Origin of the sequence: Mucilaginibacter sp. OK268, assembly GCF_900103125.1 — a bacterium.
Classification (GTDB): Bacteria; Bacteroidota; Bacteroidia; order Sphingobacteriales; family Sphingobacteriaceae; genus Mucilaginibacter.
Genome location: NZ_FNJV01000006.1, coordinates 346,028 through 403,698 on the forward strand (window position 1 = coordinate 346,028; position 57,671 = coordinate 403,698).

General features: G+C 42.3%; 44 protein-coding genes (2 of these 44 running past the window's edge). 29 read left to right on the forward strand and 15 right to left on the reverse strand.

What is annotated here, in order from left to right; translation table 11 throughout:
• Positions 1 to 696 carry the 5' portion of a ComF family protein gene (locus BLR84_RS19875; protein WP_090471597.1) on the reverse strand. It extends 3 nt beyond the left edge of the window, so 696 of the gene's 699 nt are visible here — the first part of the coding sequence; it begins with the start codon at positions 694 to 696; the stop codon falls past the left edge of the window.
• A 23-nt stretch (positions 697 to 719) separates the two neighbouring features.
• Complete coding sequence (gene rlmN / locus BLR84_RS19880; protein ID WP_090471599.1) at positions 720 to 1,790, reverse strand: dual-specificity RNA methyltransferase RlmN; 1,071 nt, start codon at positions 1,788 to 1,790, stop codon at positions 720 to 722.
• Positions 1,791 to 1,943: 153 nt separating this feature from the next.
• Between rlmN and BLR84_RS19885 the strand changes: the two genes are divergently transcribed.
• From BLR84_RS19885 to sprA, 14 genes are all read left to right on the forward strand, one after another.
• Entirely contained in the window at positions 1,944 to 3,110 is a 1,167-nt protein-coding gene (locus BLR84_RS19885) for an amidohydrolase family protein (RefSeq protein ID WP_090471601.1), read from the forward strand.
• A gap of 312 nt (positions 3,111 to 3,422) precedes the next feature.
• Entirely contained in the window at positions 3,423 to 3,704 is a 282-nt protein-coding gene (locus tag BLR84_RS19890) for an acylphosphatase (RefSeq protein WP_369829188.1), read from the forward strand.
• A 43-nt stretch (positions 3,705 to 3,747) separates the two neighbouring features.
• Positions 3,748 to 5,235, forward strand: a complete 1,488-nt coding sequence (locus BLR84_RS19895) for an oligosaccharide flippase family protein (RefSeq protein WP_090471603.1) — start codon at positions 3,748 to 3,750, stop codon at positions 5,233 to 5,235.
• Positions 5,232 to 5,666 carry a dUTP diphosphatase gene (gene dut, locus BLR84_RS19900; protein ID WP_090471606.1) on the forward strand — a complete coding sequence of 145 codons (435 nt, stop codon included), beginning with the start codon at positions 5,232 to 5,234 and terminating at the stop codon, positions 5,664 to 5,666. Before BLR84_RS19895 ends, dut begins: the two co-directional genes overlap by 4 nt.
• Before the next feature lie 53 nt (positions 5,667 to 5,719).
• Positions 5,720 to 7,483, forward strand: a complete 1,764-nt coding sequence (locus tag BLR84_RS19905) for a tetratricopeptide repeat protein (RefSeq protein WP_090471608.1) — start codon at positions 5,720 to 5,722, stop codon at positions 7,481 to 7,483.
• Positions 7,461 to 8,252 (forward strand): lipoprotein insertase outer membrane protein LolB1, encoded by a 792-nt coding sequence (locus BLR84_RS19910; protein ID WP_090471610.1) that lies wholly within the window; start codon positions 7,461 to 7,463, stop codon positions 8,250 to 8,252. Before BLR84_RS19905 ends, BLR84_RS19910 begins: the two co-directional genes overlap by 23 nt.
• Before the next feature lie 17 nt (positions 8,253 to 8,269).
• Entirely contained in the window at positions 8,270 to 9,559 is a 1,290-nt protein-coding gene (locus tag BLR84_RS19915) for a murein hydrolase activator EnvC family protein (protein ID WP_090471612.1), read from the forward strand.
• Positions 9,560 to 9,618: 59 nt separating this feature from the next.
• Positions 9,619 to 10,065, forward strand: coding sequence for a Sec-independent protein translocase subunit TatA/TatB (locus BLR84_RS19920; RefSeq protein ID WP_090471614.1), 447 nt, complete (start codon positions 9,619 to 9,621; stop codon positions 10,063 to 10,065).
• A gap of 43 nt (positions 10,066 to 10,108) precedes the next feature.
• Positions 10,109 to 10,282 (forward strand): twin-arginine translocase TatA/TatE family subunit, encoded by a 174-nt coding sequence (gene tatA, locus BLR84_RS19925; protein WP_090471616.1) that lies wholly within the window; start codon positions 10,109 to 10,111, stop codon positions 10,280 to 10,282.
• A 171-nt stretch (positions 10,283 to 10,453) separates the two neighbouring features.
• Entirely contained in the window at positions 10,454 to 11,878 is a 1,425-nt protein-coding gene (gene gatA, locus BLR84_RS19930) for an Asp-tRNA(Asn)/Glu-tRNA(Gln) amidotransferase subunit GatA (RefSeq protein WP_090471618.1), read from the forward strand.
• Positions 11,879 to 12,017: 139 nt separating this feature from the next.
• On the forward strand, positions 12,018 to 13,247 hold the full coding sequence (locus BLR84_RS19935; protein ID WP_090471621.1) for a lytic transglycosylase domain-containing protein: 1,230 nt from the start codon (positions 12,018 to 12,020) through the stop codon (positions 13,245 to 13,247).
• Positions 13,248 to 13,422: 175 nt separating this feature from the next.
• Positions 13,423 to 15,735, forward strand: coding sequence for an NADP-dependent malic enzyme (locus tag BLR84_RS19940; protein ID WP_090471745.1), 2,313 nt, complete (start codon positions 13,423 to 13,425; stop codon positions 15,733 to 15,735).
• Between the two features lie 96 nt (positions 15,736 to 15,831).
• Entirely contained in the window at positions 15,832 to 16,416 is a 585-nt protein-coding gene (ruvA, locus tag BLR84_RS19945; protein WP_090471623.1) for a Holliday junction branch migration protein RuvA, read from the forward strand.
• A 25-nt stretch (positions 16,417 to 16,441) separates the two neighbouring features.
• A complete protein-coding gene (gene sprA, locus BLR84_RS19950) occupies positions 16,442 to 23,467 on the forward strand; it encodes a T9SS outer membrane translocon Sov/SprA (RefSeq protein ID WP_090471625.1) in 7,026 nt (2,341 codons plus the stop codon).
• A 562-nt stretch (positions 23,468 to 24,029) separates the two neighbouring features.
• Here sprA and BLR84_RS19955 read toward each other — a convergent pair.
• A complete protein-coding gene (locus BLR84_RS19955) occupies positions 24,030 to 25,832 on the reverse strand; it encodes an AsmA family protein (protein WP_090471627.1) in 1,803 nt (600 codons plus the stop codon).
• A gap of 664 nt (positions 25,833 to 26,496) precedes the next feature.
• On the opposite strand from BLR84_RS19955, the gene BLR84_RS19960 reads away from it, so the two are divergent.
• The 9 genes from BLR84_RS19960 (at position 26,497) to BLR84_RS20000 (ending at position 35,481) form a co-directional block, all read left to right on the forward strand.
• Positions 26,497 to 27,990: a MiaB/RimO family radical SAM methylthiotransferase gene (locus tag BLR84_RS19960; protein WP_090471629.1), complete on the forward strand. Its 1,494-nt coding sequence runs from the start codon at positions 26,497 to 26,499 to the stop codon at positions 27,988 to 27,990.
• Between the two features lie 40 nt (positions 27,991 to 28,030).
• The gene (locus BLR84_RS30605; protein ID WP_090471630.1) at positions 28,031 to 28,351 is read left to right on the forward strand and encodes a four helix bundle protein; all 321 of its coding nucleotides are present in this window, start codon (positions 28,031 to 28,033) and stop codon (positions 28,349 to 28,351) included.
• Positions 28,352 to 28,435: 84 nt separating this feature from the next.
• Positions 28,436 to 29,686: a sigma-54 interaction domain-containing protein gene (locus tag BLR84_RS19970; protein ID WP_090471632.1), complete on the forward strand. Its 1,251-nt coding sequence runs from the start codon at positions 28,436 to 28,438 to the stop codon at positions 29,684 to 29,686.
• A gap of 5 nt (positions 29,687 to 29,691) precedes the next feature.
• Complete coding sequence (lptE, locus tag BLR84_RS19975) at positions 29,692 to 30,219, forward strand: LPS assembly lipoprotein LptE (protein WP_090471634.1); 528 nt, start codon at positions 29,692 to 29,694, stop codon at positions 30,217 to 30,219.
• Positions 30,220 to 30,240: 21 nt separating this feature from the next.
• A complete protein-coding gene (locus BLR84_RS19980; protein WP_143013955.1) occupies positions 30,241 to 31,665 on the forward strand; it encodes a hypothetical protein in 1,425 nt (474 codons plus the stop codon).
• 9 nt (positions 31,666 to 31,674) lie between these two features.
• Positions 31,675 to 32,037, forward strand: coding sequence for a preprotein translocase subunit SecG (secG, locus tag BLR84_RS19985; protein WP_090471638.1), 363 nt, complete (start codon positions 31,675 to 31,677; stop codon positions 32,035 to 32,037).
• A gap of 238 nt (positions 32,038 to 32,275) precedes the next feature.
• Positions 32,276 to 32,551 carry a co-chaperone GroES gene (gene groES / locus BLR84_RS19990; RefSeq protein ID WP_076375713.1) on the forward strand — a complete coding sequence of 92 codons (276 nt, stop codon included), beginning with the start codon at positions 32,276 to 32,278 and terminating at the stop codon, positions 32,549 to 32,551.
• Positions 32,552 to 32,694: 143 nt separating this feature from the next.
• Complete coding sequence (groL, locus tag BLR84_RS19995) at positions 32,695 to 34,326, forward strand: chaperonin GroEL (RefSeq protein ID WP_090471640.1); 1,632 nt, start codon at positions 32,695 to 32,697, stop codon at positions 34,324 to 34,326.
• Between the two features lie 366 nt (positions 34,327 to 34,692).
• Positions 34,693 to 35,481, forward strand: coding sequence for a mechanosensitive ion channel family protein (locus BLR84_RS20000; protein WP_090471642.1), 789 nt, complete (start codon positions 34,693 to 34,695; stop codon positions 35,479 to 35,481).
• Positions 35,482 to 35,783: 302 nt separating this feature from the next.
• Here the strand turns inward: BLR84_RS20000 and BLR84_RS20005 are convergent, their stop codons facing one another.
• The 6 genes from BLR84_RS20005 to BLR84_RS20030 all read right to left on the reverse strand — a co-directional run bounded on the left by BLR84_RS20005 (position 35,784) and on the right by BLR84_RS20030 (position 42,048).
• The gene (locus BLR84_RS20005) at positions 35,784 to 37,130 is read right to left on the reverse strand and encodes a DUF58 domain-containing protein (RefSeq protein WP_090471747.1); all 1,347 of its coding nucleotides are present in this window, start codon (positions 37,128 to 37,130) and stop codon (positions 35,784 to 35,786) included.
• A gap of 163 nt (positions 37,131 to 37,293) precedes the next feature.
• Positions 37,294 to 38,271: an AAA family ATPase gene (locus BLR84_RS20010; protein ID WP_090471644.1), complete on the reverse strand. Its 978-nt coding sequence runs from the start codon at positions 38,269 to 38,271 to the stop codon at positions 37,294 to 37,296.
• On the reverse strand, positions 38,261 to 39,445 hold the full coding sequence (locus tag BLR84_RS20015) for a DUF4350 domain-containing protein (RefSeq protein WP_090471646.1): 1,185 nt from the start codon (positions 39,443 to 39,445) through the stop codon (positions 38,261 to 38,263). The genes BLR84_RS20010 and BLR84_RS20015 overlap by 11 nt, the downstream gene beginning before the upstream one ends.
• Complete coding sequence (locus tag BLR84_RS20020; RefSeq protein ID WP_090471648.1) at positions 39,442 to 40,194, reverse strand: DUF4129 domain-containing protein; 753 nt, start codon at positions 40,192 to 40,194, stop codon at positions 39,442 to 39,444. Before BLR84_RS20020 ends, BLR84_RS20015 begins: the two co-directional genes overlap by 4 nt.
• A 2-nt stretch (positions 40,195 to 40,196) precedes the next feature.
• Entirely contained in the window at positions 40,197 to 41,099 is a 903-nt protein-coding gene (locus BLR84_RS20025) for a hypothetical protein (protein WP_090471650.1), read from the reverse strand.
• Complete coding sequence (locus BLR84_RS20030; protein WP_090471651.1) at positions 41,089 to 42,048, reverse strand: stage II sporulation protein M; 960 nt, start codon at positions 42,046 to 42,048, stop codon at positions 41,089 to 41,091. The genes BLR84_RS20025 and BLR84_RS20030 overlap by 11 nt, the downstream gene beginning before the upstream one ends.
• 168 nt (positions 42,049 to 42,216) lie before the next feature.
• On the opposite strand from BLR84_RS20030, the gene BLR84_RS20035 reads away from it, so the two are divergent.
• Complete coding sequence (locus BLR84_RS20035) at positions 42,217 to 42,855, forward strand: hypothetical protein (protein ID WP_090471653.1); 639 nt, start codon at positions 42,217 to 42,219, stop codon at positions 42,853 to 42,855.
• Positions 42,856 to 42,891: 36 nt separating this feature from the next.
• Here BLR84_RS20035 and BLR84_RS20040 read toward each other — a convergent pair whose 3' ends face one another.
• Entirely contained in the window at positions 42,892 to 44,577 is a 1,686-nt protein-coding gene (locus BLR84_RS20040; protein ID WP_090471655.1) for a lipase family protein, read from the reverse strand.
• Positions 44,578 to 44,728: 151 nt separating this feature from the next.
• On the opposite strand from BLR84_RS20040, the gene BLR84_RS20045 reads away from it, so the two are divergent.
• Positions 44,729 to 45,478 carry an RDD family protein gene (locus BLR84_RS20045; RefSeq protein ID WP_090471657.1) on the forward strand — a complete coding sequence of 250 codons (750 nt, stop codon included), beginning with the start codon at positions 44,729 to 44,731 and terminating at the stop codon, positions 45,476 to 45,478.
• Here BLR84_RS20045 and BLR84_RS20050 read toward each other — a convergent pair.
• A complete protein-coding gene (locus BLR84_RS20050; protein WP_090471659.1) occupies positions 45,442 to 45,825 on the reverse strand; it encodes a DUF2752 domain-containing protein in 384 nt (127 codons plus the stop codon). The two genes, BLR84_RS20045 and BLR84_RS20050, sit on opposite strands and share 37 nt — an antisense overlap.
• Positions 45,825 to 46,301, reverse strand: coding sequence for a DUF5684 domain-containing protein (locus BLR84_RS20055; protein WP_090471661.1), 477 nt, complete (start codon positions 46,299 to 46,301; stop codon positions 45,825 to 45,827). The genes BLR84_RS20050 and BLR84_RS20055 overlap by 1 nt, the downstream gene beginning before the upstream one ends.
• Positions 46,302 to 46,433: 132 nt before the next feature.
• On the opposite strand from BLR84_RS20055, the gene BLR84_RS20060 reads away from it, so the two are divergent.
• A complete protein-coding gene (locus tag BLR84_RS20060; protein ID WP_090471663.1) occupies positions 46,434 to 47,861 on the forward strand; it encodes an L-serine ammonia-lyase in 1,428 nt (475 codons plus the stop codon).
• A gap of 161 nt (positions 47,862 to 48,022) precedes the next feature.
• Here BLR84_RS20060 and BLR84_RS20065 read toward each other — a convergent pair whose 3' ends face one another.
• The 3 genes from BLR84_RS20065 to BLR84_RS20075 form a co-directional block, all read right to left on the reverse strand.
• Entirely contained in the window at positions 48,023 to 48,670 is a 648-nt protein-coding gene (locus BLR84_RS20065) for an SGNH/GDSL hydrolase family protein (RefSeq protein ID WP_255366995.1), read from the reverse strand.
• A 68-nt stretch (positions 48,671 to 48,738) separates the two neighbouring features.
• Positions 48,739 to 49,491, reverse strand: coding sequence for a lipoyl(octanoyl) transferase LipB (gene lipB / locus BLR84_RS20070; RefSeq protein ID WP_090471665.1), 753 nt, complete (start codon positions 49,489 to 49,491; stop codon positions 48,739 to 48,741).
• Positions 49,491 to 50,135, reverse strand: a complete 645-nt coding sequence (locus BLR84_RS20075; RefSeq protein ID WP_090471667.1) for a 4'-phosphopantetheinyl transferase family protein — start codon at positions 50,133 to 50,135, stop codon at positions 49,491 to 49,493. The genes lipB and BLR84_RS20075 overlap by 1 nt, the downstream gene beginning before the upstream one ends.
• Before the next feature lie 277 nt (positions 50,136 to 50,412).
• On the opposite strand from BLR84_RS20075, the gene dcd reads away from it, so the two are divergent.
• The 3 genes from dcd to BLR84_RS20090 form a co-directional block, all read left to right on the forward strand.
• Positions 50,413 to 50,949 (forward strand): dCTP deaminase, encoded by a 537-nt coding sequence (dcd, locus tag BLR84_RS20080; RefSeq protein WP_090471751.1) that lies wholly within the window; start codon positions 50,413 to 50,415, stop codon positions 50,947 to 50,949.
• 167 nt (positions 50,950 to 51,116) lie between these two features.
• Positions 51,117 to 53,837 (forward strand): carboxypeptidase-like regulatory domain-containing protein, encoded by a 2,721-nt coding sequence (locus BLR84_RS20085; protein WP_090471669.1) that lies wholly within the window; start codon positions 51,117 to 51,119, stop codon positions 53,835 to 53,837.
• A 61-nt stretch (positions 53,838 to 53,898) separates the two neighbouring features.
• A protein-coding gene (locus BLR84_RS20090) for a carboxypeptidase regulatory-like domain-containing protein (protein ID WP_090471671.1) crosses the window boundary here: on the forward strand, positions 53,899 to 57,671 show its 5' portion. It continues 187 nt past the right edge of the window; 3,773 of the gene's 3,960 nt are visible here — the first part of the coding sequence; the start codon lies at positions 53,899 to 53,901; the stop codon falls past the right edge of the window.

The following is a 57,671-nucleotide window of genomic DNA, read 5'->3' on the forward strand; positions in this document are numbered from 1 at the left end:
TTGCGCATAGGCGATAGTGGCAATACTAAGGGTAAGTCCGGGTATTTTTAACAGTTCAATCCCGCAAGCTTCAAGAGTTGAGCCTGTGGTTACAATATCATCAACCAATAACACGTGTTTGTTGATCAATCTTTCGGGATGTTTGATCGTAAATACTTCCTGCATATTCTCAAAACGGGCAAAGCGCGACTTATGGGTTTGGGTAGCCGTTGCTACCTTGCGTTGCAGATTATTATCCTCTACAGCAGCATGTAACTTTTCCGCAAGACCCTCAGCAAAACATGTACTTTGATTATAACCCCGTTCCTGTAAACGTTTTTTGTGCAGAGGTACCGGGATGATCAGATCGGTGGTATTAAAAATGGAGTTCTCAGCTAATTGAGTTCCGGCAATGTTGCCTACTAAGTTACCAATCCGTTGCATGCCTTTATATTTAAAATGATGCATCAGGTTTTGTACTTTGCCGCCTTTGGTAAAATAATAAAGGGCATAAGCTGCTTCTACTTTTATTTTACCGTAAAACTGTTGGGCAACAATGTTATCGGCTTGTAAATGAAAATTGGTATAGGGTAAATTGTAACGGCAATCCGAACAAATAATATACTCGTTGGCTACAAGGCTGGCCTGGCAAGCCGGGCATAGTTCAGGAAAAAGGAGGGAAACAAAATCGGCCAGGTAGCCACGCAGCAATTTCATGCCATGAATTTAAGGCAGATTTTTTAAACTTCGCTAACCTTTGCTTTTTCTTTGATGGCCAATTGCCCGCAAGCCGCGTCAATATCCTTACCCCGGCTGCGGCGTAAGTGAACATTGATGCCCTGCTTTTGCAGATAAGCGGCAAATGCTTCTACCTTATCTTCACCCGCATTAATGTAACTGGCAAAGGCGATAGGATTATATTCAATGATATTTACTTTACAGGGCAGGTGCTTACAGAATTTAGCCAGCTCCATGGCATCCTGTATTCCGTCGTTTACACCATCAAAAATAATGTATTCGTAGGTTACCGGGTTTTTGGTTTTGGCGTAATAATATTTTAAAGCTTCGGCCAGGGCCTTTAACGAGTTTTGCTCATTAATTGGCATTATGGTATTGCGCTTTTCGTCATTTGCGGCGTGTAACGATAGGGCAAGGTTGAATTTTACCTGGTCGTCGCCCAATTTTTTGATCATTTTGGCAATACCTGCTGTTGAAACAGTGATCCTTTTTGGCGACATGTTCAATCCATCTTCAGCAGTGATGCGTTCAACAGATTTCATCATATTAGCATAATTGAGCAGAGGTTCGCCCATGCCCATATATACGATGTTTGATAATGGTATGCCATAGTTTTCGCGTGCCTGCTTGTCTATCAGCACAACCTGGTCGTAAATTTCATCAGGATTAAGGTTTCTTTTACGCTCCATATATCCGGTAGCGCAGAACTTACAGGTAAGGCTACAACCCACCTGCGACGATACGCAGGCTGTCATCCGGCCCGGAGTTGGAATTAAAACCCCCTCAATTAGATGAGTATCGTGTAAAATAAAAGAATTTTTTATAGTTTTATCAGCACTAACCTGTGACGAATTTATTTTAACATTGTTAATAACAAAATTCTCATCAAGCTTAGTGCGCAGTTCTTTTGAAATATTGCTCATTTCGTTGAAAGAGAAGCACGATTTTTTCCAAAGCCACTCATAAATTTGTTTAGCCCTGAAACTTTTTTCCCCCATACGGATAAAATGCTCCTGCAAGGCTTCCAAACCGAGGCTGCGGATGTCTATTTTATCTTTTGCATTATTATTCACAATGCAAAAGTACTTAAATTTAAAAAAATCTGTCTTATTTTAAAGTCATTCTTTTAAATGATAAAAAAACATAACCAAAAGTTAATTGTAAGTAATTTTGTAGGGTTGTTTTGAAGAAAAACGTTTTGAGATAGATAATAAGTGATATAATTAATGAAAAGTTTTAAAGCCGATTACGTTTTTCCAATTTTTGCCGATCCTATTAAGAATGGAATTGTTACTGTTGACGACCAGGGTAAGATCATTTCGGTAACCGACCATAACAACCCTCCTGACGGCCCTGTTGAACAACTAAGCGGTATTATTTGTCCGGGATTTGTAAATACCCACTGCCATGTTGAGCTTTCACATCTTAAAGATAAAATAACCCCTAAGGGCGGGTTAGTGAACTTTATAAAAGACATACAGGCAACACGCAAGGCTGATGATAAGCAAATAGCAGATGCTATTCAGAAAGCAGATGAAGAAATGTACGCGAATGGTATTGTTGCGGTAGGCGATATCTCCAATAGCAATATCAGCATTCCTGTTAAAGCTTCCAGCAAATTATATTACCATACTTTTATTGAAACCTTTGGCTTTTTGCCACAAAACGCCCAGGCTATTTTTGATAAAGCCATGGAACTCATGCAGGAGTTTAAGCCGCAGCCCTGTTCTATTACGCCTCATGCACCATATTCGGTATCAAAGGAGCTTTTTAAATTGATCCGGAAGCACAGTGATGCAGAACATAACCTCATTAGTATCCACAATCAGGAGTGCGAAGACGAAAATAAATTCTATCGGTATAAATTGGGGGGCTTCCTTGAACTTTATGAACATTTTGGTATCGATATCAGCCATTTTAAACCACAGGCGCGTAACTCTTTGCAGTCCATTATTCCACTGCTAACTAACAGGCAGCAGGTTTTGCTGGTACATAACACTTGTACCAATTTAAAAGATATCTACTTTATAAAACGTTTTGACCGTAAAATAAATTGGTGTTTTTGCCCTAATGCCAATTTGTACATTGAAAATCGCCTTCCAAAAATACCTCTCTTTATCGATCAGGGTTTTAACATTACATTAGGTACCGATAGCCTGGCATCAAACGATCGCTTGTGTATATTGAGCGAAATGCGCACCATCCAAAAAAAGTTCCCGGCTATCAACACCGCTAAACTACTGGAATGGGCTACTATAAACGGAGCATCATTTTTAGGTATTGATGACGAAAAGGGTACCCTTGAGCCAGGCAAAACCCCGGGACTAAACCTGATAACCGGTTTAGACGGGTTAAAAATCACCCCCGAAAGCAAGATTAAGAAATTGATTTAATAAGTGGATTAGGTTGATTGAGTTGGAATGAATTAAATTTGTACCTAATGGTATGTCAACCACAAATTGACGTATAGTCTTGGAGTGACTCAATTGACAAAAAAGTGGGTTTACATGGTTTACATTTTTTATGGTTAAAATGCATGTAAATTATTGATAATCAATTATTTGTGTTTTATTTCCAAGAAAAAGTGTAAACCATGTTTTTTGTATAAATATTATTGGCTAAACGTCAATTCAGAAATGACACGACACTAGATTATCATATCAAACTTAATCAACATAATTTACCTCAATCAACTCATAAACTAAATGATCAGGCATCTCGATATCACTGTTAAAGGAAAAGTTCAGGGCGTTTTTTACCGTAAAGCAACCAAGGCTGTGGCCGATCAGTTAGGGGTAAGGGGCTTTGTTAAAAATGAACCGAACGGTGATGTTTTTATAGCAGCCGAAGCCAACGACACCATGCTCGAAATGTTTATGGAATGGTGCAACGAAGGGCCCGAAGATGCCGAAGTAACTTCTGTAGAAAGCCATGAGGGCGAATTAAAAAACTATCGTAATTTTGAGGTTGTAAAAAGAGCCCTGTAGTTTGCCGGGTTTTATTTGTTAACTACCATCCCAAACATCAACATTGTCAACCGCTAAAAAATTTGCCGGGCAAACGGCTATATACGGTGTAACTACTATAGTACAGCGTTTATTAGGCGCTTTGCTTACCCCGCTTTATACAAAAGCATACAACCCTAATGTATACAGTATTTTCAGTACCATGTTTAGCTATGCTTCTGTTTTGCAGGCAGTGCTATCTTTTGGAATGGAAACTACTTTTTTCAGGTATCTGAATAAATTTCCTGATAATAAAAGACAGGTTTACAATAATAGCTTCTGGGCCGTATTTATGGTAACCGTAGTATTTTTAATATTAACCGTTCCTTTTACGCATACCATAGCAGGTTTAATTAAAATTGGTAAAGGCACCCCACAGGGGGAATTTGAACTATATATCCGTTATTTTTTAGGTATTCTGGTGCTTGATGCCTGGTGCGCTATCCCATTTGCCAAACTCCGTGCAGATAGCCGGCCAATAAAATATGGTAGTATTAAACTAATCAATATAGGAGTTACTGTATCGCTTAACCTCATTTTTATATGGATAATTCCGCACATCATTAAACACCATATGCCCGGGGCCGAGTGGTGTAAGCAATGGTTTACCATGGGTTGGGTGGGTTACATATTTGTATCAAATCTGGTGGCCAGCTTTATAACCTTATTGTTGCTACTACCAGAGTTGTTAAAGCTGCAGTTAAGTTTTGACGGTGTTATGTTTAAAAATATGCTCACCTACAGCTGGCCGGTAATGATTGCAGGTTTATCATACATTGTTAACGAAAACTTTGATAAAATTTTACTGGGAAAATTGCTGCCCGATAATATCAGTGAACGCGAGGTAGGTATTTATTCGGGTTGCGCTCGCATATCCGTTTTTCTAAGTCTTTTTAACCAGGCGTTCCGAATGGGGGCCGAGCCTTTCTTTTTTAGTCATGCAAAAAATAAAAACGCCGGTCAAACCTATGCCCGTATCATGGACTATTTTGTAATAACCATGTGCCTGATGTTTGTAGGTGTGGTAGCTAATATCGAAATACTAAAACACTACGTAAATAACCACGATTACTGGGTCGGATTGCCGGTTGTTCCGCCTTTATTGCTGGGTTATGTAAGCCTGGGCATTTATACCAATCTATCTATATGGTACAAACTGTCCGACCAAACAAAATATGGTTTATACATATCAGGCATAGGTGCTATAGTGACCATTGTACTCAACGTCATATTTATCCCTAAATACAGTTATATGGCATCGGCATGGATCTCGCTGATAGCTTATGCCAGTATGATGATCATGTCGTATATCTGGGGACAAAAGAATTATCCCATTCCCTACAATCTTAAAAAGAATGTCATATATATCGTATCATCAATAATACTTGTGTATTTGTCGTTCAGCACATTTAAACGTAATATATTTGTAGGTAATATATTGCTATTCCTATACGCAGGAGCTGCTTTTGTAGCAGAGCGTAAACAATTAAAGGCCATATTTAGTAAACGATGACCATCAGAATAATTAACAAGTCGAAAAACAGTTTACCGGCGTATGAAACAGCTCATGCCGCTGGTATGGATCTGCGTGCTGATATTGAAGAAACAGTTCAGCTAAAACCTATGGAGCGTAAACTCATTCCTACCGGTTTATATATAGAACTGCCTGTGAGTTTTGAGGCGCAGATACGGCCACGTAGTGGATTGGCGTTTAAGCATGGGATAGGTATTGTGAATTCGCCGGGTACTATTGATGCTGATTATCGCGGCGAGATCAAAGTGCTGTTGATTAACTTTTCGACAGAGGTATTTGAGATCAATAACGGCGACCGTATTGCCCAAATGGTAGTTGCCCGGCACGAAAGAGTGAACTGGGATGAGGTAGAAGTATTAAACGAAACCAGCCGGGGCGAAGGTGGTTTTGGCCACACGGCTGTTAAGTAGAAGCAAGAAGTTAGAGGCAAGATATAAGAAGAAAAAGAATAAGCAGACTGGCTATGAAAGAGTTGGAATTAAGATATAACAAGAATAAGATCAGAACAGGCTTCAATTATATAGTGGCAGTCTTGATTCTTGGTTCTTGTTTCCTGACTCTACCAGTAAGTGCCCAAAAGGCTGCCCCGGCTAAGCCTTTGACCCAGGCTGACAGTATGATGGTTAAGCAACTTTTTTTCTCGGCCATTCGCGAAAAAACCATCGAAAATTCCAAACGGGCCGGTGAAATGTTTGAGCGCATATTACAGGCTGACCCTGGAAATGACGCCTCATTGTTTGAGTTGGCCAACCTGAAAAGACAACAGAATGACTACGCAGGGGCACGGCCTTTATTGGAAAAAGCGGTTGCTATTAATCCGGATAATGAATGGTACTGGGTAGCCCTGGCCGATGATTATGAAAAAACCAATGCCATTGACAAGCTCGAAAATGTATTTAATCAGCTTATCCGGATCAATCCGGATAAGTCCGACTATTACTTTGATAAAGCCAATGCTTATCTCATTTTAAAAAGATATGATGATGCCCTTAAAGTGTATGATCAGCTGGAAAAGCTTAATGGTCCCAGTGATGATATTTTGGCAAGCCGGCAAAAGATCTATTTAAAGCAAGGTAAGATCGACCAGGCTGCAACCGAATTGGAGAAAGCTATTGCTGATAATCCGGGTCAAATGCGTTATTACCTGTTACTGGCCGAAATTTATAATTCGAACGGGTTGAATGATAAGGCCCTGAAAATTTTGTTACAAGCCGAGAAACAAGACAATAACAACGGTATGGTGCATTTAGCGTTAGCTGATGTTTACCGCGATAAAAAAAATAACGACGCCTGTTTTAATGAGCTTACACTGGCGTTTGCCAATCCAGATGTGAGTATCGATCAAAAAGTAAATATCATTAGCGGGTACTTTCCAAAATTTCCCGAACCCAATGCCAAAGCCAGCGCGCTTGAACTGAGCCGGCTTTTAACAGTAGCACACCCTGCTGATGCTAAAGCTTATGCTATTTATGGCGACATGCTGTTGCAAAACACAAAATTAAAAGAAGCCAAAGCAGCGTATAAAAAATCAATTCAGTTTAATGAACAGGTATATGTTGTACACGAACAGTTGGTACGGGTTGAATTAAGTGAAAATGATCTGGATGCTACCATAAAGGATGGCGAAAATGCGCTTTCGCTATTCCCCAACCAGGGCTGGATGAATTATATGGTGGGGGTAGCCTGGGCGCAAAAAAAAGAGTATAAAAAAGCGCTTAGTTACGCCACCACCGCAACTTCATTAGAAATTCAGGATAAGGATTTACTTTCGTTGAGCTTTTCGTTATTAGGCGATTGTTATCATAGTCTTAAAGATAACAAAAGCTCGGACGAGGCTTATGATAAGGCGTTAAGCTATAATCCGGATAATGCGTTTACATTAAACAATTATGCCTATTATTTATCGTTAAGAAGTGAGCAACTGGATAAAGCCGCGCAAATGTCGGCCCGTTCCAATGAGCTTCAGCCCAATACCGCGTCGTTTGAAGATACGTACGCCTGGGTGCTTTTTAAGCAAAAGAAATATGCCGATGCTAAGGTATGGATATTGAAGGCATTGGCGCATGATAAAACTAATAGTGCTGCTCAATATGAGCATTATGGCGATATTTTGTATTATCTAGGTAATATAGATGAGGCCGTAGAAAACTGGAAAAAAGCTAAAAGTAACGGCGGTCAATCGCCGGTATTAGACCGTAAAATAAATGAGAAAAAATATAGCGAGTAAGTTATTAATAGTGTGCTGCCTGCTGGTTATGGTGAGCTGTAAAGCCCGTAAGCAAGTGTTGGTAGCCCGTAAAGCTGATTCATCGGCAAAGCCTGTTGATAACAAGTTAAGCAGCAAACTGAATGCTATCCGGGAAAAGCAGGTAAACTTTAATACCTTTTCTGGTAAAGCAAAAACCAAGCTCAATATTAATGGTAACAGTAACGATGTTACCCTCAACATCCGTATTGAGCGCGATAAAAGAATCTGGGTTTCAATTACCGCCATTTTAGGGGTTGAAGCGGCCCGTGCCCTTATCACGCCTGATAGTATATTGCTTATCAATCGTTTACAAGGAGTATATCTGCGTAAACCTTTTAGCTATGTATATAAATATGCCAGCAGCCAGGTTAACTATAAAACGCTGGAGTCATTACTGATTGGTAATGCCGTACCTGAATTGCTGAATGAAAAAGCCGAGCTGACCAATGCCGATGGAAACACCACCCTGAGCGGTAGCCTGCAGGATCTGTTATACAAGCTGGTTTTGGGTGCCGATTTGAAAGTTACGCAAACAAATTTGTCCAATGAAAGTGCGGGACAATCGCTACAGGTGGTTAACAATAGCTTTATCCAGGCAACTAATAGGGTTATGCCATCGCAAATAGATATCGCATCAGTAGTAAAAGATAAAAAAATACAGGTTAATTTGCATTATACAAAGGCCGACTTTGACGTACCGCAGGAATATCCATTCAATATTCCCGCCAATTACGAGCCGGCCAAATAATTAATTATGTTTGTTTGATGAAATTTTTAAAAGCAGTATTTTTTATAATAGCGGTATTTATAGCGGTTGATGTGCATGCTCAAAGCAGTCAGGAGTTAAAACGCAGACGTGATAAATTATCAGAGGAACTGGAACAGCTGAATAAGGATTACCAGGAAACCTCGCAAAATAAAAGAGCTACTTTAAAACAGCTGAGCTTGTTAAAAGCGCAGATAAACCTGAGGGAAGAGAAAATAAATATCATTAACTCAGAAGTAAGAAATTTAGATAACCAGATCTCGGAGAGTAATAATACCGTACATAGTTTACAAAGCCAGCTTGACCAGCTGAAAAAAGAATATGCAGCTATGGTGCTTTTTGCCTATCGCAATCAAAGTGCTTACAATAAGCTGATGTTTCTTTTTGCTTCGAGAGATTTTAACCAGGCCTATAAACGATTAAAATATTTACAGCAGTTTGGTACCTACCGCGAGCGGCAGGCGGGTTATATACAGGGAACCCAAAAAGAACTGCACATAAAAATAAACGAGCTGGATAAAAACAAGCAGGAAAAAAGCAACCTGCTGGCCGATCAGCAAAAGGAAAAAGAAACCCTTGGTAAGGAAAAGAACAACCAGGTAAAAGTAGTAAGCGACCTGTCACAACACGAAGGGCAGCTTAAACAGCAGCAACGGGAGGTTCAGGCAAAAATAGCCAAAACCAATAGGGAAATTGCCTCAACTATCCGCAGGGAAATTGAGGAAGCCCGGCGCAAGGCCGAGGCAGAAGCAAGAGAGGCCGCCAGGATAGCGGCAGCTAAAGCAAAGGCCGAAAACAGGCCTGCTCCGGTAGCTCCTTCTAAACCTGTGACACGGAGTGAGTCGAGTGTGTTGAATGCGACACCTGAGGCCGCTAAACTGTCAAATGACTTTTTGGGTAACCGCGGTCGTTTGCCATGGCCGGTTGCCAATGGAGTGATTACCCAGGGTTTTGGTATGTATACCACGCCCGAGGGGATAAAAAGTGAAAGTACCGGTATTGATATCAGAACCAATCCGGGAAGCTCGGTAAGGGCCGTATTTGACGGTACTGTAGTGAGGGTGGTTGACGTAAGCGGTACTTACCTGGTGATGATAGTTCACGGGGAATACTTTACGGTGTATGCCAATTTACGGTCGGTTAGTGTGGCCAGGGGGCAAAAAGTGAGTACCAAGCAGGCATTAGGAACGGTGGCGACAGATTCGTCGACCGGGGAAACGGAAGTTCACTTTGAAGTTTATAAAGTGAAGGATCCAACCAATCCTAAAACGTGGCTGGCACCTAACTAATTAGTTATGAACTTTATGAAATTTTAATTGTATATATTTGTAACCTTAATTTAAATGCTATGCTAAGTTCAGTTTTTTTATTTTTAAATATTGGTACGAGCGAGATGGTACTGATACTTTTTGCAGCATTAATGCTTTTTGGAGGTGATAAGCTACCTGAACTGGCACGCGGTTTAGGTAAAGGCATCCGAGATTTTAAAGATGCATCTGAGGATGTGAAACGTGAGATCAACAACCAGATCAATAATTACGAGGAAAAGAAAACCGAAACCACGGTAAAAGATACCCCGCTTGCTGAAGAAAATACTACAGAGCACGCAACTGTTACTGCTGAGGAGGATAGTGAAGTGACGCACCCTATACATGGTATAGAAAATACGGTGCCCAACACAATCCCTATCTCGGATACTTACGTAAGTACCCATGAAGAGGAGCCGGTAGCGGAAACACACATCGACCTTACCAAGAAAACAACCGCAGATCCTGTTAAAACAGAACACGAATAACACAAGTCATAATAATATTTACATAACATAAAACTTAAAAATCATGGGTGGATTAGGCGCACCAGAAATCATTCTGATCATCATTGCAATACTTTTATTGTTTGGCGGTAAAAAAATACCTGAACTAATGAGAGGTTTAGGAAAAGGCGTTAAAGAATTTAAAGACGCGCAAAACGGCGAAGGCAACACAACTACCGAAGAAAAACCTAAAGTTTAATATTAGGTATTAGGTATCAAGTAATTAGTATCAAGTATCAAGATTTTTGAAAGCTTTAATGTAGCTGTCTTGATACTTGATACTGGTGGCTTGATATTTTTGTTTACTGCATATGAACTTATCTGTTGAATTATTTCGTATTTCAACAGATAAGTTTTTTATTTTAGCCCCATGGCTAAATTTTATTCCTCTTTAAGTGAAATAAGGAGTGGGCTGCAACGTGCGGAAATTACCGTTGAAGGACTGGTAAACAACTATCTGGATCAAATAAAAAAGAATGCTCATTTGAATGCCTTTAACGAGGTGTTTGAACAGGAAGCATTGATCAATGCAAAAAACATTGATGACCGTATAAAAAACGGTACTGCCGGCAAACTGGCCGGAATGGTTATCGCCATAAAAGATAACATATGCTATAAAGGGCACCAGGTAAGTGCCTCCTCAAAAATATTAAAAGATTTCACTTCCATTTATTCATCAACCATTGTTGAGCGCTTATTGGCCGAGGACGTGGTTATTATTGGCCGCTGCAATTGCGATGAGTTTGCTATGGGCGGCGCTAATGAAACTTCCTACTTCGGCCCGGTAAAAAATATGGCCGACGAAACCAAAGTTTCAGGTGGGTCATCTGGTGGCTCGGCTGTTGCTGTACAGGCCAATATGTGCCATGCGGCTATCGGTACCGATACCGGGGGCTCCGTAAGGCAACCGGCTTCATTTTGTGGTGTTATCGGTTTAAAACCCACCTATGGCCGTATTTCAAGACATGGTATTATCGCTTTCGCTTCATCATTTGACCAGGTTGGTCCCATAACCCGATCGGTAGAGGATGCCGCCTTGTTGCTGGAAGTTATGGCCGGCCCTGATGATTACGATAGTACACTGGCCCAACAAGAAGTGCCTGCATTTTCTGAACATATCGAAAAAATAGGTAAAAAGAAGATCGCTTATTTACAGGAAGCTATCTCAAGCCCGGGGGTTGATGCCGAGGTAAAAGATGTGCTGATAAAATATATTGATAAACTGCGTGCAGACGGTCATACCGTAACTCCTATCGCCTTTGAGCAATTGGATTACCTTGTACCTGCCTATTATATTTTGGCTATGGCCGAAGCTTCGTCAAACCTGGCCAGGTACGATGGGGTGCATTACGGTTATCGCAGCCCCTCGGCAGATGATCTGCAATCAACTTATAAACGTTCCCGGTCTGAAGGATTTGGTAAAGAAGTAAAACGCCGTATCATGCTGGGGACATTTGTACTGAGTGCCGGTTATTATGATGCCTATTATGCCAAAGCCCAGAAAGTACGCCGCCTGATCAGGGAAAAAACCGACCAGATACTAAACGAATACGATTTTATACTGGTACCCACGGCCCCGGAACCTGCTTTTGCCATAGGCAAAGAAGAAAAAGACCCGGTAGTAACGTATCTTTCTGATATTTTTACCGTACAAGCATCGTTGGCTGGTGTGCCTGCTATTTCGTTGCCTGTTGGCAATAATAGTCAGGGTTTGCCGTTAGGTTTACAATTGCTTGCTAAGCATTTTAACGAACAGGAACTATTGAATTTTTCAAAATATTTCCTTGAACTTTAAAAAAATTAATAATTTAGTAAATAACAGAATCAAGATATTAGAATCAAGAAATAGGAACAATGAGAACAGCATTCGACTTGTGTTTTATCTTAATTCCTGACTCTAATCTCTTGATTCTATACATTTAAATCCCTAAAGAATGAAGAAACTATTTACGCTTACCATCTGCTTTTTATCACTGCAAATTGTTCACGCAAACGCTTCTTCAAAATCAACATTTCAATGGCCAAGCATTATACAGGATACCATCCTGAGAAAAGCTGTTGCCCAACCTGTTGGCCCCGCGCCACTAAGAGGCATCTATGAGCGCCGCTTAGATTCTATCAGCAAAGACATCCCGCTGGAGTATAATGAGTATGTACAAACCTATATTGACCTGTACATGCAAAACCGCGATGAGATGGGGCAGGTGATAGGCCTTTCTAAATATTATTTCCCTATTTACGAAAAAGCTTTCCGCGATGCGGGTATACCCGAAGAAATAAAATTCCTTTCGATAGTTGAATCAAAGCTTGATCCTAATGCGGTATCAAGAGTAGGCGCAACAGGTCCATGGCAATTTATGTTTACTACTGCCAAATTGTATGGCTTAAACATGGATAGTTATGTTGATGAACGCCGCGACCCTATACAAGCCACCTATGCAGCAGCAGCTTATTTAAAAGATGCCTACCAGGAATTTGGCGATTGGCTTTTAGCCATAGCATCTTACAATTGTGGTAAAAGCAATGTAGAGCGCGCCGTTGAAAAAGCAGGGGCAAATGATTTTTGGAGCGCCCGTCAATACCTGCCTGCCGAAACCAGGGGTTATGTACCAGCCTTTATAGCGATGAATTATGTGATGCATTATTTTAGCAAGCATAACATTGTTCCGCAAGGTTGTAATTTTTCACTGAAGACAGATACGGTTATGGTGAAAAAATATGTTGCATTGAGCAGCATATCACAGGCGCTTAAGGTAAACATCAATGAATTGGCTATATTAAACCCAGCCTACAGGCGGTTAATAGTTAACGGTTCACCGGCAAAACCGCGCAGATTGATATTACCGCAGGTTGCCAAGGAGAACTATGCCGTTTTATATAATGTATTGAATGGTGGCGATGCCGTTGCACCAGAGCCAAAAGTAACTTATGCTTCTTATACAGAAAATAAGCCTGAGCCTAAGATGCCCAGCCGCCACCGGGTTAGAAAAGGGGAAACGCTGGCTTCTATTGCCGATAAGTATGGGGTTGAAGTGCAGGACCTGAAGGTTTGGAACCACCTGAAAAGTAACCGGGCTCCGGTTGGGGTAAGCATTAAAGTAAGTAATGGCGATGATGCCTCAACAAGCGCGGCGGTTAACCCGCATAGCAAAAGAGTTTTATAATTAAAGGGTATAAGACTTAGGTGCAAAAACCTGTACCGATAAATGAAATTGATAGTGAAAAAAGATTAAATACCTGAATATGAGGGGCCCGGTTTTGATACATTTCAAAGCCGGGCTTTTTTATTCGGGTTACCATAAAAAGAATTGTAATTTTGAGCGCTTGAATTTTGAGAAAATGAACAAGAACAACCGTAAACAGGACGCCTTAAACTACCACTCACAAGGTCGTCCGGGAAAAATACAGGTAGTACCTACCAAACCAACCAATTCACAACGCGACCTTACTATGGCGTATTCGCCGGGTGTTGCCGAGCCTTGTCTTCGCATAGCAGAAAATGTAGAAGATGTATATAAATATACAGCCAAGGGTAACCTGGTGGCAGTTATCAGTAACGGTACCGCGGTATTAGGCCTGGGTAATATTGGCCCGGAGGCCAGCAAACCAGTAATGGAAGGGAAGGGACTGTTGTTCAAGATCTATGCTGATATTGACGTGTTTGACCTTGAGGTAAATGCTAAAAGTGTAGATGAATTTGTAACTATTGTAAAAGCACTTGAACCTACCTTTGGTGGCGTTAACCTGGAAGATATATCTGCTCCAACCTGCTTCGAGATCGAACGCAGACTTAAAGCCGAAATGAATATCCCGGTTATGCACGATGATCAGCATGGAACAGCCATTATATCAGGTGCTGCCTTGATGAATGCCTGCGAGATACAAGGCAAAAAGCTTGATAAGATAAAATTGGTAGTTAACGGTGCCGGTGCGGCTGCCGTATCATGTACCAAAATGTACCTTTCACTGGGTGTGAAAAAAGAGAACCTGGTGATGTTTGACATCAATGGTTTGTTGACACCAGAGCGTACCGATCTGGACGATATCAGGCTGGAGTTTGCAACTACCCGTACAGACGTTAAAACACTGGCCGATGCCATGAAAAACGCCGACGTTTTTGTTGGTCTTTCTGCAGCCAATGTGGTTGATGCGGATATGTTAAAGTCAATGGCTAAAAAGCCTATTGTATTTGCAATGGCTAATCCGGTTCCTGAAGTTGATTATGATCTGGCGGTACAAACCCGTGATGATATCATTATGGCTACCGGTCGTTCTGATTATCCGAACCAGGTGAATAACGTATTGGGTTTCCCTTATATTTTCAGGGGGGCGCTTGACGTACGAGCAACTGCCATTAACGAGGCCATGAAAATAGCCGCCACCCATGCTATTGCCGAGATGGCTAAAAAGCCGGTTCCGGAAGCAGTAAACCTGGCTTATAATACTACTAATCTTAAATTCGGCAGGGATTATATCATCCCTAAACCGATGGATCAAAGGCTCATTGTTGAGGTGTCATCCGCGGTTGCTAAGGCAGCCATGGAGTCGGGTGTTGCCCGTAAAGCGATAACCGATTGGGAGGCCTATTATGAAGAATTGCGTTCAAGGTTGGGCACCAATGATAAATTACTCCGTAACCTAACCAATAAAGCCAAGCAAAATCCTAAACGTGTGGTTTTTGCCGAAGCTGATAATTACAAAATATTAAGATCGGCCCAGATTGTAAAAGAAGAGGGTATAGCTACTCCGATATTACTGGGTAACGAAGATAAGATCAGGCGTATTATGCGTGAGAATGATCTTGACCTCGGCGATGTGCAGATCCTTGACCCACGGGTGAAATGTGAAAACATGGAAGAGTATGCCGAGTTTCTGTATCAAAAACGCCAGCGCCGAGGGGTAACCTTATTTGAAGCCCGCAAAATGCTGAGCGACCGTAACTATTACGGGGCTTGCATGGTACAATTTGGCAGAGCGGATGCCCTCATATCTGGCTTAACCAAAAACTATGTTCCTACCATTAAACCTGCCCTGCAAATTATCGGCACAGAAGATGGTGTGAACAGGGTGGCTGGTATGTATATGATGATCACCCAAAAAGGCCCGGTATTTTTTGGCGATACCACTGTGAATGAAAATCCAACTGTACAGGAACTGGTAGATATCACCGTGCTGATAGAAAGATCTGTTAAACAGTTCAATATCAGCCCGCGGGTAGCCATATTATCCTATTCTAACTTTGGTTCAAATGATGGCCCTATTCCTGAAAAAACAAGGGAAACGGTAAAATTGCTGCACAAGCAATATCCGGATATGGTAGTTGATGGTGATATGCAAGCCAACTTTGCCCTGAACTCCGATTTGCTGGCTGATAACTTTCCATTTTCAACCTTAAACGGGAAACCAGCTAATACCCTGATATTCCCGAACCTGGAATCGGGCAATATTGCCTATAAGCTATTACAGGAAATTGGCGGTGCGGAAGCTGTAGGACCTATATTGCTGGGTCTGAAAAAACCGGTGCACGTATTGCAACTGGGTAGTTCGGTTCGCGAAATTGTAAATATGATCACTATAGCGGTTGTTGATGCCCAGGCAAAAGCCGAAGCCGGCAAACCAAAAGGTATTTTTGACAAACTTAAAGGAAAGTAGAACGAATCAAGATATTAGAGTCAAGAATCAAGAAAAGGGGGGGTGTTTTAATCTTGTTTCTTGACTCTTGGTTCTTAACTCTCAAAATAAAATATTATGTACGATTATATTAGTGGCAAACTGGTATTCAAAAGTCCTTCGCATGTTGTAATAGATGCGGGCGGTATTGGCTATCACATTAATATATCGTTAAATACATATTCAAGGGTTGGAGAAGTAGAAAATTGTAAACTATTTATCTGGCAGTACGTAAAAGAGGATGCGCTCACTTTATATGGTTTTGCAGATGACGGTGAGCGTCGCTTGTTCTTACACCTGGTATCCATATCCGGCATAGGGCCTAATACGGGGCGAATGATGTTATCATCAATTACCCCAGCCGAAATACAAGCAGCTATTGTTAGCGGCAATGTTGCTTTAATTCAACGTATCAAAGGCATAGGTCCCAAATCGGCACAGCGTATTATATTGGAGCTGCAGGATAAGTTGCGTAAGGAAGGTCCTGATACTTTAACGGTTGTGCCTGTAAGCAAAACTGTTAAGGACGAGGCGCTTTCGGCACTTGTAATGCTTGGCTTTGCACGTAACGCTGCTGAGAAGGTATTGGATCAGGAGATCAATAAAAATAATGGAGATTTAACCGTAGAACAGCTTATAAAGTTTGCGTTAAAAACTCTATAATTACGTACAAATTCTAACTTGACCTTTGATAAAAATATTTACTTATAATATTATTATAAGTGTGTTGTTTATTTTGGCATTTAGTGGGCTGGGAAGTGTGTATGCACAACAACGCGTTACAAGTGCCAAAAGAGATACGACACTCTCGGGCACTCCCGTAAACCTAACCGAACCTAAAAACCTAAGGCTCCGGGAAGGTATTTTTGATCCGGACCCTCCCAATCTGATACGAACAGTTGAATACGACCCTGCTACTAACCGGTATATATTGTACGAAAGAGTTGGTAACTTATTATATCGCCCGCCACAGTATTTAACATTTACACAATATTTAAAGTTAAAGAGCAAATCTAACCAGCGGATATACTATCAGCAACTGGCTGATAATTACGCCTATGATTCTCAGCAACCCGGTTTTATACCATCAATAAAAGTACGCAGCCGAACTTTTGAACAAATTTTTGGTGGTCAAACTATTGATATAAGACCGCAGGGATCGGCAGAAATGATATTGGCCGGCCAGTTAAATCAAAACCAGAACCCGCTGTTTAATACCAGGCAGCGTAACCAGTTTAATTTTAATTTCGATCAAAAGATACAGCTAAACGTAACCGGAAATATTGGTGATAAGTTAAAGATCACCACCAATTATAATACCGACGCCCAGTTTCAGTTTGATAACCAGATAAAACTGGATTATACCGGATCGCCGGATGAGATCATTCAAAAAGTAGAGGCAGGTACGGTAAGTATGCCTTTGAATACCACGCTTATCACGGGTAGCCAGGCTTTATTTGGTCTTAAAACTAAACTAAAGTTTGGCCGCTTGGATGTAACTACTATTTTATCGCAACAGCGGTCGCAATCCAAAACCATTACTATAACCAACGGTTCGCAGCAAGGAGAATTCCGGGTAACACCAGCTGATTACGAGGCCAATAAGCACTTCTTTTTATCACAATACTTTCGTGATAATTATGACAAGGCACTATCGCGGATACCTATTATCAGCTCCAATGTCAATATCACCAAAATTGAGGTTTGGACAACCAATCGTACCAACGTAACCACCGATTCAAGGGATATATTGGCCTTCCTGGATCTGGGCGAAAATAACCCCTACAATAAAACACGGATACAAGGTGGCGGAAGCGTTTATCCGGCAGGTTTTAAAGGTCCGGGTTTTGCGCAGCAATCAAACTCGCTATTAAATAATTTGCCTGCTGATGTGCGTCAAACCAATTCTAATTCAGTAGCCAATTATTTTCAAAGCACGGGAGCTACGGATAACTATTCAAAACTCACTTACGCCCGTAAACTTACCGATAAGGAGTATACCCTGCATCCTCAATTGGGATATATATCGCTCAATTACCCTTTGAATAATGATGAGGTATTGGCAGTAGCTTACCAGTATACGGTTAACGGACAACAATACCAGGTGGGTGAGTTTAGCAGCGATGTGGCTGTTGACCCTAATACGCCCAAGGTGTTGTTTGTGAAATTATTGAAAGGCGAATTGCTGAAAACCAATTTGCCTACCTGGAAACTGATGATGAAGAATATTTATTCATTAGGAGCTTTCCAGGTGAGTCCAACCGATTTTAAACTTACGATTACCCGGCTTGATGATAAATCAGGTATCGAGAAAACAGTAATGGAGGAGGGGCAAAATACCAAAGGAAAGCTCTGGCTGCAGATAACAGACGTGGATAATCTCAATCAGCAAAATAATCTTCAGCCCGATGGATACTTTGACTTTTTGGAAGGGATCACCATCGATTCGCAGAACGGACGGATCATGTTCCCGGTGCTGGAACCCTTTGGCTCCGATCTGAATAAAAAGTTTTTGCCGGGCGAATCGGACCTCGCTAAACGGTATGTGTACCAACCCCTGTATGATTCAACCAAAACCATAGCGCAACAGTATTTTCCCAATTTAAACCGGTATGTAATTAAGGGTACTTATACCTCCACGGGGGGCTCTGAATACCAGCTTAACGCGGTTAATATTCCACAGGGATCGGTCATTGTAACCGCCGGCTCATTAAAGCTGCAGGAAGGCAATGATTATACGGTTGATTATAATTCTGGCCGTATCCGGATACTGAACCAGGCGCTGTTATCATCAGGACAGCCGATCACGGTTAAACTGGAAAATAACGAGTTGTTTGGCGTTCAGCAAAAATCGTTATATGGGTCAAGGCTGGATTACCACGTTAATGATAAACTGGCTTTGGGTGGTACCATCATGCACCTCACAGAGCAGCCGCTGAACCAGAATGAAGTTGCCGGCCAGGAATCCATATCCAATACGATATGGGGTTTTGATGCTAATTATAGTTCAGAATCGCGACTGCTCACGCGACTGGTTGATAAGATCCCCTTTATCCATACCAAGGTTCCGTCGTCTATAAATTTCTCGGGCGAGTTTGCACAGTTGCTGCCTGGCAGCCCTGGCGCTCTGAATTTTGCCGGCTCAAAAAATGGTACTTCCTACCTGGATGATTTTGAGAATAGCCAGTCGGTGATTGACGTAAAAAGTGCTAACACCTGGCAAATATCAGGCACACCGCAACTCTTTTCAGAAGCTGGATTATCTAATGACCTGAGCTATGGCTATAATCGGGCCCGGCTTGCATTTTATAATATCGACCCGATATTTTATACCAATACCGGCAGTATCCCCATATCAAAGTCTGAGCTTTCAAATCATTATGTAAGGCAGATCATTGAGCAGGAAGTATTCCCGTACAAACAACCAGCTACCGGGCAGCAATTAAGTATTGCTACACTTAACCTGGCCTTTTATCCAACTGTGCGCGGGCCATATAACTATACCACTAACGGTATCAATAACGATGGTACGCTGCAAAATCCAAAATCACGTTGGGGCGGTATGTTCAGGAAAATGGAAACCAATGATTTTGAATCATTAAACGTATCCTACATTGAGTTTTGGGTGATGGATCCTTTTGTTTACAAACCAAACTCAGCTGGTGGCGACCTGTATTTTAACCTGGGTAGTATATCCGAAGATATACTAAAAGACGGACGTAAAAGTTTAGAGAACGCCCTGCCGGTAAATGGCGACCTGTCGCAGGTTGACGAAACCAACTGGGGGCGTGTAGCAAAACTGCAACCCGTAATAAACGCCTTTGATAATAACCCAGATTCGCGCAGGCTGCAAGACGTGGGTTTAGATGGTTTAAATGATGCCGACGAGAAAAAGAAATTTGCTCCCGTTGTGCAACAACTAACCAGCCGGCTAAACGCGCAGGCAGCCACCAGTTTCTCAACCGACCCCTCTTCTGATGATTACCAATATTACCAGGGGCGCGATCTTGACCAGGCCAGGGCAGGTATTTTGGATCGTTATAGTAAATACAACGGTACCGACGGTAATTCCAAAACAGCCGAACAATCACAGGCCGAACTCGGGATACAAAACTCGGCTGCTACCTCACTGCCCGATGGCGAGGATATCAACCGGGATAATAACATGAGCATAGAGGATTCTTACTTCCAATATAAAGTATCTATCCGTCCTGGAGATATGGTAGTGGGCCAAAATTATGTTAGCGATAAGGTTACTGCTTCGGTAAAGCTAGCCAATGGCAGTACGCAAATGGTTAACTGGTACCAATTCAGGATCCCGATAACCGATTATCAAGCGCAGGTAGGTAACATCCAGGATTTTAAGGCCATCCGTTTTATGCGGATGTTCATGACCAACTTTGCCGATACTGCTATATTACGTTTCGCTACCCTGCAACTGGTTCGTGGAGAGTGGCGTTCTTTTAATACAGAAAGAAACCCGCTCAATGTAATTGCGGATCCGGCTATTCCAAATCCGCCGCTTGATAATTCTACGCTTGACGTACAGGCAGTAAGTATCGAACAAAACGGTAACCGCACGCCTATACCTTACGTAGTACCGCCGGGCATTAACCGCCAGCGTAATTATAATAACCTGCAAACAGATACTAAACTCAACGAGCAATCGCTGTCGCTAAATGTTAAAAGCCTGCGCGATGGTTATTCAAGGGCTGCCTTCAAAACCTTTTTTAATGACTTGCGCTCCTATAAGCGCCTGCAAATGTTTGTACACGCCGAAGGCGATCAGCTGAAGGATAATGATCTGAGCGCCTTTATCCGTTTAGGAGTTGATTACCAGGACAACTATTATGAATATCAGGTGCCCCTAAAGGTTACCCTGCCTGGTACCCGCGATCCGGACGCAATATGGCCCGCCGTTAACTCGATAGATCTTGAGCTGGACCTGTTAACCAGGGCCAAACTTAAACGTAATCACTCCAACGTGCCTTACAACCAGGTGTTTAAATATGTGGAAGGAAATCAAACCGTTTATATCAAAGGTCAGCCGGATCTGAGCAAGTTGCGTACGGTTATGGTCGGTGTACGCAATCCGTACAGGGGGGCACAGCCTTCAAATATTGACGATGGTTTAGATAAAACCGGTACTGTTTGGTTTGATGAACTACGGCTAACCGACTTTGACCAGCGTGGTGGCTGGGCGGCAACCGCCCGGTTTGATGCCAAGCTTGCAGATTTTGCCGATATTACCATAGCCGGTACTAAAACCACCGTTGGTTTTGGTACACTTGATTCCCGCTTGAATGACAGGAGCCGCAGTGACGACCAAACTTATGACGTATCTGCCAATATGGAGCTCGGAAAATTCTTCCCAGATAAAAGCGGTATCCATATACCTGCCTACGTCAATGTATCAAAGCAAACCAGTATGCCGCAGTATGACCCAGGCGCGCCCGATGTGGAGCTCAAGGCATCGTTAGCAGCTGCAACCTCGAGCCAGGAGCGCGACTCTATAAGGAACGCCGCCGTTGATTATACCCTGCGAAAGAGTATCAACTTTACCAACGTACACAAGGCAAAAACAGACCCTAATGCCCCGAGCCATTTATGGGATGTAGAAAACCTGAACGCTTCATACGCCTTTACACAATATACACATCATGATTTTGTGACCCAAAGCGATCTGGAAAAAACATACAATTTTACGCTGGCCTATAATTATACCAATCAGCCCAAATACTATAGTCCGTTTGCTAAGATCATTAAAAGTAACCTCCTGGCCCTTTTCCGCGATATCAATTTCAGTATCCTGCCTTCGCGGTTAAATCTTAGTATTAATTTTGATCGTTTTTATTCTGAAAATACGTTGCGGGATAATGACCCCAATAACTTTATCCCTGTACCAACAACCACGTTCAATAAATACTTTAACATCACCCGGGTTTATGGTATCGGCTGGAATCTTTCCAAATCGTTACAAATGGATATCGACGCCACCAACCTGTCGGTGGTTGATGAGCCGGCCGGTCGTATTAATGGTTTAAAACGGGATACCCTATGGGATAATCTGAAAAAACTGGGACGTACCACTAACTATAACCACACCATTAACTTTAACTATAACGTGCCGTTCGCCAAAATACCGGGGATGGACTGGGTAGCTATGGTGGCCCGTTACAGTGCGCATTTTAACTGGCAAACGCAACCCCTGTTTGCCATCAACGATCCTACTTACGATGTGGGTAACAGCATACAAAACTCCAGGGCTATACAGCTAAATCCAACATTAAATATGGTAGCCCTGTATAATAAGTTCCCATTTATACGCAAGGCTAATAATCCTAATAATACCAAAACCGGTATCGATGGTATCCTGATAGGGTTGTTAACCAGTGTTAAAAACCTCAGCGCTACTTATACCCGTACCCAGGGTATATTTTTGCCGGGATACTTGCCAGCTTCGGGCTTTTTTGGAGCAGATGCCGGGGCCCCCGGTTTAGGGTTTTTACTGGGTAGTCAAACTGATATTCGGCCCAAGGCTTTAGCTAATGGCTGGATAACTACGGATACCCTGCAAAATCAGTTGTACGTAACCACCATGAATGAGGATATGCACTTCAGGGGTATTATTGAACCATTTAAGGATCTGCGAATTGAGCTCATTGCCTTTAAAACACAGGATCATAATTACCAGGCTAACTTTAAATACCTCCCTACAACCAACAGTATTGAGTCTTTAAGTCCGGTAACTACGGGGAATTACAGCATCTCGTTTTTAACCATAGCTACCGCGTTTAAGAAAACAACCGGGGTAGATAATACATCGCCTATTTATCAAAAGCTTTTGGATAGCCGTGCCCTCATATCTAAAAAGTTAGGGGCAACAAATCCAAATTCCTCGGGTAGTACAGGGGGTTATGCCGATGGGTATGGGCCAAACTCGCAGAATGTACTGGTGCCGGCTTTCTTGGCAGCCTATACGGGTAAAAACCCTGCTAAAAGCAACCTTTCACAATTCCCGTCTATCCCGATACCTAACTGGCAGATCACTTATAATGGCTTGAGCAAGATCCCGTTTTTACAGGATATTTTTGACTCGTTCGATCTAAGCCATGGGTACCGGTCGTCGTATAACGTAAACGGTTTCACCTCTTTACTGCAATACCAGGAGGCTAATGGTGGCGTTACTTCACGGGATCTCAATAACGACTTTTTACCCCAGTACCAGTTTTCGCAGGTGACTATTTTTGAGCAGTTTGTGCCGTTGCTGGGCGCCAGTATCAGGTTCAAAAACAGCATGACCACTAACCTGGAGTACCGGCAAAGCCGGTCATTAAGCCTGAGTCTTCTTAACAGCCAACTGGCTCAGCAAAACGAGCGCATCATCGTGTTTGGTTTTGGCTATCATACCAAAAATTTCCATTTCCCGTTTGGTTGGTTTAGCGGACCGGGCAAGGATAATGATGTTAATTTTAAGCTCGATTTCTCCCTGCGCGATAATAAAACCCTGATATACCGGGCCGATGTGCAGGAAGCCGAAATATCATCTGGTGCGCAAAATATTACCGTGCGTCCGTCCATCGATTATGTGATCAACCAGCGGTTTAATTTGAACCTGTTTTATGATTCCAACATTACGCGGCCATATACTTCACAAACATTTAATACCGCGTATACTAATTTTGGCATCAACCTTAAATTGTTGTTGCAATAGATCAGGCTAACTTTCCCCAAAACTTTTTAAACCTTAAATTTTAACACTTTTCTGCTCAAAACGGGTTGAAAACAGCTTAAAAACGCTCGAAAAAATCTCATTTTAACACTTTTTAACAAATTTCAACACTGTTTTGATGTGTTTTTTTAACTTTAAAAAGTATTAAACCATTGATAATCAGAAATATGTGTATAATGTGGTCCGTTTTTGGCCTTGTTTTGTCTTTAACTAAACAGCCCGGCTTCCTTAAAAAAGGAAGTCGGGCTGTTGTTAATATAAAGATACGAAAATTTAGGGGGAATAACTAACGTCATGCCGAACTTGTTTCGGCATCCCATAAGCAAGGGAGTATAACATAATGGCTAACCTGTCCTGTGGGATCCTGAAACAAGTTCAGGATGACCGGCCTTTTCTATTAATCTATAAAATCCAACGTCATGCCGAACTTGTTTCGGTCATCCCATAAGCAAGGTGTACAACATGACGATGAGCTTGTCCTGAGGGATCCTGAAACAAGTTCAGGATGACCTATCGAATTATCTAATCTTTGCAGCAATTCCCTTTATTTACTCAATTCCTTCTGGCGCTTTTTTTCGGCTTTGCGTTTTTTTCGGGCTTCTTTTCTGGCCTTGTGATCGCGTTTGTTTTTTTGGTGCTCCTCAATCCGGGCTTTGGTTTCCTGTTGCTTTTTGGCATCAACACCTACGCAAGGCTTTATACCTTCGAGCAGGGCTTTCCACATAGTTTTAAAAAAAGGAGAATCTTTAGGTCGTAGGAAAATAACATTGGCCGAGCGGGGTGCTTCGCCTGCTTTATCCGGGTTGTCATGTTTGATCACGAACAGGTTGGCAAACATCGACAGCATAGAGCGTTTTTTCAACCGGTCATTAGCCGTGTCGGCCTGGAATATGTTTATCTTCAGATCATTGTATAAAAAACCGACATGACCCTTAAATATATTGGCGTTGGCCTGTATGTCGAAATTCAATTCTTTGATCGATCCTGCGGTGGCTTTCACCATAGCCAGCGGCATTACTGCCGGGTTTAGCGCTTGCAAACTCATGGGGCCCAGGGAACCTTTATAGGTAAAGGCAGCGTCTTTATCGGTTAGGTTGAAGGCAAACTGTACATCCAGTTTACCACGGTTCATGAAATAGGTGGTAAGCTCAATGTTAGTGATATTATTTTTGGCCAGCGTAGCCTTGTTGTTGGTGATATTATAAAAATGCCCGCTGGTATTATTAAAGGTAACTGTACCCGTTTTATTTGATTTATGGTTAAACTCAGAATATTCCACATCGATATGGCGTACACGCAGGGTGTCGATATTCAGATCAGTACCAATCTGGTGTATCATCACATTGGGAAAAGTATTTACTTTATCAATGGTGCTGGCTTTTGTTTTATTAGGATTGTTGAACACCCTTATGCTACCCCGGTTAAGCACCAGGTTTGAGGCCGTCACCCGCCGGTACTTGTGATAACTTAAAAAATCAAAATTGTTGAGCTGCAGACTATCGATATTTATACCGAAACGGTCGCTGTTACTTTTATTAAAAAACACATCTGTTTTGGCTGGTGAAAGTTGCAACCCCTCTACATTTAACTGCGATTTGAGGGTAGAAAGCTTAAGGTATTTGATCTTATAGGTATACAAGCCGCTGGCTGTTTTGCCGGTATAATTATTCAGCTCGGTTATTACATCCTTACAGTAAAGCAGGCGCGAGCGGTCTGTTTGCGTAGCCGAATCAATAAGCAGGTCGTTAGCCGTCAGGTTCATTTCCTTCAGTTCAGAAATAACCACTTTATTACCCGAGTAGTCGTGATATTTAAACTTTACATCATTAAGCAATATCTGCCCGATATGGATGGACTTTAAACTTTTGGAGATCTTTTGCCAGGCCGTTCGGTGATCTTTTAAAACCGTATCCTTGGTATGGTTAAGCTGGTAGCTGATATTTACCTCGGGCTCATTTAATATTATCCGGCCTATATTGAGCTTGTGGCTGAAATACAGGCTAAGCGGATGTACATGCAACAGAATGAGCCGTTTTACATGCAGCTCCACCAGGTTATTAGGCGCCAGGTGCTGTTTCTTTTTTTGATTGTAAACCGCGGTGTCGGGTTTTAGGGTGATATTGTAAAGCGTTATCTTTCCTTCCAGCACATGCAATTCGGCATCGGTGAAATCAACTTTGTACAGGCTGTCGCTGCTGGTTAGTACTACGTCATGAACCTTATTGGCCAAAATAGGCGACCAATACCGGTTAACAACCAATGCCAGCAGAAAAATAATGATTACCGGTATCAGCACAAACTTAAATACTATTTTTTGCCACTTGTGCTTTAAAAACTTAAACTCCATTTACCGGTTTTCTTTCTCTTAGGGTGTGTTATTTTGTTTATCCTGCTTTAGCAGCTTTTCCTTTTTTATTCTGCGTGCCTGCGTATACTGTCAGCCTTAAATTTATTAAACTTATCTGATAAGTTATCCAATTTGCAACAGCTTTAACGCTTAATTGTGTTTTTTTTTTAAATCCGTGTTTGGCTTAAGTCGAGGCAGGGTTCATATATTAAAATCATCAAAAAATGGAGTTTTCGGGATCGTGTGGCAGGTCAAATGGTCCCGGGCTAAAAACGTGTTTATTGATTGGATTATTATCTGTGGTAACGAATAGACTCGCGTGGGTCATTGTAGCGATTACCTATTCTCTTTACGCCGCAGGCGTAAAGAGGGGATTGGATAGCAAATCAAAAATATGTCATTGCGAGCATAGCGTGGACAACCGACCAGCGGGAGCTTATTAATACCTGAAAAAAATTAACACATTAATAATCTCATCACAGGTAGAGGCGCGTGAGGAGATTGCTTCGTCGTTCCTCCTCGCAATGACATGAAGAAGTAGGTACAGCGTGTTCTTACACACTAGCTTCATAACAAGAAAAAGTCAATTTTCCTATAAATACTGCCAATATGTCATTTGGGTATTTAAATTTTATGTATTTTTGCAGACTAATTTTTACAATACATGATGGATTTGGTAATTCCGGATAAAACACATGACGAAAGCAGGCAGGGCGAAGCTCTGGTTTTAGAACCTGTAGTCGGTAAAAACAATGGTCGTAAGCTTTATATTGAAAGTTACGGCTGTGCCATGAACTTTTCGGACAGTGAGATAGTTGCATCAATTTTAGCAGAGCAGGGTTTTGAAACCACTTCGGATCATAACCTTGCCGATGTTATTTTTATAAATACCTGTTCCATTCGCGAAAACGCGGAACAAAGGGTACGTAACCGCCTAAAAGAGTTTACGGTGGCCAAAGTAAGAAACCCCGGCTTGGTGGTAGGTGTGCTGGGCTGTATGGCCGAACGCCTGAAATCAAAATTTTTAGAAGAAGAAAAACTGGTTGACGTAGTGGTTGGTCCGGATGCATACCGCAACCTGCCCGAACTGATTGACCAGGTAGATAGCGGCCAGAAAGCGGTGAACGTACTGCTGTCGCGCGAGGAAACTTATGCCGATATTAGTCCGGTGCGTTTAAACAGTAATGGCATCAATGCCTTTGTATCCATTATGCGTGGCTGCGATAATATGTGCTCATTTTGCGTGGTTCCTTTTACCCGTGGCCGTGAACGCAGCCGTGATCCAAAATCGATCATAGCCGAATGTACCGATCTGTTTAACAAAGGTTATCGTGAGGTTACTTTATTGGGACAGAATGTGGATTCGTATAAATGGAAACCCCTCCCTGCCCTCCCCGAAGGGGAGGGTTCTGAATTAGCAGGTGTTGATTTAGATGAGGTTAAAAGCCTCCCCCTTGGGGAGGTTGGTGGGGTTAACTTTGCTAATCTGTTGGAGCTGGTGGCTTTGATCAATCCAGATCTGCGGGTGCGGTTTTCGACCTCACACCCTAAGGATATTACGGATGATGTATTGCACACCATCAATAAATACGAAAACATTTGCAACTATATACACCTGCCGGTACAATCGGGCAATAGCCGTATACTGGACATGATGAACCGCACCTATGACAGGGATTGGTACATCAACCGTATCGATGCTATCCGCCGTATTATACCAGATTGCGCGGTATCAACCGATGTGATCACCGGTTTTTGTTCAGAAACCGACGAGGAGCATCACGATACCGTAACCATGATGGATTACGTGAAGTATGATTTTGCCTACATGTTCAAATACAGCGAGCGTCCCGGTACTTTGGCCGCCAAACGTTATGCTGATGACATCCCGGAAGAAATAAAGCAAAAGCGCCTGGCTCAAATTGTAGCCAAGCAGCAGGAATATTCGTTTTACCGCATGCAGGCTCGTATAGGTAAGGTAGAGAAAGTGCTGATAGAAGGCTACTCCAAAAAATCAGACAAAGACTATTGCGGCCGCAGCGATCAAAACGCCATGGTGATATTCCCGGTTGGTGACAACTACAAACCCGGCGAATATGTAAATGTATTGGTCGAAAAAACAACATCGGCTACGTTGATAGGCACTGTGGTGAGTTAGAGGCAAGAAGTTAGAATCAAGATATAAGACAGGAAATTGTATGCGGCATAATTTTAAGAATTTAAAAGTATGGCAAAAAGCAATGGATCTGACAGACTTGGTTTTTGATTATGGTAAGGACTTACCTGTTAATGAACGCTATAATTTGATTGATCAAATAAACAGATGTTCATGCTCAATTCCTTCAAACATAGCAGAGGGTTCTGGGAAAACAACAAGTAAGCATTTTGCAGAGTTCTTATCGATATCTATTTCATCGTCTTATGAACTCGAGACACAATTATTAATTTGTGAACGAAGAAATTATGGGTCAGTAAATAAATTAAGAGAGTGTATGGAATTAGTAGCAGAGGTTCTCTGAATGATTTTTTCATTCAGAGAACACATACTAAAGGCAGGTGCTTCTCTTGATTCTTGACTCTAATTTCTTGATTCTTTTTAACAAATGGAAGTACAAGAAATAAAACAACGCTTTGGTATCATTGGCAATTCGCCATTGCTTAACCGGGCTATAAATATTGCTAACCAGGTATCGCCTACAGATATTTCGGTACTGATCACCGGCGAAAGCGGGAGCGGTAAGGAAGTGTTTTCGCACATCATACACCAGATGAGTCCGCGCAAGCATGGGCCGTTTATCGCGGTGAACTGCGGCGCTATACCAGAGGGTACTATTGATTCGGAATTATTTGGTCACGAAAAAGGAGCTTATACCGGCGCTGTTGGCGAACGTAAAGGCTATTTTGAAACCGTGAACGGCGGTACCATATTTTTGGATGAGATTGCCGAAATGCCCCTGGGTACACAAGCCCGTTTGCTGCGCGTGCTGGAATCGGGCCAATATATTAAGGTAGGTTCATCCAAGGTAGAGAAAACGAATGTGCGTGTTATAGCGGCTACCAACGTTGATGTGTACGAAGCCGTAAAGAATGGCAAGTTCCGTGAGGATCTTTATTACAGGTTAAATACCGTTCCGTTGCGCATACCACCACTGCGCGACCGGAAGGAAGATGTGTACCTGCTTTTCAGGAAATTCACATCGGACTTTACCGACAAATACCGTACGCCACCCATTCAATTGGATGAAGAAGCCCAGCAGGTGTTGATCAATTATTCATGGCCGGGTAACGTAAGGCAGCTTAAAAACATGGCCGAACAATTGGCTGTATTGGAGCGCGACCGTATCATCACCGCGCAAACGCTGCTTACTTATATTCCGCATGAAACCAGCAACCGCAATTTGCCTATGCGTTTGGATAATCAGCCCAAAGAGGATTTTTCTGAAAGGGATATCCTGTATAAAGTGCTGTTTGATATGAAACGCGATATGGTAGAACTGAAAAAACTGGTAGCGGATATTATTGAACATGGGGGAGTGGCGGCCAATTACAGCAACCATTCACAAACCATTAACCAACTGTACCGTGATATTGAACTGCCCGGAAACCCCGAAGCGCAATTTACTTTGCAACAACCCGTTAATACGGTAAATAACAACAGCAATAATAACGTTGATGCCTATAATATAACGCATGATGCCGAGGAGGTGGAAGAATCTTTATCATTGATCGAAAAAGAATCAGACCTGATACGCAAAGCGTTAAAGAAACATAAAGGCAAACGTAAGCTGGCTGCTAATGAACTGGGTATATCAGAACGTACCCTGTACCGTAAAATAAAAGAATTAAACTTATAAGCTAAATGAAAAGATTTTTTGGGGTTATTGCTGTTTGTTCATTAAGCTTATTCCTGTCATCGTGCTATACGCTCAAAAATGTTTCTATCCCGGCGGATATGAAGACCCTTGATGTGCAGTTTTTTGAAAATAATGCGCCTTTGGTAGTAGCCAACCTGAGTCAAAATTTTACCGAAGGCTTAAAAACCAGGATACGTAACCAAAGTCGGCTAAGTATTTCCCGTAATGCCGAAGCGGATGCTACCTTGTCTGGCAGTATTGTGGGTTATACCATAGCGCCGGTTTCTATCCAGGCGGTGGCCAATAATGTGGCCCCTATTGCCGATGCGAACAGGCTGACGATTACTGTAAGAGTTAAATTTGTTTACAATACAGCAAAGACTCCTGCCGATAAAAAGCTTAACTTTGAAGAAACATTTACCAATTATCAGGATTATAAAGGGGATATAGGAGCGCAGGAACAAAACCTGATAAAAACGATAACTGATAAGATAACAGAAGATATTTTTAACAAAGCCTTTTCTAATTGGTAGGCAATTCGTACTTTCAACCACGTGGAGCAAGACTTGAATAACAGGCAGAACGGAATACTATTGGAATTGTTGGCTAATCCGGCTAATACCGGGCAGCAGCACAGCTATAATTTGCAGCAGTTGGTTAATGAATTTCCGCAAAGCGGCTTACTGCGCGCCATGCTTGCCCGTGCCGGCAATGGTAACGACCTGAAGCAGGCAGCCGCCTATTTTGATCCGCAACTTTTATACAAACTTACGCACGAGGTTGATAGCCTGGCCGTAGTATCACCGGCCCAAATTGCCGGGAACCCCGCAGATACCGGTAACCAGCAAAGCAGCGAAAGCTTTACTCATACCGGCGAAAACTATTTTAACAGCGGGCAGGTATTCGAAAATACGATAACACATGAACCCGTTGCAGCGGAACTTCATCCTGAAGATGACTTTGTAAATAAAAACAGGACCCCTGCCGAAGCTGATGAAGATCATCTGCACACAGAGGCTATGGCAACTGAGCCGGTAGCTCCTGTTTCGCAGCCTCATGGAGAGATTGATGACGAGATATACGATGAAATAAGAGGGATTGATGAACCAGCCAAAGCTATTATACCCCCTCCAGGTGGTATTGAAGACGAGGTTTATGACGAGATATTAGGTATTGAGCATATCCATATTGCCGATCAGGAACATGAAAAGGCCCAGGCACCCGCTGCTGCCGATGAAAAAATAAAGGTAAGCGAGACCGAAGCGGATGCGATATCTGAAGATTGGGTAATAGGCAGCATAGCAGGCAGCGATTACTTTATGTTTGATAAATCCATCGCCGACCAAAGACACCAGGAAGAAGTAAAAAAAGAGGAAGAAGCACCGCTGGTATCCGAAGTGGCTACTCATGCAAATGGCAGCATCCCGGCAGATACCGAAAGTCAGGATGTATCCAAATACAATGACGAGAAGATGCCTTATACCTTTATGTGGTGGTTGGATAAAACCCGTAAAGAGTATGCCGCCACTTATCAGCCTTACTCCAGCCCCGAGCCTGCCCCGGCACAGCCAGCCCGGATACAGCAGAGCAATAACGTAAAAGAACCCGGCGCTGATGCTTTGCAGCAGCAATATGTTGAGAATATTTTCCATGTACGGTCATTAGAGGAGTTGGAAAAAACACCTCAGCCGGATGGACCCGAAGTAAAACGGAAAGAAGATGTGATCATTGAACGCTTTATACAGGAGGAGCCACAGATACGGCCACCCGCTATGGATAAACTGGACAATGAGAACAAAGCCAAAAAGAGCTCAGAGGACCGGAACGACCTGGTTAGCGAAACGCTTGCCCAGATTTATGCCGACCAAATGCTTTACCACAAAGCAATAGCTACTTATAAAAAATTGATGTTGAAATTCCCGGAAAAAAGCCGTTACTTTGCCACCCAAATTGAACAGTTAGAAAAGAAAACCAATTAATATAAAGAAATGTATTTAGTTTTAATTATCATTACCATTATCATTTGCATCCTTTTAGGCCTTATCGTGCTGATCCAAAACCCTAAAGGTGGTGGTTTATCATCAAATTTCTCCAGCTCATCACAATTGATGGGTGTGCAAAAAACAGGCGATTTTTTAGAAAAAGGTACCTGGGTACTGGCCATTAGTGTAATGGTTTTATCACTGGCCATTAACGTAGCTGTAAAAGGCGGCGCTTCAACCACTAGCAGTGGCTCTGTATCGCGCGAGCAACTTGAAAAAGCTTCAAAACCAACTGCACCTGCAAGCGCACCGTTGAGCTTACCTTCAACACCTGCACCTGCTAAACCAGAAACAAAACCAGCTAAATAATCACAGCGGTTAAAAGAATAAAAAAGGCTTTGGGAACCTCCAAAGCCTTTTTTTGTGAACCTAAACTGTACTGACATGATGGCACTGATGCGTTAAATTTTTGTTAAGCATCAAAAATAAAATAACCTTTAGCTGACATTACAACAGTTTAACCTGTCAATATTGACCATTGTGTTTGGTTGGCATAATTGATGAGGAATTGGACTCGAAAACTTAAATAAAATAAACAGAGATAACTATGTCATTAAACATTAAACCAATCGGCGACAGAGTTGTGGTGGAAGCTGCAGCTGCCGAAGAGAAGACCGCTTCGGGAATTATTATCCCGGATACCGCTAAAGAAAAACCTCAGCGTGGAACTATCGTTGCAGTAGGCGATGGTAAAGTAGATGAGCCTTTAACCGTAAAAGTTGGTGACCAGGTTTTATATGGAAAATACGCAGGTACCGAAATTACTTATGAAGGTAAAGAGTATCTGATCATGCGCGAATCTGATATTTACGCGGTTCTATAACAGATGTGAGATATTAGATATGAGATTTGAGACAGATTATGCTCAAGTACTTATATCACAAACTTAAAAAATTAAAACGATTTGAAATTTGAAATGGAGTTCTCTCACATCTCAAATCTCAGATCTCAAATCTTAAAACAAACATGGCAAAACAAGTTAAATACAATGTTGAAGCACGCGACGCCCTGAAACGCGGTGTTGATATTTTAGCTAATGCAGTTAAAGTAACATTAGGTCCTAAAGGTCGTAACGTAATTATTGATAAAAAATTCGGTTCACCAGCTATCACTAAAGATGGTGTAACTGTAGCTAAAGAGATCGAACTGAAAGATGCTTTAGAAAACATGGGTGCCCAAATGGTAAAAGAAGTAGCTTCAAAAACTGCTGATATTGCTGGTGATGGTACTACTACTGCTACCGTTTTAGCTCAGGCTATCGTTACTGCAGGTATTAAAAACGTTGCAGCCGGCGCTAACCCAATGGATCTGAAACGTGGTATCGACAAAGCTGTAATAGTTGTTGTAGAGAACTTAAAAGCTCAATCACAAACTGTAGGCGAAGACAATAACAAAATTAAACAAGTAGCTTCTATCTCTGCTAACAATGACGAGGTTATCGGTTCATTGATCGCTGAAGCTATGGCTAAAGTTGGTAAAGACGGTGTAATTACTGTTGAAGAAGCTAAAGGTACTGAAACCGAAGTTAGAACTGTAGAAGGTATGCAGTTTGACCGTGGTTACCTTTCTCCTTACTTTGTTACCAATGCCGACAAAATGGAAGTTGAATTGGAAAATCCTTACATCCTGATCTATGATAAAAAGATCTCTTCGATGAAAGAATTACTTCCTATCCTGGAGAAACAAGTACAAACTGGCAAACCATTATTGATCATCGCTGAAGATCTTGATGGCGAAGCTTTAGCTACTTTGGTAGTTAATAAGATCCGTGGCTCACTGAAAGTGGCTGCTGTTAAAGCTCCAGGCTTTGGCGATCGTCGTAAAGCTATGTTAGAGGATATCGCTATCCTTACTGGTGGTACTTTGATTTCTGAAGAAAGAGGTTACAAATTAGAAAACGCCGACCTTACTTACTTAGGTACTGCTGAGAAAATTGTTATCGACAAAGATAATACTACTATCATCAACGGTGCTGGTTCTGCTGAAGAGATCAAAGGCCGTGTAAGCCAGATCAAATCTCAGATCGAATCAACTACATCTGATTATGACCGCGAAAAATTACAGGAACGTTTAGCCAAATTATCTGGTGGTGTTGCTGTATTGTACGTAGGTGCTGCTACAGAAGTAGAAATGAAAGAGAAAAAAGACCGTGTTGACGATGCTTTACACGCAACCCGTGCGGCTGTTGAAGAAGGTATTGTTGCAGGTGGTGGCGTTGCCTTCATCCGCGCGGTAGCTGCTTTAGCTGATCTTAAAGGCGAGAACGAAGATGAGAACACTGGTATCCAGATCATCCGTCGTGCTATCGAAGAGCCTTTACGTCAGATCTGCGAAAACGCTGGTATCGAAGGTTCTATCGTTGTACAAAAAGTTAAAGAAGGCACTGGCGATTTTGGTTACAACGCACGTACCGACAAATATGAAAACCTGATTGCTGCAGGTGTTATCGACCCAACTAAAGTAGGTCGTGTAGCTTTAGAGAATGCAGCTTCAATTGCAGCTATGTTGTTAACAACAGAAGTTGTATTGGCTGATGATCCTGAAGATGCTCCAGCTGGCCCACCAATGGGTGGCGGCGGCATGGGCGGCATGATGTAATAAAGCCCTAAGCTTAAGGCTCAAAGCCTAAAGCTTTTAATAATAAAACGCCTGTATGCTTTTGCATACAGGCGTTTTGTTTTTTACACCCTTTACGGTCATAAAAAAGTAAACGGATGGTCACGAGTTAATCATTTGATTAATTTTTAACATTTACTTGATCCTACTTCCGTATTTTTGCGTAACAAATCTGAAACGTCTGCTCCCGGGCATAGGATTTGTGTATCACAAAGTAATCATGAAAAAAATAGTTCAAACAACAAAATTAGTGCGCAGTACCATAGTAGATTGGGTGCTGATCAAAGGCCCTGAGCTGTTTGTTACTATTTACGGTAAATAATTAATTTTTACCTTTGCTTTCAGATTATGAAAGTAGAAGAATTTTATCAGGAGTTTCATCATTGGCTTATTACCCGCGGGCCAAATTATGTAGGCGGGATCATCATATTTTTTATTGGTCTTTGGGTTATCAAGCTTATCCGCACACGGATGCGCAACCGGATGATCAGGAGAGGGATCCACTCCTCATTACAACCCTTTTTTCTGAGCCTTACTATTACCGCGCTTTATGTGCTGCTGGTAATTTGGGTAATGAATATTATTGGTTGGGAAATGACCATTTTCACCACCATTATCGGCGCCTTCAGTGTGGCCGCCGGTTTGGCGTTGTCCGGAACATTTCAAAACTTTGCGGGTGGTGTACTGATACTGTTACTAAAACCATTTGAGCTTAATGATAGTATAATAGCGCAAGGACAGGATGGCGTGGTAACCTCTATACAGATGTTCTACACGGTTTTACTCACTGCCGATAACAAAACGGTTATTATCCCTAATGGTAAGCTGTTTAACGAGGTTATTATCAACGTAACCCGCGAAGGCAAACGCCGCCTTGACTTTGAAGTAAAAGTAGGCTATGCCAACGATGTTGAAAAAGTAAGGGGAATCATCGAGAACGCAATAAGTACTACGCCCAACTTACTCAAAACACCGGTTTCAAAAGTAGGCATCAACAGCCTGGAGATCGATTCCATCAGGTATGTGATCAATGTGTGGGTTCAGCCAGGCAATTTTTTAACTGCCAAATGGACCCTGCAGGAAAAGATCATCAAAGACCTGGGCGCTGCAGGCGTTACTTTCCCGAAAGCAGGATAGTTTACAGAGGCAAGAGATTAGAATCAAGAATCAAGATGCTTGATTATCGCCTACATCTCCACCGCGTCATTGCGAGGTACGAAGCAATCTCTACACAAGCAGGTCGATCAGAAAAGTCCGCTCTGTATAGCATAGAGATTGCTTCGTACCTCGCAATGACGTGTTGAAATTTTAAAATGGCCTGTCATCCTGAGCTTGTCGAAGGATCGTGCGTAGAGGCCTGCCCACCATGCTTCGACAGGCTCAGCATGACAGCCTTATGTCTTGATTCTTGACTCTTACTTCTTGATTCTCTTCTCCCTCTAAATTTTCTGCTTAGCCTTAATTTCCAGATACCGGTTAATGGTATTGATGGTGAGGTTTTGCGGGGCACTCAGGATGGATTGGATGCCATGTTTGGCCAGCTCCTTTACGATGAGCTTTTTATCGTAGGCAAACTTTTCGGCTATGGTTTTAATGTAGATGCCTTCAACATCGGCAGCGGGTTGTTCACTCAGTTTTTTGAGCTCGGTATTTTCGAAGAATACAACCAACAGCAAGTGATATTTGGCTATTCTTTTCAAAAAAGGCAGCTGCCTGTGCAGGGCGTTCAGGCTTTCATAGTTAGTAAAAAATACCACCAGGCTGCGCTGTTTAATCACCCTGCGTACGGTGGCAAACAGCAGCTCCATATTGGTTTCCAGGTAGCGTGTTTTCTCTTTATATAATGCTTCCAGTATCTTGTTGAGGTGTGCGGGGCGCCTTTCGGCTGGGATTACAGCTCCCAGTTTTTCTGATACGGTGATGAGCCCGGCTTTATCCTCTTTTAACAGTGCTACATTTGATAACACCAGGCTGGCGTTAATGGCATAATCCAGTAAGCTCAGCCCTTCAAAAGGCATTTTCATGGCCCTTGATTTATCAATAACGCAGTACACATGCTGCGATTTTTCGTCGGTATAGGAGTTCACCATCAGGTTGCCTTGCCTTGCGGTGGCTTTCCAGTTAATGGTGCGGTAATCATCACCCTGAACATAGTTTTTTACCTGCTCAAACTCCATACTGTGCCCAATACGACGAATTTTTTTGATACCGATGTCTGTTAACCAGTTAGATATGGCCATCAGCTCGTATTTGCGCATCTGTAGGAAGGACGGGTATACTGGTAAGGTTTCGGCCTGCTCAAAATTATATCGCCGCCTGATAAAGCCTAAAGGCGATTTAACGTATACCCGGATATCGCCAAATTCATACTCGCCACGGCGGGTTGGCCGCAATACATAGTTGATGAGTTTTTTTTCGCGCGGTTTCAGATTGGTTTTAAACCAGATGTCGCGCTTTTGAAACTGGAAAGGGATCTCGTCAATAATGCCAACGCTGATGGGAAAGCCATACCAGTTTTCGATATAAACACCCAGGTCGTTATTATCACTATTGCTCAGCCGCTCGGGTGCATGCCGTTTGGCAAATACCCCGTTTGATGTGCGGTACAGTAACAGCACATCCATCAAAAATAATATGATCAGCACCCAAAATGCCAGTGTAGGGATAAGACCCAGCCATGGAAAAAAGAACGACAATAAAAACAACACCACACTGCAGGTTAAAGCTGCAAACAGGCGGTTTGTTAAAAACAGGTTTCTATAAAAGAGGCTGATTATTTTTTTCACTGGGGATTTAACTATCCTCTCCAACAGGTCATTGCGAGGCACGAAGCAATCCCCTATTTACAGAGCCGCTCTGTAAATAGGGGATTGCCACGCTATCGCTCGCAATGACGCATTGGAGATTTGGGTTATCTTGATTCTTGACTCTCACTTCTTGATTCTCCTTTTACCTTGGTACTTCAATTTTTTGTATGATCTGTGCTACCACATCATCCGGACTTACACCTTCCATTTCTTTATCTGGCGTAAGCATAATACGGTGCCTTAACACCGGAGCAGCTACGTAGATAATATCATCAGGCGTAATAAAATCGCGACCCTTAATCGCAGCAATGGCTTTAGCGGCATTGATCATGGCCAGCGACGCGCGCGGCGAACCACCCAGGAACAATGATTTATGATTACGGGTTTCGTGAATGATCTTAGCCGTAAACTCCAGCAGTTTGGCCTCTACATGGAAGGACCTGACCTGCTGGCGAAGGGCAATAATATCTCCTGCCGATAAAACCGGCTGTATATGGGTGAGCTGGTCGGTAGTTTTTTGCTGATGCTGACGGGTGATGATGGCTATCTCTTCTTCCAGCGTTGGATATTTGATCTCTATTTTAAACAGAAACCTGTCTAACTGCGCCTCGGGTAAACGATAGGTGCCTTCCTGTTCTACCGGATTTTGTGTGGCCAGCACCGTGAAGGGTTCCTGCATTTTGTACGTATGCCCGTCGATAGTCACCTGGCGCTCTTCCATCACCTCAAACAAAGCCGATTGGGTTTTGGCCGGGGCACGGTTAATTTCATCTATCAGGATGATGTTGCCAAAAACCGGACCTTGTTTAAACTCAAACTCCGTGCTTTTGGGGTTAAACACCGAGGTGCCTAATATATCCGAAGGCATCAGATCTGGTGTAAACTGTATGCGCGAGTAGCGGGCATCAATAGCTTTGGCGATCAGTTTGGCGGTAAGCGTTTTGGCCACACCGGGTACACCTTCTATCAGTATGTGGCCGTCGGCCAGGATGCCTGCTATCAGCAGATCTATAGAGTCCTGCTGCCCTACAATGATCTGGGCAAGTGTATATTTAATTTGACTAACCGCGGTACTGAGTTTGCTCAGATCGGTTCTGTTTTCAAAATTCTCATTTTCCATTATATCCGGTTTGGCTGTAAAATTTTTCTATCAATTTATTCAATTCAATCAATTCCCTATCGGTTACCTGCTGCTGAACGCTGATGTAATTTACCGCGCTGATCAGCGAGCTGGCAAAACCAACATCGATACCAGTTTTTTGCGACAGGGTATTGATAAATTCCTGATCGAGCTTGCTTGTTTTTAAGCGGTAACGCTCCCTGATATGATCTAACAGGTAAATGACCTTTTTATGGGCGATGTTGGCATTATTGCGTTTTTCATAATACACCTGGCCCACAACGGTCACAAAATCAAGTGTCGAATTTGGTAAAGGTTCAATTACCGGGATTACACGCTGGCGGCGCTTCATTTCGTAAAAAATAAATATCAGCATGCTGCCCAGGCTTAGGTAATAAGCCCATTGCAATGCAGGGTTGCCGAAGAACACACGCAATGGTGATATATCTTCGGGGATATCGCCGTTCTGATATTGATCCCAGTAAATGTATTGGGCTTTGGGAAGATACGACAGGGCCTTAGCCACGTAATCGGCTCCCTGCGGAGTTAACAGGCTGTAATTGGTAAAAACATCGGGTGTGGCACACAGGTAAAGCGTGCCTTTGCCAAATTTATAGCTTAAAAAGGTGCAATGATCCGCATAGTTTTTACCTATCACAGTAGCTTTAGCGGTATCGAGCCCCGAAAAGTACAGATTGGCAATGTCGCGCTTAAATACATAATTGTTGGGGGCCTTTAACTGTGGATTGGTAAAGTTGATGGATACATTTTTGGAGGCATTCTCTGCCCGGGTCTCTATTTTTAAGGTGTCGGCAATAAAGCCCCGCCACTCAAAAGTCGACATGAACACCGAGTTGCCGGCTTTGATGTATTTGACCATCGCCTCAAAATCAAATTTATTGAAGGTGATGCTTTTAGCGATGATGATATAGTTTCCGTGCTGCAAACTGTCGCCATGAAAAACATTGTACGCCGATTTATTGGTTTTGGTTAACTCCGCATCGGGATAGATATCTTTTAGTCTGTCATACAACAAATAAGTACCAAAGGGGATCTTATCTTTATGATAAAGGGTTGATTGCCAGTTAACTGGTTTTGGTTTGTTATACTGCGCCACCACGTAACCTATCAATGCCAGGCTGGCTATAGTGATATAGATCTTAAAATCTTTCATGCTATGCCTTTGTTAAAATCCTGGAATACGGTATTGATGTTTTTGAAAGTTTGCCCATCGATGGCAAATTCGCCATACCAAACATATTCAAACTGTAAGGTTAACGATCTGAAAAGCCGGCGCTGATCGGCATTGGTCAGTTCATCAATGTAGGTGCTGTTTGTTTTATCAATTTGCCATTTGATCAAATTGGCATCACTAAGTTGTTTTAAGCATTTTAAATAAAGCATCCTTACGGCCAGGCGATAATTATGCTGGGAAACGGCCCTTTCAATTTCGTCGTCAAAGTTGATATCATGAATATTCTCCAATGATTCGGTAAAAGGCAAATTGGCCGACATTGACTTGCGCCGGAAAATACCGAGCATATCAATCCCCATGAGTTTAAGCACCAGGAACACCACAGCTGCTAAACCTGCTGCCAGCAAAAGGTATTGCAAAAAGTACAACAGGGCCCTTAGGAAGGGGCTCATATCATGTTTGCCAAATTTAATAGGCTTAAACAAATTCCAGAACCAACGCCAGAAACGATCCCACCACGAAGGTGTTGTATCGATATCATCCCGGTATTGAAATTCGGGCTGTTTACTGTGAGCGGTAATAGCAGCGGTATCCAAATGACGCACATTTACGGATGCGGTATCCATCTTAAGCGTTAAAGGGGCTTTAACAGGCTTAACAAACGGAGCAGATGCATTGCCCGCATGAACAAAAAGTGCAAAAATGATGGTACACAACAAACGCAGCATGATCAATATTCCTCGGCCGGTAAATCTGTATTAGGCGTGTTGGTGCCCAGTTTGTTTATCTTATCCATTAAGCTGGTTCCATCCTTGCTTTCGGTTAAATTAAAATAGCAAAGTGCTAGCGCCGTTACCGGTAAAACGGCAAATACCTGGCAAAGCTGTTGCAAAACCGCGCCAATAATGGCTGCAGGAACTGATAATGCCCCACCCCCTTTTTGCGGAACAGCTATGAGGCTTACCATATTAATGATACTTGTAGGTATGGAAACTACCATGATAGCCACATAAAAAATTATCCATATCACTACCAGCGAACCAAATGTCATCCACCAGTTATCTTTGATCAGGAAAAAGCTGCGGTTAAAGGCATAGCCAAAGCTGGCATTCTCCATCACCATGATCGGAAATATCAAGGCGAAAATGGGGGACAGGTAGATCCCCGGTATCCCGCAAAGTAGCGTAGCGATAAAAAGCAATAAATAAAGCAGTAAAGAGCTGCCTAATACCCGCAGGAAGTAATATTTAATATAACCCCACATCTCCTCGGTTGTAGGTACCTGTTTGTCTTTCTCTTTATAAAGTGCTATATAGCTCAAAAAAGTAACCGTTAAGGCAATAAAGCTCAGCATCCCAAAAATGATCAGCAAAAAATATTCGGGCCCAAAAAAGCTGAATGGCGATGGCCGGTATTCATTGGTATTAAAGGAACCTCCGCGTATGCTGTTCATGGTGCCGGTCCATTTTAACTGGAAAAGGGCAGCACTGACAAGACCACCTGCAATGAAGATGCCGCAAAAGGTAAAAAAGTATTTAAGCAGCGGTTTAATATTCTGCCTTACAAATAAAAAGGTGTCGCTTATAATTTCGCCAAAATCACGGATCTTGGCTAACTCAACTTTAGGTTGCATGATGGGTTTGGGTTGCTTTATAAATTTTATTTGGATATATGATCACATACCATATAATGAACAATAATGATGATGCTAATATAGTAACGCTAAGCCATACCGGCATTTCGGTGTGCCGGGTTACAAAGCCTTCAAAAAACGCCGCGACAATTAATATAGGGATAATACCAATGGCCACTTTCATGCCATCTTTAGCTCCTCTTTTTAATGATACCATGCGTTTATAAGTTTTGGGAAACAACAGGCTGTTTCCCAGAATAATGCCGGCAGCGCCCGCTATAATGATAGCTGAAATTTCCAGCGTGCCGTGTATCCAGATCACCAGGATGGATTTTACCCCCAAACCTTTACTGAAAAAATAATACTGGAATGAGCCCAGCATGATACCGTTACGGAAAAGGAAATAAACCGAACCAACTGTAAAGATAATGCCGCTTACAAAGGTTACCAGCGATACATAAATGTTATTAGCGGCTATGCCCAAAAACATCAAAGTCTCGCTGCCATTTTTGTACACACCAAAAGGGTCGCCTTTCATGATGTTGGCATTGGTCATATCCACATATTGGTCGCCCATGATCAGGCGTACAAAATTTTCATCGTATTTAGCTGATAGCGCCCCTATCAAACAAAAAACCATAAAGAAAAGAAAAGCATAAAGCAATTGCTTTTGGTAGGTTTTGAACAACAGGGGTAGTTCATACTTCCAGAAGGTGAGGAAGCGGTTACTTTTTTCGCTTTTGTTTTTGTAAATGGATTGATGCAAACCAGCGGCAAGCCCGTTCAGATACGCGGTAGTTTTTGATTTGGGATAAAATGTTTTGGCATAAGCCAGATCGTCCGTTATCTGGATAAACCGGTCGGCAAGCTCGTCAGGATCATTGGTTGGTTCCTGCTCAAAGCTGGTCCATTTCTGAGCGTTTTGCTTTACAAAAAGAGGTTCCCGCATGAATTGCCGTGTAAATAATTATTTGGTTAAAATAATTACAAAAGAGCTATATAACAACTAAAAAAGACAGATTTACATTTTATATTTTAATATATCCTGGTTGGATCCACCCTTAAGTGCAAAAATAATTATACATTTATTATTATAAACCTTTAAACCATCAATCACATGTTCAAGAATTTTAAATTCCAGACCTATTTCTGGACTACCTTTTGGGTAATCTCAGGGGTTGTTTTAGGGTTCATTTTTATCGTCATTTTTAATGGGTGTGATGAAAAAATCAATATTGGCTCCGCGCTGATTTGGGCCGGTGCTTATTTTGTGCTGGGAGCCTTAGGCGGATTTATTTTTGGTGTTCCAAAGATTGTTTCCGCTTCACAACCATCCGCCGCTGCCTCCATTATGGCCCCCGCGCCTGTTGTGTCGATTTCTCCCGAAAACCTACCTGAGGCTCAAGCCCAAGCCATTTCGCTGGTGACCGCTGCTCCCGGAACTTCCCCTGTAAAAAACTTTTCACAAAAAATGATTCAGGAAAACACCAACCTGACGCAGATATCCGACTGGCTCACCAAAGTCATCATTGGCGCAGGTCTCGTTCAACTGAAAGAAATTCCGCCTTACATCATGAAAATTGCAACCCGCATGGGCCAGGGGATTAGCCTTCACCCAAAAACACTACAGTCGGCAGATCCCGCCATCATCCTTTCCGGAGGAATTATTATCTACTTCCTAACCTGGGGTTTTGCCAGTGGCTATCTGATTATGCGCTTAGTAATTGCCGAACTACTTGCCGATGTGGAGCAATAAAAGAAATTCGCATATTTTCTAATCCTGCTGTATACTTTATATTTTGGTTATGATTTTCCAAAGAATAAAAATGTATAGCAGGATAGAAAGTACTTGAATAACCGGATTAGGAAACAGGGGGCTCCATATAAAAAAATAGCCGATCGCAATGAGCGCAGCTACGATACCAATAATGACAAGCGGAGCCACAATGCCAAGAATCCGTATTATCTGGTTTTGTTTATTAGTTTCATTTTTAATTGATTGTGTTGTGGTTGATCCATGAACGATAATGTCTGAGATGGCATCCCACAGCCGTTCTTTGATCCCGGCATTGTGGCTCCCCTTTAAATATGTTACTTGCGCGCCGGGAGCACAAAGCGTGGTAAAACCATCATGGCCCCCGCTCCCCAGATCTTGAATATGAAGCGTTTGGAATGCTTTGGGAAAGATGGCGACCACCCAGTCTGCGGAGGCTACCAGATTGACAATCCCTTGTATCCTGTTTTCAGCGATCATGGAGCTCCAGTCATAACTCTTTCTAACCACGCTACCTGCAAGCACAACGTTCTTGAACCTGCAGGCTGGATAGTCTTCCAATGCCTTTGCCAGGAGGTAGGTTCCATTACTGTGCCCTATGAAAGAAAAGTCTGCATTTGGGTACTTGGCCAGGTTTTCAGTGTATCGGTCCATCAGCCATTCTACTTTTGCCCTCCTTGTGGGATAAAGTAAAAACGGTAGCATCGGAAAATAACCGTAACTGGAAGTTTCCGGTTCAAAAACCCGGTTATTTAATTTGCCCATCTCTTGCACTCTCCGGGCAATTTTTTTGGTCCAATAACCAGCGTCTCTAATACCATGGATCACAAAAATGACATCGGTAACCTCAGGCCGTTGTTTCGTTGCCGTTGGCTCAAATGAATGAGCCTGAAGATTCATTAATTCTTTTTGGTTATTGCTAAGAGCAATGTTAAAAACCCGGGCTCTTTCCTCTCCTGCTTCCGAGCTGTCCATATCCAGTACATTCCGGTGTCCGGACATCGGAACCTCCAGGTAAAAGAAATTGCCCCCGGTAAACAAATCAATATTGTCATCAGGCGAAACCAAGTCATCGATTGTACCCAGAAGCTGGACAATGATCGAATCCCCAACGGCTTTTATAGGAGCTTTATCCAGCATGGACAGCCACTGGATTCTTAGTTGGGTTATGAAAGGCGCACCTTTTTTAAGCCGTGTAATAAATACTTTATAATTAATGACCGAAAGCATCGTACCAATCAATATTCCGAACTCCCACGCCAGCGCAATAAAAAATGACAGATGCGGGTTTACCGACCACCCTCTGTTCATCCCTGCCATTAAAATAATCCGCTCAATTTTAGAGGCCCAGGGTCGCGGCTTTTTAAAGCCGGGTAATTCAAATGGGGCGTCTTCATTTTCGCCGCACGCGTATACATAAGCTTTTCGGGCAAGCACTGCTCCACAGCTATGTCCAATTAAAATGATGTGTTCAAATAGCCCTGTTTCCCATTCTTTGTCGATCCGTTCTACAATGTTTTTAACAATATAGTTTGGATTTTTGTTAGAAAATACCTGTAGCCCGAGTGCCGGTACAATTATTTTAGCACCAGGATATGCATTTTCCACTCTTTTTCGGATGAAATCATAAGAACTCACTTTGCAGGTATAGCCGTGTAGGATAACCACAAGATAATTAATTGCGGGTTGATTGAGGTTTGCCATAAGGGATTAAGGTTAGGTTTTTAGTCAAGTTCGTCGGGTATTTGTTGATTCCCGCCTGAATTGCCGTGTAGCAATTTACTAATTAAAAATAATTATAAAAGAGCTATGTAACAACTAAAAAAGACAGATTTACATTTTATATTTGAATCATATGCAAACCATAAGGATAACCACCACACAAAATATAGATATTGATTACGAGGTAGCCGGTTTGGGCGAACGGATTGTAGCCTATATTATTGATTTGGCCATGTTTGGAGTTATCATCATATCAACACTTATAGCTATTGGTTCGGTTGGAGGGATGGGAAGAGGAAGCAGTGGCATTGGGATTGGTATAGTGTTTATTATTTACGCTGTATTATTTGTTTTTTATGACCTGATATGTGAACTGGCCATGAACGGGCAAAGCGTTGGTAAAAAGATCATGAAAATAAAGGTAATAAGTTTGGATGGGGCCAGGCCGCGTTTAGGGCAATACCTGTTACGCTGGTTATTCAGGATCATTGACTTTTTCCCCGGTACTTTAAATTTATGCGGATTGATCTGTGTAGCGGTGTCAGATAAATCACAACGTGTTGGTGACATGGTGGCCGGTACCACGCTGATCAGAACAGCTCCGCGTACCAAAATGCAAAATATCGCCTTTAAACCGGCAGAGGATAATTATCAGCCTGCATTTCCGGAAGCTGCCCGGTTAAGCGAGCAGGATGTGGAATTGATAAACGAAGTGATCAACAATTACATTAAAAGTGGTAACAGCATGCTGGTGTATAATATGGCCCAGCGTATCAAAGATCTGCTGAATGTAACACCACCGGCCGAAATGAACAATATGTTGTTTTTACAAACTATTATTAAAGATTACAGCCACATTATAGCCCAGGCCGACGTTTTATAATGGCCATATAATCCCCACATTTTAATACCGTAGTTCACCAGTACAATACTACCCACTATCATGAACAAGGTTTTCTTGATGGTTGATTTGGGTGTGTCCAGCTTAAAATAGCTGTCGGCAAAGCCATAGGCAAAAAATAGCAGGAGTGGAATAGCAGGTGGGTACAGCGCAAAACTTTTTTGAAGATCGCCCTGCAGAAGGGCTACAACCGCGCGTTGAAAACCGCAGCCCGGGCAGTCGATCCCGGTTAAGTATTTGAAAGGGCAGGGGAGTAAATGATTTTGCAGCCAGTGGATAAAACCCGCCTGGCTGCAAAATACTTGTAATTGGATATTATTGAACAACATTACACCTGCGGCGGAGGCGGAGTATTGCTAAATGGATCCTGATAGTTGGTTGATGGATCAAATGGTTTACCACCACCCACAAACCCGGCACCGGCTGGACCTAAATATTGGAAGTTGCCAAAACCTAACAGAGGTAAAAATATAAATGATAGAAACATAATCCCAAGCGTAAACCCAACTCCCTGTCCGAAACTTTTGCTTAAAAGATTAATTGCCCAGGGGATAAAAACAATACCTGTACATGGAATTGCCAGTAGAAATATCCACCATATAGGTTTGCCAATAATTTCTAAAAGCACAATGGTGCTATAGATAGGGATTATAGACGCCCATCCAGGTTTACCAGCTTTTTCAAATACTTTCCAGAGACCAATGACGGAGATAACTCCAATAATTAACATTGGGATAATACAAGCCATGAATATTGCAATGAATATTCCGGACGAGGCTGCTGATGAAGGATCATAATCTTGCATTTTGATTTTGGTTTAAGTGATTGTTTGAGTGTTTTTTGATTATCGCAAATTATAAAATATTTAAATAAAAATTAAACACATCACTTTTTTATTACAAAGCAGGAGTGATATTTTATTTATAATTTTGACCTGATGCAGAGAGAACAAATTTCGGTTTTTGATATGTTCAAGATAGGCATAGGGCCTTCCAGTTCACATACTTTGGGCCCCTGGCGGGCAGCGCAGCAATTTGCGCAGGGACTTGAACAACAGGGTGTTTTGCCATTGGTTGAACAAGTGAAAATACTACTGTATGGTTCACTGGCCAAAACCGGTCGGGGCCATGGTACCGATATTGCCATATTGCTGGGTTTAAGTGGTGATGACCCCGTAACTTTTGAGGTTGACCAGATAACCCCTAAAATAGCAACGATAACCTGTACGCGTAAACTAACGCTTGCAGGTACACAGGAGATCACTTTTTCGGTGGTTGATGATTTGCTTTTTTTGTTTAACGAGAGTTTGCCTTTTCATCCCAACGCGGTAACATTTCAGGCATTTTTGAGTAATGGGAGGGCTGTTTCAGAAACGTATTATTCCATAGGTGGTGGCTTTGTGGTAAAAGAAGGCGGTTCGAACCAAAGTAAACAGGAGGTTGATCTGCCTTTCCCGATAGATACCGCTGCCGACCTGCTGCATTGGTGCATCAAAACCGGATTGAAGATTTCGGAGGTGGTGATGGAGAATGAACTGGCCTGGCGCAGCGAACAGGAAACGCGAAGCGGTGTACTTAATATTTTCAAAGCGTTAAAAGAATGTATATATCGTGGCTGTCATACCACCGGGCAATTACCGGGCGGTTTAAATGTAGCCCGTCGCGCTTTTAAACTCAACAGCAAATTAATAGGCAATAATACCTACACCAATTACGACGAATGGGTTATAGCCATCCGTAAAACCGGTGATAGTTTTAAAAATATACTGGATTGGGTAAGCTGTTTTGCCCTGGCTGTAAATGAGGAGAACGCCTCGTTCGGCAGGGTGGTTACTGCGCCTACCAATGGCGCGGCTGGAGTTATACCCGCGGTACTACAATATTATATTGTTTTTTGCGAGGGTAATACCGATCAGCGTATCATGCAGTTTTTACTCACTGCTTCAGAAATTGGCAGTATATTTAAAAAAGGCGCTACCATATCGGCAGCAATGGGTGGCTGCCAGGCCGAAATTGGTGTATCCTCAGCCATGGCCGCCGCTGCGCTTACCGAATGCATGGGCGGTACACAAAGACAAGTACTCATGGCCGCAGAAATAGCCATGGAGCATCACCTGGGCTTAACCTGTGATCCGATAGGCGGGCTGGTACAGATCCCTTGTATCGAACGCAATACTATGGGAGCCATTAAGGCTATTACCGCCTCACAATTGGCCTTGCAAAGTAATCCTGAAAAGGCAAAGGTAAGTTTGGATGCTGTGGTAAAAACCATGTGGCAAACTGCCTTGGATATGAACTCCAAATACAAGGAAACATCCGACGGTGGACTGGCTATTAATATACCGCTGAGTTTGCCGGAGTGTTAGCCTCAACCCCTGAAGGGGAGAGTAGGAAATTCCAATATCAAACAGACTTAAAGAAACGCGTCATTGCGAGCGTAGCAATCCCCTACTTACAGAGCGGCTCTGCTTATCGGGGATTGCCACGTCGTTCCTCCTCGCAATGACGACCTGGTTTTCGTTTGATCTTATTTCTTTTCCAGAGTGCTTAAAATAACTGGTTTGAGTTTTTCAACCCACATCTGGTACATACTGGCGGATGGGTGCAGGCCGTCATCGGCTATAAGTGATGCATTATTGGCTGCCAGTTTGGATATGGGAGTAATGTCGATGTAATTAACACTTGCGTTGGCGCTTTCCTGGCGATTGATATCATTAAACTGGTCTATCTCTTTACCAATACGTGCGTCATCGCCATGCGCAAAGGGTGTTACCCCATAATCAGGTATGGATAGTACAAAAACATGGTTTGTATTGCCTTTGGCCAACTTGATGGCCGTATTTAAAACCTGTATAAATTTAACGCGGTAATCGGCCAGACTGCCGCCGCCATACTGGTCGTTCACGCCGATAAGCAGGGTTACTATGCCGTAGGTTTTGTTCTTGACTTCGCTGCCATCAATAGCCGATATCAGTTGTTGGGTTGTCCAGCCGGTTCGGGCTATAATGGTTGGTCCGGTTATTTTATGCCCGGGCAACTGCCCGGCAAGTTTGTAAGGGAAAGCATCGTGCTCATCTACCGATTGACCAATAGTATACGAATCGCCCAGTGCCAGGTAGCTTAAAGTATCAATTACAGGAATAGGCGACCCTGTAGTGGGTGGTACGTATGTCATTGATGTTGTTTTTGTACAGGCCGATAATGTGCCTATCGAAAATAAAATTAAAAATAATGCTTTCATCATCATATCTCCATATCAAACAATACGGAAATATGATGTTTAAGGATTTCTTTTACTTCATTTATATCAACCTCACGACCCAGTTCTTTTTGCATGGAGGTTACGGCTTTATCGTCAATACCGCAGGGCACTATGTTATTAAAATAATCCAGATCGGTATTAACGTTAAAAGCCAGCCCGTGCATGGTTACCCAGCGGCTGCATCGTACACCCATAGCACATATTTTGCGGGCTTTTTCATTATCGGCATCAAACCAAACACCGGTATAGCCCTCGTAACGGCCAGCCTTTAAACCATAATCGGCCAGAGTTAATATAATGGCTTCTTCCAGCGTGCGCAGGTACAGATGTATGTCGGTGAAGAAATTTTCAAGGTCCAATATCGGGTACGATACAATTTGGCCAGGGCCGTGGTAAGTGATGTCGCCACCACGTTTTATTTTATAATAGGTGGCGTTTTTTTCTTTTAAGCCGGCATCGTCGAGCAAGAGATGTTCAAACTTGCCACTACTACCTAAGGTGTATACATGCGGGTGCTGGCAGAATACCAGGTAGTTAAAAGTTTCTTCGGGTTCAAAAGGCTCAAAGGTATCTGCTGTTACAGGTGTTTGTGTGGCAGCTTCATAAGCCAGTTCGCTGTGGCGGTTATCCAGTTTGGTTTTTACCGTGGCAGCAAACAACTCTTCCTGCTTATCCCAGGCTTGCTGATAATCGATCAAACCCCAATCCTGAAAAAATACTTTTTTGTTCTTCATTACATTTGTCCCTTTACGTAGCCTACCATGTAACCTTCATATTGCATATAGCTCACCACATAATCAAGGTTGATATTATTTTTATGCAGGCGCGCACTTAGTTCGCCGCGTGTGTTAAAACTAAAAGGATCCAGAAAAATATTATCGGCAAATGACACCTCTTTTTCACCATTGCATTTGTATATGGCTTCCTTGGCGCACCAGCAAACGTATAGTTGCTCAATTTTATGCTCATCGTTAATAAAAGCTCTTTCGTCGGGCCGTAGGAATTTACCGGCAATGCGCTCTACCTTTTGTTTGATCATCTCAATATCTATCCCCACCTTATGTGTTTTGCTGATCATCACCGCAGCATAATCAAAAGAATGGCTCAATGATATATGATAGGGCAGGTTTACCAGGTAGGGCTTGCCATGGGCGTCAACTTTGCAGTCAATATACTCGTCGGTATGCAGCATTTTTCGGAGTAGCACACGGGTGCCCAGCCAGTGCAGGTGGCGCTTGCCGTTGCTTAGCTTCTCAACATAAGCTTTTTCGTCCTCGTCAAGTTGCAGTTGTTTGTACAGGTCGTCAGCCTCTTCTTCAATTCTCCAGAGCGCAAATTCGGTATCATCGTCGATACGCTGCCTGTATGCTATAGCCATAATAAGTAAAATTGCAAAATAGGTAGCAAACTTATGTCAAATAAATTTAATTAAATAATTGTTGTTAAAGGCGAAAGGTAAAAGGCAAAAAGGTAAACGTAATATCGAATAACGAACACTGAATTTCGAATAATGATATTTCCTGATCCCTGTATCCTTCATCATTGGAAATTCAATATTCATGATTAAAAGCCTTTTACCTTTCGCCTTTAACTTTTTACCTTTTATCATCTGCATATTGCCTATTGTTTTAATTAATTATAATTTAGGCCCTACCATGATATTATCAGATAAGCGCATTCTCGAAGAAATTGAAAAAGGAAGTATTATTATTGAACCCTTTAAACGCGAATGCCTGGGTACCAACTCGTACGATGTGCATTTAGGCAAACACCTGGCCACTTACCGCGACAGGGTGCTGGATGCCAAACTGCATAACGAAATTGATGGCTTTGAGATACCAAAAGAAGGATTTATCCTGCAGCCTAATACGCTTTATCTTGGAGTTACCATGGAGTATACCGAAACCCACAGCCATGTACCTTTCCTGGAAGGAAAATCAAGTACCGGTCGTTTAGGTATTGATATACATGCCACAGCGGGTAAAGGCGATGTTGGTTTTTGCAATACATGGACGCTTGAAATTTCATGCGCGCAGCCTGTACGCATCTATGCAGGTATGCCCATTGGTCAACTGATCTATTTTGTGGTTGAAGGCGAGATTGAAACCTTATATAATACCAAAAGCAACGCTAAATATAATAACCCTACAACACGCCCTGTTGAAAGCATGATGTGGAAGAATAAGTTTTAATCGATTTTTTTTCAGAACGATTAAACCATTGTTGTTGGGATAGGTCAAAGTGAAAATTAAGTTATTTATATAGCTTAAACACATCGTACATTAACCTTACATATAACCTAAAACCTCACAACTCATCGCCTGATTAGATATTTTGTGTAGATTAAACTTTATTTACCATGATAACATTCAAAAAAGTATCTGTCGGCTTATTGATAACTGTGATTGCTACGGTAATTTTCGGTTTCACAGGCCCAGGCGATGATCTGCTCAGTAAACTGGTCGACCAGCTTTATAAATGGCGTGCCGAACATCCGCAGGAAAAAGTTTACCTGCATCTGGACAAACCTTACTATGCTGTTGGCGACGATATCTGGTTTAAGGCTTACGTAACCATTGGCAGCAAGCACCAGCTATCAGCTTATAGCGAAATTTTAAATGTCGACCTGATCGGCGAAGATGATTCCATAAAACGCAGCATTAAATTACCGCTCATTAGTGGTATGGCCTATGGTGATTTTGCCCTGCCCGATACCATGCAGGATGGAAATTACCGCATAAGGGCCTATACCAACTGGATGCGTAACGCGGGCGACGCCTATTTTTTTGATAAAACCATCACCATATCCAAAGGTATTGGCAATACCGTTTTTACCAAAACCGACTATACTTACGGCGAACAGAACGGCAAGCAAAAGGTGAACGCGTTGATCAATTTTACCGATGTAAACGGATCGCCTTACGCTGGTAATGAGGTAAGTTACCGTGTTGAACTGAATGGAAAAGCCGTTTTTAAGGGCAAGGGGATAACCAATGATAAAGGCGACCTGACTGCCTCGTTTCTGAATACCACCCCAAATCCGGCGGTCACCGGTAACATTATTGCCAATATCAAACTGGTTGATAAAAAAGTGATCACCAAGGTGGTGCCTATCAAAGCCGTATCAGCCAAGGTAGATGTGCAATTTTTTCCGGAAAGTGGTACCCTGGTGAATGATGCCGGTTCAAAAGTAGCTTTTAAAGCGGTTGGTGCCGATGGTCTGGGTGTTGATATAAAAGGCACTGTTGTTGACGATCAAAACCAAACAGTAACCACATTTAACAGTACTCACCTGGGCATGGGCGTGTTTAATTTAACCCCTATGAGCGGCAAAACCTATAAAGTCCACGTTATATTTGCGGATGGCTCTGTGGGCGATTTTAACTTACCCAAAGCAGTTGATAACGCTTACGTTTTAAGCATAGATAATTCTAGTGATGATAACCTAGTGGCAAAAATATTACCAGGGTCGGCTCTTGCGCAGAGCGCTGCACCAGCTGGCAACCTCATGCTGGTGGCTCAAAGCAGCGGCGAAATTTATTATGCTGCTAAAAGCTCAGATAATGGTAAAACATTCAGAGCGGTTGTTCCGAAGAGTAAATTTCCATCGGGTATTGTACAGTTCACTTTGTTTTCGGCCAATGGCGAGCCACTGAACGAACGTATCGTATTTATTCAGAACCCGGATCAGCTTAAATTATCGGTTTCGGCACCTAAGCAGCAATTCGCTCCGCGCGAAAAGGTGACCATTAGCCTGAATGCGAAAAATAAAGAAGATAAACCCGTTATAGGTAGCTTTTCGGCTTCGGTTATTGATCTGTCAAAAGTGCCGGTTGATGAAACTAATGAAGAAAGTATTTTTTCAAGCATATTACTGAGTTCAGATCTGAAGGGATATATCGAAAAGCCTGGCTATTATTTTACAGATCAAAGCGCTAAAACAAAGGCCGATCTTGATGTACTGATGCTTACCCAGGGTTACCGTCGTTTTGAGTGGAAACAGGTGATCAATGATGCTCTCCCTCCGATAGTTTATCAGCCCGAAAAAACATTACAGGTAACCGGACATTTAAAAACCTTTGGCGGTAAACCTGTACCTAATGGAAAGGTAACGCTGTTTACTACTGCCGGTGGCACATTTATTTTAGATACGGTAGCTGATGCCCAGGGAAAGTTTACTTTCAATAACCTGGTGTTTAGGGATAGTATCAAATTTGTGGTGCAGGCCCGTACAGCCAAGGACAGGAAGAACCTGCAGATAGAGCTGGATAACATAGCTCCGCAAGTGGTAGGGAAAAATAAAAATGCTGCCGATCTTCAGGTAAATGTGAGTGATAGACGTTCAGTATATCTTCAAAATAGTAAAAAATTGTTCAATGAGCAGGTAAAATATGGTATCGGAAATCACACCATTGTGCTTAAAGAGGTGGTTGTAAAAGATACCCGTACCACCGCGGTAAAACATTCGTCGAATTTAAATGGGGCAGGAAATGCCGACCAGGTTTTAACCTACAAGGATCTGGAGAATATGGGAGGCAATCTTTCCAACATATTACAGGGTCGGCTTTTGGGTGTGCAGTTTCGTGGAGGTAAACCCTATTCAACCCGTGGAGGTGGCCCAATGCAGATAGTTGTTGATGGGATCTATATGGAAGCTGATTATTTAGACAATATAGTAGTATCTGATATTGCCAGTATTGAAGTTTTGCGCTCCATAGGTAACACCGCTATATATGGTTTCCGCGGAGGTAACGGATTACTGGTGATCACCACCAAACGCGGCGACGAGGGCGCTGTTTATAATCGCTATGCGCCGGGTGTGGTTACATACTCGCCTAAGGGATATTACAAGGCCCGTGAATTTTATTCGCCACAGTATGATGATCCTAAAACAAACACGCAAATGCAAGATCTGCGGTCGACGATATACTGGAACCCTAAGATCATCACCGACAAAGATGGTAATACTTCGCTCTCCTTCTTTAATGCCGATGCAAAGGGTACTTATCGTATTATTATCGAAGGTATGGATGCCGAAGGCAACCTGGGCAGGCAGGTGTTTAAATATAAAGTAGAGTAGGTTTATAGTTGGTAATTTATTGCGTATATTATCCTGTTTACTATTACTATTAACTGTTTCTATGAAAATACTCTTTGCCGGTTTTTTATTGTGTTTAACATTGTTTTCATTCAATTGCCTGGCACAAATATCTATATCGGGCAAGGTTCTAAATCAGGTTGATAATAAGCCGGTAGCTAATGCCAGCGTGTTTTTAAGCAATGCTACCATTGGCAACAAAACAGAAGCTAATGGTACATTTGTTTTAAGCAATGTAAAGCCCGGGAAATACGAGCTTGTTATTTCTATTGTTGGTTTCGAAACCTCTGATCAACCGATTATAATTACTACCGGGGATGTAAAATTGCCGGATATTATGATAACTCCTAAAACAATGGAGTTAAAAGAGGTAAAAGTAAAAGCCGTGGACGATAAAAACCGGCAACTTTATCTGGGTTGGCTCAAAAGCGAATTTTTAGGAAATTCCGACTTGGCAAGGGAATGTAAGATCATCAACCCCGAATTGCTCGACTTTGATTACGATGCCGGCACCAATACACTTAAAGCCTCTTCTGTTGATTTCCTGGTTATCCAAAACATGGCTTTAGGGTATAATATAAAATACCTGCTGGCTAACTTTGTTCTGAATAACCAAAACTGGGCAAACAAGAAAATGTCATATAAAGGCTTTGCTTTATTTGAAGAAATGAAGGGATCGCCATCTGACGAAAAACGCTGGCAAAAAATGAGGCGCCAGGTTTATGGAAATTCAAGCATGCATTTTTTACGGTCGGTAATTAATAATAAACTCAATGAAGAAGGTTTTAAGGTTCAGCGATTATCGGAGGGGCCTAATCCTGAAAGACCAACGGACAGTGTGATCAACGCAAGGGTAAAATTGTTTAGCGATATCAAATCAAAAACCAGTAAAGATCGTGACTCTTTGACTTTCTGGAATAAAAAATCCAGGTTAAACAAAACGGCACTTAAGCTTGATGATTTTTCGCTGAGTGCTTCGGATTTTGGGAAAAAAACGGATCAGGAAGGATTGTATGCCTTAGGGTGTGATAAGGACGCTCTTTTTATTACATACAGCAAAAATCATCATTTCGACAAAAAAGCATCCGTCAACAACTTAATTGATCCTAATAGTAATGCGAGCTCTTTAGTAGAGTTTACAAAAGCTTACGCTTTTTTCGATAATAATGGATGGATCGTTAACCCCGACGATGTTATGTTAGGCGGAGTATGGGGCAGGAATAGGGTGGCAGAACTTTTGCCTGCTGATTATGAAGAGGATCCATCGGTTAACACCAAAGCCGATTCTGGTTTAACAAATTTGGTTTCGAGGGTAGAGGGGTTTGCGAACAATCAATTTGCCGAAAAAACATACCTGCACCTTGACCGCCCCAACTATTTACCTGGTGATACCATTTGGTTTAAAGCCTATACTGTTTCGGGTGCCTCACATGAACTATCTACCCTGAGCAATGTGTTACACGCCGAGTTGATCAATGACAAGGATTCAGTGATCCGCCGTATTAACCTGCCCATGGATGACGGACTGGCTTCGGGCGATTTTACTTTGACTCGTTCTCTAAATCCCGGAACATATCGCATAAGAGCATACACCAACTGGATGCGTAATTTGGGTACCGATGGGTTTTATGATCAGCCTGTAAATGTTGGGATGCAGTATCGTGTTGTAGCGCCTGTTAAACAGGATGCCATGCAAAAAACGGATGTCCAGTTTTTTCCGGAAGGTGGAGATCTGGTCATGGGTTTACGATCAAAGGTGGCCATTAAAGTGATTGGTGCAGATGGTAAGGGTGCAGATGTTGAAGGAGCAATTGTTGATAATGAAGGGACAGAGGTTGCTTTTTTTAGCACCCAGCACCTGGGTATGGGCGTATTCGCGTTTACTCCCCAGGCCAATAAAATATATAAAGCTAAAGTAACAATACCGGGCGGAACACCCTTTATGGTTGATCTGCCCAAAGCGAAGGAGGAGGGTTTTGTGCTGACCGTTAACAACCGGCGACAGGATAGCATAACCGTAAAAATAAACGCGGCCGATAAAACGATGAATGCCAGTTTGCATGAAACCTATTACCTGGTCGCGCAATCGGCCGGAAAGGTTTATTATACCACTTCATTTAAACTGGATAATCCTATTTATCAGATCGGTATCGAAAAAGACCGTTTTCCATCTGGTATTACACAGTTTACCTTATTTACACAAAAAGCAGAACCACTGAACGAGCGTATCGCATTCATCCGAACGAATGACACACTCCACCTGAACGCCACTATCGCCGACAAAAAGTTTGCCCCGCGACAAAAAGTAACCGTGAATATCGACTTAAAAGACCCCGGTTCAAGCGGCCTGGGGAACTTCTCGGTAGCTGTAATTAATGAAACTCGGGCAGGTGTTGATGAAGATGCAGAAAGCACAATTTTTAGCAACTTGTTGCTAACATCTGAGTTGAAAGGGCATATAGAAAGGCCTGGTTATTATTTTAATAACACGACTGAAAAAACAGAAGCGGATCTGGATGTGCTGATGCTGACCCAGGGATATCGCCGCTTTGAATGGAAAAAGATATTCAATGAAAAACCAGCGCCCATAAATTTCCTTGCCGAAAAAGGTTTGGAATTAACCGGTACTATAAAAACACCCGGAGGCAAGCCCTTACCAAATGGAAAAGTGAACCTGTTTTCGAGTCGGGAAAATGTATTTAAGGATACCGTAACCGATGCCAGTGGCCATTTTATGTTTAAAAACCTGGAGCTTTCGGATACGGCCAAAGTTGTAGTCCAGGGGCGTAAGCAAAATGATGGTAAAAACGTAGCCATATTTATTAAACAGCCCGATTATCCGAAGGTTGATAAATTGGTTGAAACCGGGGGTACTTCCGGCGACCGGAATTTATCAGCAGATGTAAGCCCAGTTTCCCAGGAAAGCTATGATGCTTATATTAAACAGAAAAAAATAGATTCTTTAACAAAGGTAAATGTACTTAAAGAAGTAGTAATTAAAGGGAAGAAAGGTTTAAAGGGTGATATTACAAATAAATACGGGACAAGGGAGGAACGTGTGGTAGATATGACCAAGCTACGCGGCCCTCAATTTACTTCATTGCAGGATGGCTTATTCTGGTTAGCGCCAGAAACTCACAAGTTTAGCATACCTCCATCTGTAGGGAGGATCAAAGTAGAGTCAAATGACCGCGTTATGATTGATGGGGTGTTCAGGGATAAAGAAGCTTTAGGGAGCTATTCACCTCAAGAGATAGAAAGTGTTCATTTGGTGGGCTCAGCTCCATTGATTGTGGTTACTACCAGAAGAGCGGCCGGTACAGATACAACCGTATTGAAGCAGGTTAATATCCGTTCAACAAAATTGAATAAGAAACCAGATCTGGGCTTTTCTTCCAATTTGAACGGTGCAGGTAATGCCGATCAGATCTTTATGGGCAATAAACTGATGGGTTGTTCAAGGTTGTCAGATTGTTTAAACGGTAAACTATTAGGTGTGTCTTTTGATTATAATGGCAGCCCGGTCAATACCCGGAACAAAAAGGAGATGTCGGTAATTATAAACGGCGTGGTTTTATCGGGCGAAGCTTTAAATAGTATTGATTACAATGATGTTTACAGCATTGAGGTATTAAGAAGCGCTTCCTTTATAAGTATTTATGGATCGAGCATGATAGGGGGGGCTTTAGTTATCACTACTAAGCGGGGCACGCAGGGTTTTGTAACAAGCGAATCGCCTACTGGTGTTATCACTTATCCATATAAAGGATATTATAAAGCCCGAAGTTTTTATTCTCCTAAATATGATAGCGGCAA

Excerpts from the sequence above, each read along its gene's own strand:
- groL (WP_090471640.1), top strand. The coding sequence starts at position 32,695 with ATGGCAAAACAAGTTAAATACAATGTTGAAGCACGCGACGCCCTGAAA.
- gatA (WP_090471618.1), top strand. The coding sequence starts at position 10,454 with ATGGCTAAATTTTATTCCTCTTTAAGTGAAATAAGGAGTGGGCTGCAA.
- BLR84_RS20075 (WP_090471667.1), bottom strand. The coding sequence starts at position 50,135 with ATGGCTATAGCATACAGGCAGCGTATCGACGATGATACCGAATTTGCG.
- lipB (WP_090471665.1), bottom strand. The coding sequence starts at position 49,491 with ATGAAGAACAAAAAAGTATTTTTTCAGGATTGGGGTTTGATCGATTAT.
- BLR84_RS20085 (WP_090471669.1), top strand. The coding sequence starts at position 51,117 with ATGATAACATTCAAAAAAGTATCTGTCGGCTTATTGATAACTGTGATT.
- BLR84_RS19960 (WP_090471629.1), top strand. The coding sequence starts at position 26,497 with ATGATGGATTTGGTAATTCCGGATAAAACACATGACGAAAGCAGGCAG.
- BLR84_RS19905 (WP_090471608.1), top strand. The coding sequence starts at position 5,720 with ATGAAAGAGTTGGAATTAAGATATAACAAGAATAAGATCAGAACAGGC.
- BLR84_RS20025 (WP_090471650.1), bottom strand. The coding sequence starts at position 41,099 with ATGCAACCTAAAGTTGAGTTAGCCAAGATCCGTGATTTTGGCGAAATT.
- BLR84_RS30605 (WP_090471630.1), top strand. The coding sequence starts at position 28,031 with ATGCGGCATAATTTTAAGAATTTAAAAGTATGGCAAAAAGCAATGGAT.
- BLR84_RS19935 (WP_090471621.1), top strand. The coding sequence starts at position 12,018 with ATGAAGAAACTATTTACGCTTACCATCTGCTTTTTATCACTGCAAATT.
- BLR84_RS20010 (WP_090471644.1), bottom strand. The coding sequence starts at position 38,271 with ATGGAAAATGAGAATTTTGAAAACAGAACCGATCTGAGCAAACTCAGT.
- BLR84_RS20020 (WP_090471648.1), bottom strand. The coding sequence starts at position 40,194 with ATGCTGCGTTTGTTGTGTACCATCATTTTTGCACTTTTTGTTCATGCG.
- BLR84_RS20000 (WP_090471642.1), top strand. The coding sequence starts at position 34,693 with ATGAAAGTAGAAGAATTTTATCAGGAGTTTCATCATTGGCTTATTACC.
- dut (WP_090471606.1), top strand. The coding sequence starts at position 5,232 with ATGACCATCAGAATAATTAACAAGTCGAAAAACAGTTTACCGGCGTAT.
- BLR84_RS19885 (WP_090471601.1), top strand. The coding sequence starts at position 1,944 with ATGAAAAGTTTTAAAGCCGATTACGTTTTTCCAATTTTTGCCGATCCT.
- BLR84_RS19955 (WP_090471627.1), bottom strand. The coding sequence starts at position 25,832 with ATGGAGTTTAAGTTTTTAAAGCACAAGTGGCAAAAAATAGTATTTAAG.
- BLR84_RS20035 (WP_090471653.1), top strand. The coding sequence starts at position 42,217 with ATGTTCAAGAATTTTAAATTCCAGACCTATTTCTGGACTACCTTTTGG.
- BLR84_RS19970 (WP_090471632.1), top strand. The coding sequence starts at position 28,436 with ATGGAAGTACAAGAAATAAAACAACGCTTTGGTATCATTGGCAATTCG.
- tatA (WP_090471616.1), top strand. The coding sequence starts at position 10,109 with ATGGGTGGATTAGGCGCACCAGAAATCATTCTGATCATCATTGCAATA.
- BLR84_RS19915 (WP_090471612.1), top strand. The coding sequence starts at position 8,270 with ATGAAATTTTTAAAAGCAGTATTTTTTATAATAGCGGTATTTATAGCG.
- BLR84_RS20045 (WP_090471657.1), top strand. The coding sequence starts at position 44,729 with ATGCAAACCATAAGGATAACCACCACACAAAATATAGATATTGATTAC.
- BLR84_RS19920 (WP_090471614.1), top strand. The coding sequence starts at position 9,619 with ATGCTAAGTTCAGTTTTTTTATTTTTAAATATTGGTACGAGCGAGATG.
- BLR84_RS20055 (WP_090471661.1), bottom strand. The coding sequence starts at position 46,301 with ATGCAAGATTATGATCCTTCATCAGCAGCCTCGTCCGGAATATTCATT.
- BLR84_RS20060 (WP_090471663.1), top strand. The coding sequence starts at position 46,434 with ATGCAGAGAGAACAAATTTCGGTTTTTGATATGTTCAAGATAGGCATA.
- secG (WP_090471638.1), top strand. The coding sequence starts at position 31,675 with ATGTATTTAGTTTTAATTATCATTACCATTATCATTTGCATCCTTTTA.
- lptE (WP_090471634.1), top strand. The coding sequence starts at position 29,692 with ATGAAAAGATTTTTTGGGGTTATTGCTGTTTGTTCATTAAGCTTATTC.
- BLR84_RS19890 (WP_369829188.1), top strand. The coding sequence starts at position 3,423 with ATGATCAGGCATCTCGATATCACTGTTAAAGGAAAAGTTCAGGGCGTT.
- BLR84_RS19910 (WP_090471610.1), top strand. The coding sequence starts at position 7,461 with ATGAGAAAAAATATAGCGAGTAAGTTATTAATAGTGTGCTGCCTGCTG.
- BLR84_RS20030 (WP_090471651.1), bottom strand. The coding sequence starts at position 42,048 with ATGCGGGAACCTCTTTTTGTAAAGCAAAACGCTCAGAAATGGACCAGC.
- BLR84_RS20040 (WP_090471655.1), bottom strand. The coding sequence starts at position 44,577 with ATGGCAAACCTCAATCAACCCGCAATTAATTATCTTGTGGTTATCCTA.
- groES (WP_076375713.1), top strand. The coding sequence starts at position 32,276 with ATGTCATTAAACATTAAACCAATCGGCGACAGAGTTGTGGTGGAAGCT.
- dcd (WP_090471751.1), top strand. The coding sequence starts at position 50,413 with ATGATATTATCAGATAAGCGCATTCTCGAAGAAATTGAAAAAGGAAGT.
- BLR84_RS20065 (WP_255366995.1), bottom strand. The coding sequence starts at position 48,670 with ATGACATACGTACCACCCACTACAGGGTCGCCTATTCCTGTAATTGAT.
- BLR84_RS20015 (WP_090471646.1), bottom strand. The coding sequence starts at position 39,445 with ATGAAAGATTTTAAGATCTATATCACTATAGCCAGCCTGGCATTGATA.
- ruvA (WP_090471623.1), top strand. The coding sequence starts at position 15,832 with ATGTACGATTATATTAGTGGCAAACTGGTATTCAAAAGTCCTTCGCAT.
- BLR84_RS19940 (WP_090471745.1), top strand. The coding sequence starts at position 13,423 with ATGAACAAGAACAACCGTAAACAGGACGCCTTAAACTACCACTCACAA.
- BLR84_RS20050 (WP_090471659.1), bottom strand. The coding sequence starts at position 45,825 with ATGTTGTTCAATAATATCCAATTACAAGTATTTTGCAGCCAGGCGGGT.